Origin of the sequence: Bacillus sp. FSL R12-0074 (genome assembly GCF_038005725.1) — a bacterium.
Lineage (GTDB): Bacteria > Bacillota > Bacilli > Bacillales > Bacillaceae_G > Bacillus_A > Bacillus_A mycoides.
On the sequence record NZ_JBBOTR010000001.1, the window covers coordinates 5,076,823 to 5,134,493 of the forward strand.

Genomic DNA, 57,671 nt, shown 5'->3' on the forward strand with positions numbered 1-57,671 from the left:
ATAACTTTATACTTCCTTTTCCATTCCCTTTAAATGGCTCCATTGTAGCAGCAGTTTCTGAATTAATTCCTTCTCTAATAAAAACTTTCTTAATCGTTAAAAGAATGATTTTCCAATCTGTAATGAAACTTACACTCTCAACATACTCTACATCATAATTAAACTTTTCTTCCCATCTAATAGCGTTCCTACCATTAACTTGCGCTAATCCCGATAATCCTGGTCTAACTTCATGACGTCGTTTTTGATGTTCGTTATATAACGGTAAATATTGAACTAATAAAGGCCTAGGTCCTATAATTGACATATTACCTTTAAAAATATTAAACAAGCCTGGCAACTCATCAAGTGATGTTGAGCGTAAAAATTTACCGAACTTAGTAAGTCTTACACTATCAGGTAACAATTCACCATCTTCGTTTTTTTCATCAGTCATTGTTCTAAATTTATACATTTTAAAAATGTTCCCATGTAATCCCGGTCGCTCTTGCTTAAACAACACTGGGCTACCTAATTTTATTTTTACAAGAAAAGCAACTATAAGAAATACTGGACTAAGCACTATAATAGCAATTACAGACAGTATAAAATCCATCGGTCTTTTTATAAGTCTTCTATAGATGCCACCTCTAGAATTCCTCATTACGCTAACCACAACCCTTTAATAATTTTCACAACTCTTTCTAAATCTGCGTCTATCATCTTCGTATCGCTTGGTAAACAAACACCATTCTCAAAAAGTTTCTCTGATACATCTGTACCAACAAAATCATATTTCCCAAAGAACGGCTGCATGTGCATTGGCTTCCAAACTGGTCTAGATTCAATATTTTCTTTTTCAAGAGCTACCATAACATCAATTGGTCGAATTTCACCATTTAAAGTCATGCAACTTAGCCAATAGTTTGGTTCATTCCATTCATTACTAGGCATAAATTCAATACCTTCAAGATTTTCTAATTCTCTCTTATAAAAATCGAATATGTATCTTTTCTTTTGAACCCTTTGATCTAATACCTTAAGTTGTCCTCTACCAATGCCAGCAACTACATTACTCATACGATAGTTAAAACCTAATTCACTATGTTGATAATGTCTTGCTTGATCTCTACTTTGAGTGGCCCAAAATCTTGCTTTTGAAATTCGTTCTTCATTATCAGAAACAAGTATTCCGCCACCAGAGGTAGTGATGATTTTGTTACCGTTAAAAGAGAAAATACCATAATCTCCAAAAATACCAGTATGCTTACCTTTATAGTAAGTCCCTAAAGACTCTGCTGCATCTTCAATTAAAGCAACATCATATTTCTTACAAAGTTCAACAATCTTATCCATATCTGCAGAAAGCCCATAAAGGTGAACTACTATAACTGCCTTTACATCTGGATATTTTTTAAAAGCCTCTTCTAATGCTTTAGGGCACATATTCCAAGTTTCATAATCGCTATCTATAAAAACAGGCGTAGCATTTTGATAGATAATAGGGTTTGCAGTAGCTGAGAATGTAAGCGTTTGGCAAAAAACAACATCTTCCTCCCCTACTCCAGCTGCTTTTAGAGCCAGATGAATTGCAGCTGTCCCAGAAGATAGCGCTGCGGCTGCTTTAGAGCCAACTTTCGTTGCTAGTTCTCTTTCAAATCCATTCACATTTTCCCCAAGTGGTGCAATCCAATTTGTATCAAATGCTTCCTTAACATACTGCATTTCATAACCTTCATCACTCATATGTGGTGATGAAAGAAATATTCTATCTCCCATTTAAAAAACTTCCTTCCCCTAAATTAATTTTTAAGATTAATTTTATTATTTGCAATATCTAATAATCGTTCTCTTATTTCCTCGTTACTAATTTCCTCAAAATCATTCATAAACTGTCTTAAAATCTCTTGATCCATTAGAACAGCTTTTCCTATATGAATTTTAGGGAATATTTGCTCCGGATGAATTTCACCTTCATTTAATAACTCTTCATACATTTTTTCGCCTGGTCTTAATCCAGTAAATTCAATTCCAATTTCTTCAATAGAATACCCCGAAAGAGTAATTAAATTTTTAGCTAAATCAACAATCCTTACTGGATCCCCCATATCTAGTACGAACAATTCTCCACCCCTAGCTAGCGTTCCAGCCTGAATAACTAATCTTGAAGCTTCTGGTATTGTCATAAAGTAACGAATCATATCAGGGTGAGTAACTGTTACAGGTCCACCTTTTTGAATTTGTTTCTTGAATAATGGGATTACACTTCCTCTACTTCCAAGAACATTACCGAATCTAACTGCAACAAAACGTGTACCAGTACTAATGGATGCCATATGTTGGACAATCATTTCCGCAAATCGTTTTGTAGCTCCCATTACATTCGTCGGATTTACCGCTTTATCTGTAGAAACCATTACGAACGTATTTACTTTAAATGTATCAGCCGCTTCTGCTACATTTTTCGTACCAAAAATATTATTTTTTACAGCCTCTTCAGGATTACGTTCCATTAAAGGTACATGCTTATGTGCAGCTGCATGATATACGATATATGGTTGATGCTTGTTCATTATTTCAAAGATTTTATGTCGATCTTGAATATCAGCAATTTCTGTCGTAATTTCCACTGCATCTTTATAAGTAACTCGCATTTCCATTTCAATAGTATAAATGCTATTTTCACCATGTCCTAAAAGAACAATTTTTGCAGGATTATACTTCATCACTTGACGACAAATTTCTGATCCAATTGATCCGCCCGCACCCGTTACTAAAATCGTTTTACCTGCGATCTTTTCCCCGATGCCCGCGTCATCTAATTGAATTGGCTCCCTACCTAATAAATCTTCCACTTGTACATCTCGAAATTCATTAACAGAAACTTTGCCATCTAAAAGATCTTCAAGCATTGGTACAATTTGCGTTTTTGCTTTCGTTTTTGTACACTTCTCAAAAATTTCGTTTATTTGATTTCTATTTAAAGATGGAATAGCAATAATGATATGCTCTATATCATTATCTTCCACAATCTCTTGAATATGATTTGTTGTACCAACAACCGGCACATTATAAATCTCCAATTTTTGTTTATTTCTATCATCATCAACAAACGCAATTGGATATAGATCCGCTTCTTTATTATGTTGCAATTGTCTTACTACCATAGTTCCCGCTGAACCAGCACCGATAATCAATGTTCGTTTTTTATCTGTAGCTTTCGTAATATATGTATCGCGAAACATACGCCATACAAAACGAGAACCACCAATTAATAATAAATGTAACATCCATGCGATTGCTAAAATTCGAACATAAATATCATGATTTATAATTTGTTGAACAATTGCTGTTACAATAATAGAAAGTGTAATTGCTTTAAATATTTGTATTAATTCTCCAACACTTGCATATTCCCACGCCTTGTTATAAAGCTTATAAATAGCCGCAAAAATATGATGACTACACAATAATGTAATAGAGCTAATAATTACTGTCGCAGGGATTTTGTTTAATACATTCGGATGTATGAACCAATAACTTAAATATACGGCGGTTAATACAATAAATGAATCTAATAAAATTAATAATGAGAGCCGTTTTCGATAACTCAATATACCTGTTCCCTTCTTTATATAATTCGCATCTTATTGATAATAAAAAAGGACATTCTCTTATGAATGTACCTCTTCTTTTTTTACAAGTTCTTTTATATACTTCATCAAGTCTAATTTCAATTCTTCGTTTTGAAGTGCCATCTCAATCGTTGTTTTAATAAATCCGAATTTTTCCCCAACATCATATCGAGTACCTTCAAAATCATATGCAAACACATGTTGAATTTCATTTAAACGTTGAATCGCATCTGTTAATTGAATTTCTCCACCTGCACCTGTTTGTTGGTCTTCAAGGAACATGAAGATTTCTGGTGTTAATACGTAACGCCCCATAATTGCTAAATTAGATGGTGCTGTTCCCTGTGCTGGTTTTTCAACAAATCGGTGCACCTGATATTGACGACCATTTTGCGTGATTGGATCAATAATTCCATAACGATGCGTTTCATTTTCCGGTACTGTTTGCACACCAATTACAGACGAATGTGTTGCCTCGTACTCATTCATCAACTGACGTAAACATGGCGTATCAGCTTGTACGATATCATCACCAAGTAATACTGCAAATGGCTCATTCCCAATAAATTTACGAGCACACCATACTGCGTGACCTAATCCTTTTGGTTCTTTTTGTCTTATGTAATGAATATTAATCTTTGAAGATGCTTGTACTTTTTCAAGCATTTCATATTTACCTTTTTCTAAAAGGTTTTGTTCCAGTTCAAAAGAATGATCAAAATGATCTTCAATTGCACGTTTTCCTTTTCCAGTTACAATAATAATATCTTCAATGCCAGATTCAATTGCTTCTTCTACAATGTACTGAATCGTCGGTTTATCAACGATAGGTAACATTTCTTTCGGCATCGCTTTCGTCGCTGGTAAAAATCTTGTTCCCAGTCCAGCAGCTGGAATAATTGCCTTCCTTACTTTTTTCAAATCAATACCCCCAAAAATTTATATATACATATGTATATAACAATAATAAAAAAACCTACCTATAGAGTCATATTTATAACTCCATAGGTAGAGTTTCTATCATAAATAAACTATGGGCATCTAACCCTACCTCACATCATGCTCCCGACGACAAGCGTCTAAGGTAGGTTGAAATATAATTTCTACCCACAGCACGACCGAGTGTCCCCATTGATAACGGTTAGGAGGCATCACCAAGTGGTTTTCTCTTTAAAAGAGACCGAATATTTTTCTTTGTCTTATTTTCTCGGGCTCTTCTCGATAAATCATTTTTCCACTTATTAGTTCATATGTATTTTCCTTGAAGTCGTACAATGTAGAACTCCCAAATGTTTTCTCTACTGTTTCATACGCAGCTTGCAAGTGAAAGGAGCGCGTTGTTGTGTTATGAGCATCTGATGATATGACATGTGTTAAATGATGCTCAATAAGTTGCAATGAAAACTTCTTGATTTTCTTTCCGAACTTTCCTGTGACGCTTCCTGCGGTAATTTGTGTTAGTGCCCCTTGATTGACGAGCTTATACAACACATCGGGGCGTTCAATAATTTCCATATTCCGTTCTGGATGAACAATAACCGGCGTGATCCCTTTCACACGTAATTCATATAACATTTTTTCTGCATAGCGCGGGACATGGTTTGTTGGAAATTCAATTAATATATATTTATCCGTACGATTCAATGTAACAATACGCCTCGAATCATAGTCTTCTAATAACTCTCCGTACAACCTGATTTCTTGACCAGGTAAAATGGTTAAATTGATATCCTCTTCTTTTAATCTTTCATTTAACTGCTTTACCTGATGAAGAATGCTTTCTGCTAGATTCATATAAACCCCATTTTGGTGATGAGGAGTAGCAACGATTGTATGAATTCCTTCTTCGCATGCTGCCTTTGCCATTGCAATGCTGTCTTCGATTGATTGTGCTCCATCATCGACATTAGGCAAGATATGACAATGTAAATCAATCATTCTATTTCATCCTCTCTCCACATATTCTTCACATACTGAATATAAGAAGAAAAGATGAATGTTCACCTTTCCTTCTTTTGCATTTAGTTAGAACCGTAATAGTAATATTCGGATCCATTTTGTTCTTTATCGTTTAAGACAACGCCAAGTAATGTACCTTTTGCGCTATCTAATGATTGTTTTGCTTTAAGTGCCGCCTCTTTTTCTGTTACACCACTTCGAATAACAAGTACAGAAGCATCACATTGATTTGCCATAATTTGTGCATCTGTAACTGGTAAGATTGGTGATGTGTCAAAAATGACAAGGTCATACGTGCCAAAAGCTTCTGAAAGTAAATCTTTCATCGAGCTTGCACCCAGTAATTCCGCTGGATTTGGTGGGATTGGACCACATGGTAAAAATGTTAAATTACCGATTTTCGTTTGTGTCACACATGTTTCTAGTGTATTACTACGTGTTAATACACTTGTTAAGCCAAATATATTATCCACTTGCATCATTTGATGTAATGCTGGTTTACGTAAGTCTGCATCGATAAGTAATACTTTCTTACCTTGTTGTGCGAAAACAACTGCAATATTAGCAGCCGTTGTTGTCTTTCCTTCACTTTGATTCGCAGATGTTACGATAAGAGAACGAATCTTCTTATCAACAGATGCAAATTCAATATTTGTTCGTATATTTCGGTATTGCTCTGACACAGATGATTTTGGTTGTTCATATGCAATCAGCTGACGGCGAGCACGTAATATTTTTTTCTTAAGAACCAATTGTATGCCCCCCTACTCTCTTCGTTGCTGATAAACTACCGCTCTTTGTGCCATCTTCCTCCATATGAGAAACGACGCCAAGAACTGGTACACCAAGTTGTTTTTCAATATCTTCTTCTTTTTTCATCGTGTTATCTAAGTACTCTAGTAAGAATGCAATTCCAACAGAAGCCATTAATCCAACAACAAATGCAATTGCTACGTTCAGCATCTTATTTGGTTTAATTGGTGACTGTCCTTCTGTTACTTCTGCTTTTGATAAGATTGTTACGTTATCAACACTCATGATTTTTGCAATTTCACTCTTGAATACTTCCGCTGTTGTGTTTGCGATATCACGAGCTAGCTTTGCATCTTTATCTTGTACAGTAACAGCGATCACTTGTGAATCTTTCTCGTTTGCGACGTTAATTTTGCTATTTAAAGCCCCAGTTGACATGTTAAGCTTTAACTTTTCTTTCACTTGATCTAAAATAACTGGGCTTTTCACAATAACTTTATATGTATTTGTTAATTGAAGACTTGTTTGTACTTCACCAGGTTGAAAAACACCTTCTTGCTTCTTTTGATTAACAAGAATTTGCGTCGAAGTCTGATAAATCGGCGTTATAAAGTAGAAACTTACGATCGCACTTACAAGTGCTGCACCAATCGTAATTACAAGGATCATAACTAATCGTTTCCTTAAAATAGCAAATAACTCTTTCAAACTTATTGTTTCTTCCATGCCTTCCTCCAGCTTTCAATAATTTGTCATAAAAACTTCTAAAAAAAAAATAAATTGTTGGATTTTAATCTGACAACAAAAATCTGTTATCTAGTCCTAAAGTTGTTTAGTAATAGATAACTATTTAATATATTACAGAACTTATATTAGTATAGCAAGAATGGTTGAGAAAATTGTTGGAGGAATTGACAAATACTATACTACCGAATCTGACGAATTTCGACACAGTTTTTAATGTATAGATTTTCATTTGCTATATACTGTCGATATATGGGTATTATTAGTATTACTAGTGAATATATCATTGATTGATCTGTGCATTTATACTATCCTGTTTATAAAAATATTACCATTGTTGATTTTTATTTTGTTTTTCCTTAATCTTTAGATATCTTTTTCAGACTTTAGTTGATAAACTTTTTTCGAAAGTCCCCTATTTTTTTAATCAAACGTTTGTTTAAAAGTAAGAGAACTTACCTATCGACAAATCCTCTTACCTTTCGTCCATTTCTTCATAATTCGCTTCAATAACAATAAAAAAGATGAATGACCATACTCTCTTCATTCATCTTCCAACGTAAAGTTATGTTAACAAATCTTTATTCTTTCTTATCACCAATTGCAAATGTGATTTCAGCTTCACAAGCGATTTCACCATTTACAGTTGCTACTGCTTTTCCTTTTCCAATCGGTCCACGGACACGTGTCATTTCGACTTCTAGGCGAAGTTGATCACCTGGGCGAACTTGACGTTTGAAGCGGCAGTTATCAATGCCAGCAAAGAATGCAAGGCGACCGCGATTTTCTTCCTTCTTCAGTACCGCAACAGCACCCACCTGCGCTAATGCTTCTACAATTAGAACACCTGGCATCACAGGATAATCTGGAAAGTGTCCATTAAAGTATTCCTCATTTGCCGTTACATTTTTAATCCCAACCGCACGCTTTCCTTCTTCTACTTCTAAAATTTGATCGACTAGTAGAAATGGATAACGATGTGGAATAATTTCTTTAATCTGTTGAATATCTAGCATATCATTCTCTCCTTATATACCAAATTGGTCATACCACCAACGCACTGTCCTTATTATCCCATTCTCCATTGTTTTTGTCACGAAAAACAAGAAATGCTTTCTACCCAAAATATCTATTAGGACTATTCATACAAAAAAGATACACCCTTTTCCCTTCGCTAATCGGTATAACAAAATAATAGCAATTAACACGGAGGTTGGAAAAAGGTGTATATCAAAGTTAGGGAGAGGAAATATACATCATTTTCCTCATATGTCGTATTCATAGCTCATTATAAAGGACAAAAATAAGAAAGAAAAATTTAATATTTACTCCTTTTTACCATCATACCCTTAATTTTCTACAAATTTCTACAAATTTCTTCATTTTTCTTATATTATCTTAAATAGCATATCTAGAAATTAAGATTCGTAATCCAGAACACTATGCTTTATAAAAAAATAAATCTTCGTGGATTAGCCTTTAATAAAAATCCTATAAAATATCATCACAAAAGATACATTTATATTTTACAGAAATATCCAACATTACATATAAAATCTTTTAAATCTATTTAACAATACATAAAAATAAAGTATAACTAATAAGAAATTGTTGCTTTTCCTTGTTTATCTGTTAAATAAGGCATTCGGAGTATTTGAGAGAAAAACTCAAATGAAATAAAAAGAAATACTTATATAATATTCTTCACTATCTCTCTTTCATCTCCTCAAATCATTTCCCTTCTTAATTACTTATATAAAATTAGTAGCAATTCAAAATACTAACAATTCATTAGGCACTACCTCTCATTAATCACTGCCCATAAAAACGTCTACAAGGTGCTTCAAAATATATTATCACAACTACACTAATAAACCTTTATATACAAAAAGCAGCGAGACCTCTAGTCCTAAAGACGAGGGGTCTCGCTGCTTTTTGTTATATGGTATAAATAAAATCAGGTTCCATGTTAAATTATAACACGAATATTTATACATGTATATAGATGGTATATTAATAAGTCACAAAAGTATTTCTAATTTTTTTACTGGTCACGCAATTAAATTAAGCTCATATTTCCATAAAAAAACCAGTACACAAATACCAATTATCCCCCAAACCATAAATAATCAAATTGTGTTACCGGCCCGAAAGAAATAAAGGCAGTGTATTCCTTAAATTTATAAAAAACAATTATAACAAGTCATATTTAAATGTTAACTTTGGCCTGTTGTCCAAGTAGGCTACTAAACAAACCACTTTCATCTTTTGCCAGTTGTGCGAAACTACCGTGTTGAATAATTTGTCCTTGATCCATTACAATTACTTGGTCAGCTTTACGTATAGTAGATAGTCTATGTGCAATGACAATAATTGTCATGCTCCCTTTCAATCTTTCCAATGCTTCTTGTATTTTCGCTTCATTTTCAGCATCTAACGCACTTGTTGCCTCATCTAACACTAAAATAGAAGGCTTTCGAAGTATCGCTCTAGCCAGAACAAGACGTTGTCGTTCTCCTCCTGAAAGTTTGACTCCCCTATCGCCAATCAGTGTATCCAATCCTTGCGAGAGCCTGCTAACAAACTCAGCGGAAGCAGAAAATTCCAAAGCTTCCCAAAGCTGCTCCTCACTTGCATTTGGTTCAACCATTCTCAAATTGTCTCTTATACTGGCATTGAATAGAAATGGATCTTGAGGAACATAGCTAATAGATTTCCTCAATGATAATAGGTCCTTACTTGTCAACGGTTTGTTATCTATTAATAACTGACCGCTCTCCGGCTGCATAAGTCCCATTATGATATCAATTAATGTACTCTTTCCAGCACCGGAACGCCCTGAGATAGCTGTCATACAATTTGCAGGAATACGCAAATTAATATCTTTAAGTGAGTACACAGCATTTTCTTTATTGTAGCGGAAAGAGATATTTTGACACTCAATAGATTGTTCTATCTGCATAGGATTTATACAATCATAATTCTGCTCTATATCTTGCAATTCTATACTTTTCTTACACTCTTCCTGTAATTGCAGCAAATCTTTAAAAGCGGGAAGATTCGCTGCAATTTGTTCCATGTTTGATTGTATACCTGCAAATCGTGGCCACAAACGAGAAAATATAAGAATAATTAATAATAATTGCTCCGTTTTCGTCTGAAACAGCTGAACAGATAGAAAGATAAGAATAGCAATGAAAACAGCTGATGCAATTTTATAAAAGAGTTGAGAATTATTTCTCACCTTAATATATGCAAACTGTTCACGTTCCACATCTTCTGCCCAATTACGTAACCACATATAACGAGATCGTTCTAGTGTATTGCTCTTAATATCCTTAATTCCATTAAAATGATCAGTTATACCTGCAAGATACGCTTTTGAATTCTCTGAGGTTCGACCACCTAATCTTTTTGATTTTTTAATAAATCTTCGTGAAAGAAAGGCAAGTACCACAGCGCAACATAGTACAAAAATTGTTATATCTGCCGCTAACCAAAAAGCGAAACCAATCTGTATAAATGTAAACATTAAAGAAGTGAGCAACTGTAAAAATAAATTAGTGCCTGCGCTAACACGCCCTAATTCCGTTGTCAAAGAATTGATAAGATCTGATTTTCTCTTTTTCACAAAGAAACTCCAGTTGGCCTGCAACAATCCACGATAAGTTTCCAATCTCAAATGATTAATAAAACGTATCTGGATTTTCGCATTACGAACTGTTATATTCCTTTGCAAAAGCGCTTGTCCCACGACCAATATAATATATATTCCTAATACAAGTGGTAATCCTAAAGTAGTTGGAATCTCACCTAGGAATCCAAGAACCCCTGAAAGAGGACTTGTCTGTTCATTCATCTTCGCAATACCGCTAATACTTATCATAGGAATTAATAATAAAATGCCGATTCCCTCTACAAGACTGACCAATACCATTCCCATGAGATTAACAATGAGAATGTTTCCAGTAAAAGAGTATAACCGCTTTGTAAAATATAAAATATTTCTCATTTTCACTTCTCCTTACGGTACCTCATTTCCCTCCAAATCCATAAAACCGGCCGCAAAGGGAAATATAAAACATGCAGTTGTTTTGGCAGTGGTAAAGTTTCCACATCCTGAGGATAAGGATACAACCAACTAAGATGAAACAGTAGCTTTTGAGAGCTTGTCTTTAACAAATATAAATATCGCTCATGATATTTTGAAACTTCTTCTGGGATAGGATCTGTATGCAAGTTAATCATATTTTCCAAGTAATATATAGCAAGCTGCGCTAATTGCGTTACCTTTCTCCCTGACATTAATACTTTTGCCTCTTCCGCTATTATAAGAGTATCTAAAAGCTCAGAAGATAAAATAAGCGCCTGACCTACCAGTCGTTTACATCCATATCTTTCCAAAATAACAGTGAGTTCTTCCCAATCTATTTCTTGCCTTACCATACGGTCAATGTCCGTTAACCATCGAAGCCTGGACCAACCATGCCTAGTTCCATGAGTCACAAGAAACATAAACAAATCCTCTCTACCTAAAAAATAGACAGGATAATTTGTGACAGGACTCGTCCTCTTTCGCCCCCATAGCTCATCGAAGTGTGGTTCCTTTCCCGGCCCTGGGTGTAGTCGCCAATGAATCTCCAATTTCACCTTACTTATCGGATGCATGTAAGTTGTATGGTGGCGTCTCCACTTCCATTCATTCATAACCGTCGGAAAATCATCCTCTTTGACATAACCATTCTTTACAAGTAATTCGTTCACTTTTCCAAGATCATCTATAGGAACAAGGGCATCCAGATCCCCTGATGTTCGAAGGGAAACATCTCCATATAGGTCTGCGCCAAGAATAGGACCCTTCAAAAATAGAAGTTGAAGTTGGTTTTCAGCAAATAATTTACTCACTTTTCCCATTTCTCCACTTAAATGAAGCATATGGAATGTATTCCTTTTAAAATATGTACTTAATACTTGCACAACATTTGATGGAACTAACTGTTTATCAATAGATTTCATTTTTGGGTAAATGAACGCGTACATGCGATGATGCAGCGCCAGTTTCAAAAATTTGTTCCAATCAATATTTATGAACCAGTCTCCCGGGATTTCTTGTATCTCTTTATCTTCCTTCTTTATAATTTCAAGTAACAATTTTAGTTCTTTAGGTAAATGACTCAAATCAAGATTACAACCGGTATACATCTCATTCTCCTTCAAGATTTTTTTACCCTATCCTTTTTGCAAATTTACCAACAACGGTAAATCTCTTCATTTCTTCTACGCCAGTAATATAAAAGGGCCCGCTACGTAACCACGCATGGGCGATCATATTTCCCGTCTCATCTTTCGCGGTCCCTAAGTAAAGGGTACTTTCAATTTGACGCTTCTCCAACATTTTCATTGCAGCGATAGCTTTAACGAGACACTGGCTTTCCCAAAATGTATAACGGCTCATCATATGCACTGCTTGAGAAATTTTCCTTAACGTAATCTTTTCCGATTCATCATAGCTTAAAGACGTTTCTGCCATATGAATTCCTAATATAGGAGCAGCTTTAGAAAACGGTATACTTTTAAGAATACGAGCCCAGCCTAAATAAAAGAAAGCTTCTATAAGTAATAATTTTGTTCCCATATCGAACGACAAGAAAGCTTTGGCTTTATTTATGATATTCATCGATTCTACTCCTAATCTATTAAATCTGGAACGTTCAATTAAAAATCAAAGTTTTTCATCAACCGAGATTAACCCTTCTGCATACAAATGATTTAAGAAAGAGAGTACTTGTTCCTTACATTCTGCCTCTTCAATCATATATCGAGACAATAATATATCGATCACTTGATTGACAGATATTAATTCATTAATTAAACTCCAAATTTCACCACCTATACCTCCTAAGTTATAGTATTTCCCATTATGGATGCTCATCATCACTTTCTCCCCATCCATATCGCTCACTACATTTTCCTGACCTTGTACAACAAAACTGTGTAATGAAATTGTTTGTTTACTACTCATTATTTTTCCTCCTCTTTTAAAGACTCTAGAATTTTGGATACTAAATCATGTGCCGTAAACTTTGAAATAGGACGTCTCAATTGAAACATATCTATTTTGTTTACGATATTTGTTGAATGCATAAAATGCCATTCCATCATCCCCAATCGTGGGATTAATGAATTCCTATATGTATGACGTAGCAATGTGCGTAGTCTCTCCAGTCCTTCAATCTGCTGAAGTTCAACATCCCCATTTTCTACTTTCACTAACTCGAATACACCTGCCAATGGTAATGGTTCCTCGAAAAAGTTAGCTGTAACGGGGACAGCATATTTAGTTTCCCTTTCAAATAATGGCTGATAATGCGCTGTCTCCATTCCAAACTGATCAAGACTCTCTTTCCATAACTTTTGTTGCGGGTAAGATGGTGTAACAAAAGGAGTATTATCCTCAGAAAGAGACACAGCAATTACATCATCGCTCAAAAGCTTATAGCCTTTGCTTAAAAGGGCTGATGCAAGAGTTGATTTTCCAGCTCCTGATCTTCCTACAAAAGCATACGCCTTTCCATTGATGGCTATTACACTTCCATGCAGAGGGAGTATTTTTCTCTGCATCAACAATGCCCCCATACAAGTCCCAAGAATATAAAGCCGAATCTTATCTTGATCAGACCCTTTCATAGGTGAAACAATGATTTTTTCTCCATTTTGAATACAAAACGTAGCAGTTTCGGGGATTTGAAACATAATTAATTCTTCTTCAACTACAAACACTGACTTCGGAGAAGATAACTCTCCCCATAATTGGGACAAATCTGCAGTTTCTATTTTTACGTCTACTTCATTTTCGTAATTACTTACTTGAGGCAATTCCGGCAGGGGAATCTCACTTAATAGGGCTAATCCGAAGGCTTTGTAAATCTCTTTCTTTACAGTATGTATCATCTTTCTCACTCCAAATAGTTGAAAAATTGATTAAAAAAACCCTTATACCGTAATTAAACTATATAAGGGCTGTAAAGCATATAAATCTTATTTAAATATTAGTGCATTAGCTGTGGTGAAGAGCGCCTTGCTCATCCTCATCTTCAAAAACTTGGTCAACAAGTCTCTTTCCAGGTCCAGCCATTGTCATGTTGATATCAAGTACTTCTAATACTGGTGATTGCCATTCTTGTTTCATAATTTCACCCCCTTTCAAATATATTTTTTGATAAATCGATAGACAATAAGACTACGCATCAAAATTCTAAAATCTGGATCAAACACGTATTCTACTCGTGGTTCTCCTTGAATTTTCAAAATCGCGCTCTTAATAATCTCCATATTAAAAAAGTTAGAGGCCACTGGGTCTTTACTAAGCTGCTGAAGTTCCTCGATAAACATTTTCCATGAAGGAATCATGCGATGAACCACATCAGCTGCCTGTATTCCCCGCACACGCTGATTTAATCTTACTTTGTCAGGAAGAAATCCTTTTGTGGACCTCCGGACAAGTGCACGATTTAAGCCATTTTGAACAAATTGTTCGAGTGGTAACGATAAACAGAATCGAATTACCCGTAAGTCATTCGTTGGATCATGCCCTTGTAAACCATAACGCAAGGAGAGCTTTGTTCCACTTGTACCCGTTGTATTCCACAAGTTTAGCTGTTCAAAATGTTTCTGCCTTATTTCATATATATTTGGGATAGAAGCCCCTGTTACTTTCACACCATGTTCTTCAAGCTTTCTAAATACATCAGTACGTTTTGCAAGTTCTGGACTAACTAACGTTGGCAGTTCGTATTGCTGTTCCGAGGAAAACATGTTTTTTATCGATGGAAATGCTTTCTCCCCTATAACTTTCAGTATTCTCGATTTTTTGACCCCAACGTTCTTACCATACAAATCAATTTCACGATAAAGCTGCAACCAGCTGAACTTTTTAAGTAAAATCGCATAATAATCTAAAGCTGGCCCCCAAGAGATTGTGAAATTTCCTCTCGCTCCATTTAAGAGCACCCCAATCCCTTGTTGTTGGGCTTTTTCATAAATTCCTTTCACCCAGACGGAATTTTCGAAAAATTTATATGGCATCTCCATAATCTCAAGCCAATCATCAATTTCTGAGAAAGAATTTTCTCCCGGAAAATTCAAATAATTCCCTTTAATATTCCCTACATGTTGTACTGTAGTTTGAATAAATGGCTTTTCATCAGCAATCGTATGACCACGAGTCCAATCAGTAAACCCTTCCGCAGGTACTGAGCTGAATGTATATAATTTTTTGTTCTCTTTTTGCAGGGCTCTCGCGGCAAAGCTAGCAACAGCTCCTGAATCTAATCCCCCACTTAAATGAGAACCAACATTACGATGAGTACGTAACCTTGATGTTACTGCGCTTTCAAATACGTCCCTGAACGCCTCTTCATAATCTTCATTTGATTTGAGTTGCAACTGCTCCTCTACAAATAACGTGTCATATTTCGCAATACTAACTCTTCCCTTAACTACGGAGATAGTATGAGAAGGCGGGACTTGCTCTATATTTTTATGCACTGTTGAAAATGCATCTATTGTATCAAGCATATTAGGTATCGCTAAATATTCAGCTAACCATTGCTCATTCAATTCCTTCCCGACGTACGGTAAAGAAAACAGCGGCTGTATGCTAGTACAAAAAGCAAATTGATTTTGATTGCGGTAAAAGTAAAAAGTCCGACTTCCTGAAAAATCACGTGCACCAAAAAGCAATTGCTTTCTCTCATCCCAAATCATAAAAGCAAAATCACCAATTAGATACTTTGGTACATGCTCTCCCCACTTTTGATAAGCGAGTAAAATCAACTTACTATCAGGCATCTCTCTTCTATGTACCTTGTCTACTTGCAATCTATCGAATAATTCATTGCGATTATCAATAATAGCATCAGCAGTTATAACCAACTGTGTTTCATAATCATAGTAAGGTAATTGTTCATTAATAGATTCAGATGTTATCCATTTTGCATGGGAGCCCAAAAAAATATTTTCCTTGTGCCATATATCGGTATTGTCACCTGGATAACGAGATAAATCCTTCATGATTCCAATCCTATGTTCAGGCGGTATCGGTTCTCCATTTAAATGATAAATTCCGGTTATTGCACTCATTTTTTTCCTCCCACTACGAGACAATTAAGGGAAAACCCGATGGATAAGCAAATTACCAGACATATCAATAAAATATTATTAATATACCAGAAAACTCTTTCCTCAAACTACCTCGTTTACGCATAACAGATTTTAAAACCTGATTTTATAGCCTTAAATCTTTTTTCAGTTGAAGTATTCAAACCTTCAGACTACCTATCCTATTGTAAACCCTTGCATTTTAATTTTCTCAAAAAATGAACACAGGTGTGATTCTCTTAATCCGAACCAAGATATTACCATCTGAATTTTATATGAATAAAAATCCTTGAATTTAATATATCAATAAAACGTTTATATTCTTTATAAAGAATATAAACTCAGATTACCATTTCACTATTGCATTGTCAAGCATCTATATACTTAAAAAAATGAATATTTATATATCTTTTTTAGTAACTGTAAAAACAAATAATACAGTAAAATCGGTAGGAGGCTTTACATCCCTACCGACTATTAATCTCACCAATCGAGCTTCTACGAACATTCCATCTATTTTCTTAGTTTCCCTAAAATCTTAAGGTAGTGCTCTTAATACTCATAAATAGCAGGATAAACGTTATATCTTACAAATAAACAGGAGAATTTTCATCTTTTTATATTTTAAAAATTTCTGTGCTATGATATTTTATATAATTTATTATCAACCTACTAATTAAAGTTGATTTTTCACGTGTTATGTTCTCTATTACTTTATTCTCCTGCTTCTTTAATCGAAACAGGAGAATAACCTTTTTATATTTATACCATTTTCACAAAGGGGATGATATAATATGCGTTTACCACTAATAAAAAATACCATTCGCATTTACCATAAGATTATGTACGCTTACTATTTCACTCTTTATAGGGATTGCCGTGACTTTCATTCAAAGAAATTTTTTTTCAGTAAAATGAGATTTCACAAAAACAGCACTGAATGAGATATTAAATCCTCTTAGTTCATTAACACCTTTCTTAATTAAACCTGTTTCTATTTTTATCTTTACATGCCAGCACTTACCATCAATATATTCTTAATACATGTAATAACTCTTGTCTGATCTTTTTCTGTCATACCTGATCCAGACGGAAGGCATACGCCTGTTTCAAATAATTTTCTAGAAACATCCTCACTCTCACTATGCAGATAATACATTACATCTTCAAATAAAGGTTGCATATGAAGAGGCTTCCAAACAGGACGCGCCTCAATGTTTTCATTTTCCAGTTGTTTCAGTAATGCCTGAATCGGTACTCCTGTTTTTTCTTCATCTACAGTAAGAACTGTAAGCCACCGGTTTGAATAAGTATCCTCTAACTCAGGCATAAACTGTATCCCTGGAATATGAGATAATTCTTGATAATATCTATCGAATATTCGTCTTCTTGCATGTACTCTCTCTTGTAAGACCTGCAGCTGTGCTCTACCTACACCTGCTAAAATATTACTCATACGATAATTATATCCAACCTCACTATGTTGGTAGTGTGGAGCCGGATCTCTTGCTTGAGTAGCTAAAAATCTTACTTTTCTCAATGCTTCGACATCATTCGAAACAAGCATACCTCCACCTGAGGTTGTAATGATTTTATTGCCATTGAATGAATAAACACCAAATTTCCCAAATGTTCCACTCGCTTTACCTTTGTAGGAAGAACCAAGTGATTCCGCTGCATCTTCTACTACTGGAACATTATATGTATTACATAACGAAAGAATCTCATCCATTTTAGCGCTTTGTCCATATAGATTCACAACAATTACTGCTTTCGGAAGTACCCCTTTCTCTTTTGCATCACGTAATGCACATTCTAAAGCCTGCGGTGACATATTCCATGTTTCAGGCTCTGAATCAATGAATACTGGTGTAGCCCCTAAATATAAAATTGGATTTGCGCTTGCTATAAAAGTAAGACTTGAACAAAACACCGTATCTACATCTCTTACATCCAGTAAGCGAAGTGCCAAATGGATAGCAGAGGTTCCTGAACTAACTGCAGCCGCATCACGAACTCCAACATGGGATGAAAGTTCACTTTCAAACGCATCTACGTTTGGACCAAGTGGGGCAATCCAATTCATATCAAATGCTTCCCCTATATATTTTTGTTCATTACCGCTCATATGTGGAGCGGAGAGATAGATTCTTGTTTTTTCCTGTGAATATACCACTTTAAACACTCTCCTATAATTCTTTTTTTATTACTCTAGCTGGAATGCCAACTGCTGTACAATTCGCTACAATATCACAAATTACTGTTGCCCCCGCACCAATAATGGACCAATCGCTAATTGTAATATTTGGAATTACATTAACTCCTGCTCCAATATGTACTCCTGCTCCTACAGTAACGGATCCTGTAAGCACTGCATTTGGGGAAATATGTGCAAAATCTTTTACCTTATTATCATGTTCAACAATAGCGCCTGTATTGACAATAACGTGATTCCCAATGTCAGCATCTGCATTAATAATTGCACCGGGCATCACAACCGTACCAGCTCCAATCTTTGCACTTAAACTAACAATAGATTGTTTATGTATCAGCGTCGCATAGCGATGACTGGGAATCTCTAACTGCTCCATAATTATCTTTCTTGTTCTGTTATTCCCTATAGCTATCACGAACTTTGTATCTACATACTCATCCATTAACTTTGCAGCTGCAGAAATGGGTCCAGAATAAACGCCATCCTCAACTTCTAACTCTTTATACATATCATCTAATTGCGCAATGATTTCATAATTTCCATACGATAGGATAATATCTCGGATTACTTTACTATGACCACCTGCCCCAATCATAATTATTCGCATCCATCTCACCTCCTCAAGAATTCTTTGTACCATTAAATTTTTCCACAGTTACATGCCCAACTTGATTGATTCCTTCTGACTTAAATACTTTCTTTGCCGTTAACAACAAAATTTTCATATCAAGCCAAAAAGTCCGTTTTTTTGCATACCATACATCAAAATCAAATTTTTCCTCCCAAGAAATCGCGTTTCTGCCATTTACTTGGGCCCATCCCGTAATCCCTGGTCTGACATTATGTCGCTTGGCCTGCTCTTCTGTGTATAGTTCCAAATACTCCATCAATAATGGTCTTGGACCTACCAAACTTAAGTCCCCTTTTATAACATTAAACAACTGTGGCAATTCATCTAAACTATATTTTCTCAGAAACCCTCCGAAACGGGTAAACCTTACATCATCGGGCAACACATTCCCCTCACTATCCTTCTCGTCAGTCATAGTTCTAAACTTATAAAGAAAAAAAGGGACACCATGCAATCCCGGGCGTTGTTGCTTAAATATGATAGGGGAACCTAACTTAATTCTAACTAAAACAGCCACTATTATAATAAGAGGTAAAAGAAACACCAATAATGACAAGGAAACGAACAAATCGAAAAGTCTTTTCATATATAATCATACTCCTAATTTGGTTTATGTATTAACCTCTACTCCATAACTGCCTAAAACTTCTATCTTCATAAAAAGCAGCCCCATTCATAGTTGAAAAATAACGAATTGATTTACTTTTTTATTTAAGGACATGTCATGCAAAATACTTAATTAAAATACTCAGTAATAAGAACACCACCATATTCAACAGAACATAGTGGTGTTTCATTTCTAAAAGATTCTTAATATTTTCCTTTTATTTACTTGCTCTTACTTTAAAGCATTATAATTTTGTGTCAATTCATTAGGCGCTGGTGCTCGATGGATTGGGTTAGTAACGGGATTATAGAAATGTAGATTTCAAATTAAAAAGTGCCCTTTTTGTTTGACTGAATTTTCACCCTCAGGTTTCCCATTATACTTTTAACAACTCCAAATAAATACTTAAATTCATCTGTCTTATAAAAAACAAATACATACATAGCATTTGGAACTATTAAACAAATCATCCCTCTTAATATTAATTCTAGTAATCCATTATACGGAATAAGACCACATATTAAACTTGTGATAACACAAGCTCCTAGCCCTATCATCACATAGTAAGTATATTTTAAAAAATAATCCCTAACCGGTTTACGGAATACTTTCTTATATACTAAATAAGGAGCAATCCAAAATGGAACCACTAGCGTACTTATAAGTGTTCCAATAAAGACACCTGTTATACCCATATATTGCACCAAGACAATAGAAGCCACCAGATTCACGGCAGCCTCTAAAAAGGGAGCATACCTATCTTCATGAAAAATCCCTGATGTTGTTTTGACCATAGATATAGAACGTCTCATTCCTGATACATAAAAATTTATCATTAATATAATTAATACACTTATATCCATAATAAATTTCGAACCAATCCATAAAGTAATAAAGGGTTGCATTATAATATATAAAAATATGGAAAAAAATGAGTATATCCAAAAATTACAAAGCATAGTAATCTTAAATATGCTATAAATTTTTTCATCGCTTTCTTTTGCAACCAAATTCCCTACACTATGATTAATATTATCAAAGATTTGATTTATAAAGGTTCTACAAATGTTAATTAACATATAATAATTTGAATACAATCCAACAGCTGTAACACTAACAAAAGACGCAATTAACATGTTATCAGTACCAAAGACAATATATCCACCTATATTATGTAGCACTAAGGCCTTTACATTTTTAACAATATTACTTTTGGTTTCACTATCTAATTTGCTTGCTGCTTTATTTTTTAAAAATGGGTACATCTTATCTACCAATATAGCCAAGAACGCAGAGGTACTAATTGTTATAATAATATCGATTATTAGATATAAAATATAACTATGCGTAAAGTATAAAATTCCTATTTTAACGCAAGTAGATATAATAGATGAGATAGAATAAATCCCTGTAACAATATATCCCTTTTGACATACATTTAAAAATGAGGTTTTATAAGAAAATAGATAAGATGAAGCTGTATTAATTAAAAATATAATATAAATAAAATGAATATTGTCTACCTTTGCATCTTTAGCGATATATCCAAGAAAAGGTAATAAAAGTAATCCTAGTAACAATACTATTAAAGCTATTGCCATATATGCCTTTCTATAAAAATTCATAAGCATATTGATTCTATCCTGATTATTTTCTGCCACTGGTTTATATAGATTATATATGATAGCAGATCCTATTCCTGCTTCAGCTAAAGATAACATTCCTAATATATTAGTAAATAATCCATTTACCCCCAGGTACTCAACACCTAAATAAGTAATAAATATGGTTCTGGAAGCAAAACTTAGTAACGTAATAATAACTTGACTACCTATACCGGCTGATATATTAATTATTGAATTTTTAACTCTCATTTTTCCTCCCACTTCAGAAAGTATGAAAATACTTTCAATCAAAGAGTATTACCTGATTTCTCTTTTATATGCTGCAACTATCAAAGGGTACACTTTAAACTTTATTGCTAAATAATATATATACTCCTTAAAGTTATTGCATCGATATGAAAAACCAATTCCTTTTACACTATCTGAGAACATTTCATAATTCACTATTCTACGAAAAGCATTATTAACATCCACATTAGGATCGCTTTTTAAATTATTAACCAACAGTCTATATATGTGATTTATATAATAATTAGCCATATCTTTTTTAAATTGCTTATCGTGTAGTAAACCAAATTCTTGTGAAAGTTGTCTTCTCATTTGATATTGTAAAACTAAACTGTTCTCTAAATTTGGTTTATACGGAACCCTCATTAAGCTATTTGGATTATTAATAGTATAAAAATAAAGAACTTCTGAGATTGCACATACCCTTTGTGAGTGCAATAAAAACTCTAAATTAAAAATAACATCTTCTCCAATAAACACTTGTTCATTAAATCTGATGTTTTTTTCTTTTATAATGCTTAAATTGTATATATACCTCCATGCAAAGCATAGATCATTCTTGGAATGAACATTTGGAGAGCTCAGTACAAAATCCCTCCCGTTCATAACAGTATCTAATTTGAAGTTAGGAATAATACTATTATTATTTGGAACAGTTTTGTATCCACATATTACAGCATCACACTTTTCATCTTCTGCAATACCATATAACCTAGTAAAATAGTTTTCGCTTACCTCATCATCGGGATCTATAAACACTATATACTTCCCTGTAGCAGCTTCGATCCCTGCATTTCTTGCGCTACTCACTCCTCCATTTTCTTTATAGATTACTTTAATTCTATTATCCTTTTCTAAATGTTCTCCACATATTTCACCACATTTATCTGTTGAACCGTCATTGACTAAAACTAATTCAATATTGACGAAAGGCTGTTTTAAAACATTTTCAATACATCTAGCTAACCATTTTTCCACATTATATATGGGAACAATAACACTTATTAATTCATGCAATCCTTTCACCCCTACATTACTTACATAAGTTAAACCCTCACGCCTATCTTATTACAGCTTTAATTTCGTTTAAATATTTCTCATCTTGAATATCGCCCACATTTTGTCCAGCACCTGCTTCACATACGTACTTATTTTCAATTTTGATTTTAGTTTTTGCTTGTCTTAAAAACCATTCGTATTCAATATCCACATGCCCTATATCAATTGCTTGATATCCCTCTTTATACAAATCATATGCTAATATAGTAGCAGTAGGCCCTATTGCTAATAGAATCAATTTAGATTTATTATTTTTTTTTGCTGCTGTTAAGATTTTATTGTAATGTAAGAATGCGTGCTCCTCTGGTACTAAAATCCTTTCAATTGATTTAGCATTGTTAAACAGATCATTTCCAATACCTAATCTACTCTTACTGCCTTCTATTAAAACTATATCCCTATCTTTCCATATTAATTTTAATAATATAAACCATTCTTTACATTTTGACTTATCTCGAAAGGGATAATAGAATCTCGATATAAAGGAATTATAATATACTTTTCCCTTCTTCAAATCTTTATACCACTTTAATCTATATTTTGCAGTATGAAGACTCCAATAATCCTTTGGTTCATCTGCATATTTTGATAAATCTTGAAAAACATCCGGTAAACAAACTAAGAACTTCTCATCTTCACTTAGCAATATTTCTTTTAATCTTTTTGATAACAAATGATCCGCCCGTTGAAATGTTATATCTAGATTATGAATTAATTTAAATTCACCATCACCATACCTGGCTACGGAAGCTTTATCATGAATAATTTTTTTTAAAGTTTCATCTATAGATTGAATTCTAGGAGGCTTGAAAAAGCACTTCGTGAATCGATCTTTTATGATAGTTAATCGATTCAAACTCTGAATTTTCACATCGACCAATTTATTCCAAATAAAAACTAACATACTTTTTATTTTTATTTGTACCATACCAAGCTCCTTTCTAATACTTTTCTCGATAGAGCATTAGATTATCTTTTCTCTTTTTCTTAAGAAAATTACTCTTATCCCTCTATTCACATCTTACATAATATTTATTCTTATTATTTCCCAATTTTTCAACTAGCCTTTTTTCTCAATGAAATATCGCCTCTAGAATTTTCAGCGGCAAGTTTCCGGCCTATTTTTATTGATGGAATTTCAATAAATTTATAACATAAGACCGACACAACCATAGTAAATATGAAAGAAATTAATAAAATTAAAGGCACTGATATCTTTCCATAGAAAATATGAACTGTTGTTAATAGAACAATTGGATGTACTAAATAAAGACTATATGATATTTCCCCTATAAATTGTACTGGTTTAATCAGTAATAATTTAGAAAATAGTTTTGAACTTAGGGCGGATAGAATAATTAAAACTGCGCCAAAACATATATACCAATCGATGATGATAAGATACAACTCATAATCAATTTCACCAATTAGTTTGGAAAGTAACATAAATGGGATACGTGGATAGCTAAAAAATAAAAGACCTAAAGGCAATAATAGATATTTTGCTTTTAAATTAATAATTTTACTCACTAAATATTCTCTGTTTTTAGCTAGTAGTGCACCAATAATAAACATTGAGCTATAATGTAATGTGATAAAGTAATTGGTGGATACTGGCATATTAAATTCGCTTGGAATGTTCTTCATTAATAAATAACCAATAACTGATAAAAACATCGCTATCCCAATACTTACTTTCCAGTTTACTCTAAGTAAAAGAAAAATAATTAAAGGAAACACTATGGAAATTCGCATCTCGTGAACTAATGACCAAATCACCATAATAAACGCATCAGAATTAAATTCTCTCAAGAATAAAATATGATCCATTACTCTATTAAAAGAAACTTCTATGTTCCATGAACCCCATTGTACCAAACCGGGAATGGTACCAATTTTAGAATGAATCCCCAATTTAATTCCTATTGCAATAAAAAGAATCACAATATAAGGAATATAAATCCTACAAACTCTTTTAATAAGATACTTTAAATAATTAAATTCCGCCCCTTTATAAAAAGGCAAGGATAGAACAAATCCACTTAACACAAAAAATATAATAACAGCCGAATGACCTTGCCATAATACAGAAAAATAGGCCCCAAATGTTGAATACATTACCTTTTTACCTAATATCGGAAATAATGCTAAGAAGTGTCCTAATAGAACAATGATTGCAGCAATACCCCGAAGGGAATCCAATTCTTTATAACGTCTCGTCATAATTCTTCCCTCTGTTCTAAAATGAATTTATTAATCTAACTATTAAAATTTAGTCATCCTTATAAGGATGACTAAATTTTATAATTATTACGTAAATTAATTAATCTAATACAAAACCCTTGTGTGAATGGCAATATATCGAATAAAGTAGAATATACACCTATATCCTTCGTATCACCTTGAGAGAAGTCAACCGCTCCGTTTCTTCTTGTCACTCCCATCAAATAACCGATAGTTTTATCTGCACTTTCCAAACATTCCTTTGAAATATCTTCTATCTTTGCTGCATTCAACATAAACCACCCCAGTGTGGATGTAGCGGAGGAATCTGGTCCGCATTCGTTCCTGGTTACAGTCCAATTCCAATTGCCTTGTTGTTGAAATTTCATCGTAGCTTTTGCAAATTTACGTACACTTTCTTCTAATACAGGTTTATAGCTGTTGTTTTCCGGTAATTCATTCCACGTATCTATAAGACCTATAGCAAACCATCCAAGACCTCTTCCCCAGCCATATAAACCTAGAGGAACTTTATCTTCTAATCTATAAGCATGGCATGGTATATGACTTAAGTTTAACATTCCATATGTTTCATATTCTTTAATCTGCTTTACAGCCAAATCTATACACTCACTTTTGTTATACCTAATGCCGTAAGTCACTAAGAATGGACATATGAAACCAATGGTATCTACGTATCGATACCCCTTCATAAACTTTCTATATTCTATCGTACCATCCTCACCTATATGCTCTTGTATCATTTCCCAAGTAGCATCCAAGGCTTTTTTATATTTATCTATATCCTCAAAATCCAGCTTCATGATCGCATAAGCAAGTATTGCTCCATCTACATACTGAGGTTTGTGCACCCACTGACCATTATGATCAAATTTAGAGTTCAAAAACTTCGTAATTTCATGTTTCACTGCTTTGTCATCGTTATATTTCAGGTATTCAGACAACCCTAATAGTAAAGATGCTTCTTGCCAATGCTGTATAGCACTTTTCGTATAATTTCCTTTCAACATATCAATTGCTATTAATCTTGTGTTATCAGTTACCTTAATCTTTGGTGTTTTATTTAGCCACTTAACACCTATATGAGTGATTGACTGATTCCATAAGCCTTTATCCGTATATCTCCCTATTTTTATTCTTCCCAACCAATTCTTTCCTATAGGGATGAAATCAATCACTACAATAATTGCGATTACAGTAAGTAACACAAGGCACGCTGCCTGTATAACCATATAATTATGTCCTTTCTATACTACTTAAATAATGTATATAATTTTTTTATCTCCGACTCGGTTCCTAGCTCTTCATCTGATAAGTTCTTTATTAACTTATTTCTTAATTCTTCATTATGTATTAATTTCTTAATTCCCTCCGAGAGTGAGTGAGCATCCATGTCTATAATCAGCCCATTTTCTTCATTTTTAATTTGATCTTTAGCTGTACTGAAATTTGTTACCATTATTGGTTTATGCAGTATTTTTGCTTCGTCTATTGCGATAGATTTTCCTTCGAACCTGGATGGTTGTACATATATATCTGCTTCTCTTATATACGGATAGGGATTTTCTTTCAGTCCTAACAGTAAAAAATGATCTTGAAGGTGATTTTCTTCTATCATTTTTTCTAACTTACCTCGCCCTTCCCCTTCTCCAATGATATACCACTTTATTTCATATCCATCTCCAACCAGATTCTTACATGCTTCTATAGCCAAATCAAATCCCTTTTCATGACTTAGCCTTCCTACAGAAACAAGCTTTACCCCTTTACGCTCTAGATCTACCTTTTCCTGTGACATTTTATTTATCGTACTTGGAGATACGATGTTATGAATAACACCTATTTTGTCGTTATATATAGAAAATCTTTGTTTTAAAACATTGGCACATTCCTCAGACACCGTCACTATATGATCCAATGAACGAAAATAACCCATATCAATGTTAGGATCCATTCCTAATTTGTCATAATCAGTGTGTATAAAACCAATTTTCTTATTCGCATTTACTTTGTCTATACAAAAGTAAACTGGGTTCTTTTCTAAGTACCCAATCGCTACATCATACTTTTTACTTATATTCTGTAAAGATTTTGATAGATATCGCCATACTCTCTGTTCACAACGGGCTTTGTTTTTTTCACTTTTAAATATGTAACCTGCACAAACCCTTGATAAGGCTATATCTAGTCTTCCTTGTCGCAAGCATTTCATGACAGCTGCTTTTATCGGCATATCAAACAACTGATACTCAGAAGGTTCTTCCAATACATTCACTTGTTTAGGGATTTTATTAAGGAATAAACCTTCATGCTTAAATAAAAATAAATCCACATTATAGCGAGAGTAATCCATCGTATTCAACAAAGAGATTAATGACTTCTCAGCCCCACCGCAGTTCAAATTATTGATAACAAATAATACGTCTTTTTTCATAATAATCACCTTTTAAAGAATTCCGTAGAGCTTATTTATTTCTTTTTCGGTTCCTAACTTTTCTGTAGATAAATTATTTACGATTCTTTCCCTTAATTCTATATCTTTGATAAGCCTTTCAATTTCAGTTGCTATTCCTTCTTCAGACATCTCAGCAATAATTCCGTTTATTCCATGATTTATTTGATCTTTTGCAGTTTCAAAGTTGGTCACCACTATCGGTTTATGCAATATTTTTGCTTCATCAATTGCTATAGACTTACCTTCATATCTAGATGGTTGCACATATATATCTGCTTTTCGTATATAAGGATAAGGATTTTCTCGAACCCCCAAAATTGTAAAATGGTTTGATAGATGATGATCTTCTATTAAACGTTCTAATACATCTTTTTCATTTCCATCCCCTAATACGTACCACTTTATCTTGTATCCTTTTTCAAGAAGTAACTTGCAAGATTTCACCGCTAAATCTAAACCCTTTTCATGACTTAATCTGGCGACAGTAATAATATTGGTATAATGTCTATCAAACAAACTGTCATCTTCTATATCTTCTTTAGATAAATCATATATAATGCTAGGAGCTACTATATTATATATAATCGTAACTTTATTTTTTAGTTGTGGAAAATTTCCTTGTAACGATTTTGCACACTCTTCTGAAACCGTTATTAGATTATCTAGTTGTTCAAAATATGAGTTATCGAACTGGCAATCCATACCTGAATTCGAGTAATTTGTATGTATCCATCCAGCTTTTTTTTTGGCATTGACTTTATCAACTACGAAGTATATTGAAGACTTTTCAAGATAGCCTATCGCTGCATCATACTCTTTTTCTAACACTTCAAATGACTTACTTTGATATTCCCATGTATACTGTTCTGAAATTGCAGCTTCCCTTATCAATCTATTTTTAATAGTGAACATCAATCTTGAATATGCTAAATCAATTTGTCTATTCTTTAAAAATCCCATTATTGAATTTTTAAGGCTAGATGCAAATATTTTATAATCACTTGGCAGATCTAATATATTTACCTCTCTTGGTATCGAATTTATGAATATTCCTGTTTTATTAAACAAAAATAAATCTACATCATATAAACTGTAATCTATCTGAGATAGTAAATTTATCAAGCTTTTTTCTCCACCACCAGCAGATAAACTAGGCATAACAAATAGTAGTTTTTTTTTCATAATGTACCCCAAATTACTTAGACAATTCTTTCAAATATTCTACTGCTTTGTAAGACATTTTCTTTATATTAGGTATAGATTGTTGTAACTTTTGTTTTATTTCCTCTTCCTCTCGTACCATCTCATCAAATCTTGCTTTTAATTTATTACTATCAGATATCTCCTCTATATCTAAAACTAATTTTTCTTCCCCAAATATATCTTTAGATATCCCTTTGGACTTTACACTATATCCCAATACCATAGTCGGAATAAAACTAGAGTAAGCAGCTATAGTTGCATGCGTTCGAGCTCCTATAAAGAAACGCATTCTAGCTATATACCCCTTATACTGTATTGCATTTAAGTTATCTGGTAACAGAATCACTCTGCCTGTGTCCTTAAATTCTTGGTAATATTTGTAGAGAACTTCGTAATCATTGTTCCCATCTTCAATAACGTGAGGTGTAAGAGCAATCGTCATATCTGTAGTATTTAATATATGATTAATTAACTCTCTTACCGCGACTTGAGAATTCTCATTTCTATTCCATACAAGCGGGCTAAAATTAAGACCCATTGTATTTCCTTCCCGCCATCCATTAGGCAACTCCAATTCTTCTTTTTCCATTGTAAACGCAGCATCAGCACACAATTGAACATTATTTAATCCTTGTTTTTTTAACATATTATAGGTAAGACTTTCGCGTGCTAATATTAAATCAAAGAGCTTTAGATCTTCCAACTTTCTTTCAGACATATCCTCTTCTCCTATAGAACATCCCCATAGTACTAGCTTTTTTCCCTGCATTTTTACTCTTCTATCAATCTCATACCACCCAGGTTGCTCTCCATAGCAATAATTATCCCCCCCGATAGATAAACATACATCGGAACTTTTTATATGCTTTATTATGTTATGATGAATTTTCCCTAATGCATAAGACTCATCGTTAAAGAGTTTTACTTTAACTGAGGACAATAACCAATCATATGAATATTTTTTCAGACTGCGGCTAGAACCATCATATATATAATCTAACTTATTGATTACCTTATCTGTTTCAGGTCTATCTGATGCCAAACATACTTTTGCTCCATCTATTTTTTCTTTTATAATATTTGTAGAAGCTCGAACTATCGCTTCGCACCCTCTATTCAAACTGCCCCCATGGGCAAACATCATAAACTTCACACTAAATTCCTCCAGTTTTATTTATTTCTAAGCCTGCTGTAAGAGACTGCAAAGTATAACCCCACAGTAGATTTTCTTTTAATCATATTTATTAAAAATTTCTCATATCTACCAAGCTTGCTATAAGTTACTTCACAATATAGTGGCAATGCCTCTCTAACATATTTATTGCATATCATATTTTTTATGTATTCATATCTCTCACTAAACCGTATTTCCTTAGACGGTTCAAAATAAATATATACGTAGGAAATTACACTATTTATAAACTTTCTTGATTTCAATTCACGTATCTTTGCCTTATCGACCTTTTCGATGTAAATTTTCGGTAGTTCCATATTATATACTTCCACAGCTCGCTTGAAATAATCTTTTTTTGAGATATCCCGAGTTGCGCTACCCGCTACATCCCTATAATAATATCCCGTATAATCTATATATTCCATATTAGTTGCATTACTAAAAAATTGAATATTAAACATTCCATCTTCTCCTAATGCGACCTTCTCTGGAAACTTCACATTATTTTTCGTTATTATGCTATTTTTATAAATTTTGTTTACAGCAGTATTTAAATTATCGCTTTTAAGAAAATAGGGTAATATCTCTTTATTTATATATTCTTTTTTTAGAACGATATTAGTTGGAAATGGATATTCAATTGTTACCTTATGCCCTTCAATCTCACTTCTTAAATTTGATATAATTACATCACAATTGCTTTGTTTTGCTGAATTATACAGAGTTTCATACATATCCGCTTCTACATAATCATCAGCATCAACAAATCCAATATATTCACCATTAGCTATAAGAAGTCCTTGATTCCTTGCAATACTCACACCTTGATTTTTTTGATTTATAAGTATAATCCTGTCATCTAGTGCCCTATACTTTTCAATAATCTCTACGCTATTGTCCGTTGAACCATCATTAATAAAGATAAATTCGCAGTTATGAAGCACCTGATTTAACAGTGATTCTATACACCGAGTAATATATTTACCAGCATTATAAACCGGTATAATTACACTGACATTTCTATTCATGGGCAAATCACCCCTTTACTTTGAATCCCTTATACTTTCATTTTTTAAAATTTTTGTAGTTGTACCAATACACTTAATAAACTTTTAAGCCTCTATAATTTCATACAACTTATTTAATTCATACTTATTACTATAATCAGTATTACTACAATTGTTAGCTAACTGCTTTCTTACGGTAGCATCCTTATACAATTTTTCTATTCCATCTGCTATTCCTTCAACGGATAATTCCGTAATATATCCGTCAATCCCATTTTTCACTTGACTGTTTGCGGTTGTATAATTTGTAATTAGGACTGGTTTTGCAAGTATCTGAGCCTCTCCTACTGTAACAGCTTTTCCCTCATATCTAGATGGTTGGACATATAAATCAGCTTCTTTTATATATGGATATGGATTAATTTGCTTTCCTAGCAACACAAAGCTATTTTCTAATTTCAAATCCCTTATTAGATTTTTAATCATTGTTTCGTCTCCACCATATCCAACTACATACCAGGCTATATTCTCATAGCCTTTATCTTTCAATATCCTTAAAGCCCTAACAGCATTATCGATTCCTTTTGCATGAGATAGTCTAGCCACAGTTATAACTTTAAAACGGTTATCAAGAAGCATAGGGGTATCTATTTCTTCATTCGCCATGTCTCTAATAAACTGCGGGGAGGTTATATTTTCCATTACTATAACCTTATTTTTTAATGCACTATATTTTTTTAAAAATGAATTTTTGCATGCCTCTGATACAGCTACAATACAATCAAATTTATTCCATACTTTTAAATCCATCTCTATATCTGTCTCAATTGTAGAATAATCTGTATGAATCCATGCTATTTTTTTCTTAGCCTTGACCTTATCTGCTACAAAATAATGCGGCCACAAATAACTAATTGCAACATCATACTCTTTATCTAGTTTAGGTAAAAATGGAATAGCATATTTCCACATTAATTGCATTTGATAATATCCTGTCTCTACTATTCCTTTAGCTTTTCCTGCAAAACGAGTATTTATCTTAGATAAAATTCTAGAAAATCCAATGCCATACTCTTTATCCTTTAAAGTTTCTCCGATTGACTTCCTAAAGGTGGTGTATTGTGGAACTTCTTCTAATAAATTTACCTTGTTACAAACTAATTCCATAAAATCCCCTTGATGTCTATACAGCATTAAATCAACAGCGTATTTTTTGTAATCAAAACCCTCAAGCATACTTATAAGGCTTCTTTCTACTCCTCCAACTTCCATATCAAATGAGGCCACCAGTATATCCTTCATATATGCCTCCTAATTTTTTGTAACAAATTTTCTTATCCGCGCTATATTTTCTCCGCCTATAATCTTAGATGCTAACAGTTTTAAACCACTCTTCAATCTTGCTTTAGGTGGTAACCAACTTTTATAAAAATGATGCATTGCATATGTATTTGGAGTAATAAATTTTCTACAGTTAATATAATCATATGGAGAAAAATATGTTTGAGGATAGAAGGCTCCTATCCCACTTATTTCTTGATATTCTCCATTCAACTGTAATCCTTTATTTTTTAGTATCTCGCTTATAATGGCCACATTGGTTAAACTGTCATACTTTCCATCCTCTTTAATAAAACTTTTTTCTTCGTATGAATCTAGAAACATTCTTATTAACACATTTCCTTTAGTCGCTCCTATTGTACTTGTAGCTATATAGTTCTCTTGTTCAAATCCCCAAAATGAATCATGATGTAGCATATCATCAAAAGATTTGAATACCTCCACATCCGTATCTAAGTAAATTCCTCCAAATTTATAAAGAGCGTATACTCTTACATAATCACTTACAAATGCAAATTTTTTGTATTCATAGGCTTCCTTGACATATAAATTACAATTTATATCAAAATTATCTTCATTCCACTCAATTATTTCATAACCAGCTAAATTCTCTTTCCAGCTATCTATACATTTTTTTACTATTATAGGTTTTTCTCCTTTACCAAACCAACAATAGTGAATGATGCGTGGAATCTTTTCTGTAAATGCCAACTCAGTATCCCCTTTCTAAACTATATAGAATAATATACCTATACACCTAAATTTCCATATTTCATTGATCAACTAGTCATTAACATATTTCACCTTAAAAAACTTAGAAATTTAAAAAATTACTTTTATAAATAATGTTTAATGTTATTACATTCTCGTATGCATAGAAAATAAAATAAAATACTAATATTGCATAATAAACTAGTTTTTGGTCTTTATCAGTAAATAATTTTATAATCCATGAAATTAAAATTAATTGGTATAATCCAAAATATATAGAAAATCTTGCAAAAATCCAATTTTGTGTTGAAATTATCATGAATACAAGTCCTAATATAGACATATTTACTACATAGTCACTTTTAGGAAATATTTCCCTAAGTTTCTCTCTTCCAATGTAAGCAATAATAATTGGAGGAATATTAACTCCAACTCTAAGTATATTTGCTCCGCCCTCAGAAAAGTTCTTGTAATCTCCATACTGACTATCTCCTATGACTGAGAATAACGTATCTAAAAATTGATTAAACCCTATAACTATGAATACAGAGCAAAAAAGGGTTACATACGTTTCCCATGACCATGCTTTTCTCCTAATCATAAAATATATTGGAATAAGGATAAGTGCAGTTTGATGTATTGTTGATGCAAATAGAATAATTAGAATATACTTTTTCCAGTTACCTTCAAATATATATTTTGTTGCAGCAAAAATAATTGCTGCTGCAAGAAATTGCCTTATCCCATTCATTGATATTAAATACATTCCACCTGTTATATATACATATAAACTTAATTCGAACATTCTTGTATATTTATATAAAACCAACACAATAAGTACATTTGTTATTAGTGCCGTTACAAAAATCAATATTTGAGGGTCATTAGAGAACTGTTTTAAAATCATCTGAAGCACATTAAAACCCATATCTTTTCCTTCTTTTATATGTTCCCAATCAAACGTATCTTTTTTATAAGAATACATATAAAAAAAAGTATCCCCGATATTATTACGGAGACCAGACACCATTACAAGAATAACTATTGTTAAAAATACTAACAGCTTATTTGGCTTTGATTGAACAATGTGTGGTCCCCTTATTACAGGAGTAGAAAAATATCTTGCTAAAAAAGAAAGAATATAAACTAAGACCAGCGTAACCCAAAATATAAACATTTTTAAATTCCTTTCATATTATAGATTGCAAATATAGAACTCTTTGCTATTCTTTAACCAAATAATTCAATAATATAGCCTATCAAGTCCTATATTTCTCTTACAATCTAAATACATGTGACAATAAAATACATAGTTAATTAAAGACCTACTATTTATTTTTCAAAACAGTAGCTTTACTCGTCTTTTGAATATAAAAATGAAGCATAATCCCAAAAGGTGTAGCCACCAAAGTAATAAGCCTACATGGGGACTCAATAAGAAATTTATAGTTTTTGATCATCAAGTTGCTAGATACATAATGTATAGATTCTCGAAATTTTTCTTTTAATGTAGGAGCATATTTCATAGCAACTTTTCTAAAGAATGAGAACCCTTGGGGGTTTTTTCTATATTGCTTAATAATGTTCATGCTAGATCCATCTGCTAAATACTCAACATGACAAAGAACTTTATTCATGATGAGTAAAGGCTGCTCTTGATCAATAAGAATATATTTATAACTTAAAGGACAGTACTTTTCGCCCGGAAATATTGGATATGGTGGGGTTTTTCGTGTTAACTCTGATCGATAAACTAACTTTTTATCACCTGTGACTTTATATTTCGCATGCAAATCTGTCAGTTTAGATTCCTTCACATGTTCCGGCATCATCGTTCCAATAACTTTTCCATTTGGATTAGCGTCTAATCCTATTATGCCAGCGTAATCATTACTTCCATACTCCTTCCAAAAACGAGTGATATTTTCAACGGCATCATCCGCCATATAATCATCAGAATCAATACAAACATTAAGTTCCGTATCAATTAATTCGTAAGCAGTATTATGTGCCCCGTGCATTCCCTGATTCTCTTGATAATGATACTGAATTGAGATACTGCCTTGGGAAATCCAATTTTCTATTAACTCTCTTGTGTCATCTGTAGATCCATCATCAATAATTAACCAAACAAAATCCTTACTTGTCTGTCGCTTTAAACTTTCATAACATAAATGCAGCGTGTAAGCACGGTTAAATGTAGGTGTAAAAATTGTAAGAGTAGGTTTCAATTTACATCTCTCCATCAATCATCTAATCTATTAAAATTCATCCCCTAATATTGTTAATATACTATTTAATACTAATCTATCAGGTCTTACATATTCATGGTAATATCTATAATTGTTAATCATCATTTGATATCTATAATTTTCATCATTTGATAAAGTATATATTTGATTTATACATTCTTCTGGTGTTTTAAAAACAAGATAATTTTGACCATCACGAAAATCACCTGGGACTTCATAATGTAATTCTTCTGTTACTATAGCCTTGCTTGCTGCAACATACTCTGCAAATTTCCAACCAATAGATTGATGTAATCCCATAGTTGCAATACAAATTGCAGATTCTTTTACCTTTCTTAGGTAATTATTCCGTTCAGTAGCTTTTCCGTCTTCTATAACAATATCTGCATAATTTTTATATGCAAATTCTGATGGTGCTACTCCTCCATAAAATTTATCTCCAAACTCTTTTCGACAAAGTCTAATGCATGTTGCTCGAAAATCATTAATATATGCACGTTCTTCCTTTTTATTCGAAGAAATTTGCCCTTCATAATCTCCATTTACATCCCATAGCCTAGCCATAAAAAGAATTTTTGAATCTATTTCTTTATGAGGTATATCTTCAAAAGAATTAATACGATATAAACCATTGTAATATTGAGACAACGGAACCTTCCGTATTATTTTCTTAATTTTCTCCCTAAGTGGATCTTGAGGCATCGGTGAATGCGCAATATTTCCAGGTATTGTAACCATATAATTTAATCCAAGAGGATAAATTTTTTCCTTATGCCTTAACTTTGAATTATAAAAACTATTAAAACTTCGCTTAAAGTAAAAGTCGTATTTTTCTAACAACACATTCATAAACTCAACATAATCCTGATTTTGCTTAAGCAAATTATCATAACCATCATTAACATCATATAACACTCGAGTTTTCCCGTTGATTATAACTTCCATCATATTATAAGGTAATTGATCTTGATGATTCTTACTAAGTTTCTCTATCCTCAAGTCTATTACTCCTTGTTGAGCAAGTAGAACAAAACCTGCAGTTATATTATAGAGATGCAGCGGAACTTCTCCTAGCCTAAGACAACATGAAACTCTTGACATCATTGTGCTCCTTTTTAATCCTTTAGACATTATTTAAAATATAGAAGTTACTATTAATTAAAGCGCTTGAAGATAAAAATTCTCAAGCCAAGTAGCCGATTCACTTATATCATATCCTTCTTTCTTGATATATCCTTCTACATCTTGCATACGTTTATTGACATCCAATATATCCTGCGCCCATATTTCGGGAGAGATATTTATGCTTTCAAAACTCACTAGACCTGCTCCCATGTCTACTTCTTTAGTTATCGCATCCGAGATTACACAAGATAACCCAGCTCCTTGCGCTTCTATAAGAGTAACAGGCAATCCTTCATGAATGGATGGGAATGCAAATACATCAAAAGCTTGAAGTAAATGGTCGATATCGCTCCTTATGCCAAGAAACTTTACATTAGCCCCTAAATTTAATTCTTCCACTTTTTGTTCACTCTTTAACCGTAACGGACCATCCCCCACCAAAACAAGAACGGAATCTCTTCTAAGTTTAACTAACTGAGCAAACACTTCTATAAGGAATCCATGATTTTTTTGATGCGCAAACCTTCCTACATGCCCTACTACAAAGTTATCAACTGTAAGATTTAGTTCCTCTCTTATCTGTTTTCTAATTTCGGGGGAAAATGAAAACTTTTCAGGCTCAATTCCATTTTTTAAAATCGTGGCAGTATCTGTTTTACCTGCAAATAACCAGCGAGATGCTGCATCCGAGCATGCTAGAAGATGTGTCGCACTTCTTAATATATACTTCCCTGCATACCACTTATATACTTTCGCAGCAACTCCACCTTCACTGCTAGTATTGTGACTATGTGCGATACGAACTGGTATACCGGCTTTCTTAGCTGCACGTAACACAAATCCACTCATCTTATCCATGTGTGAGTGTACAATCTTATATTCTTGATGAGATTCAAAAAAATTATCTAAAGACTTTATGTATTCGTTATGACCACCATCAGTAATATATGGAATCCTGTGCACTTTCCCACCTAATTCTGATATTTCTGTATCAAAAACACCTTCCTTACAAGTAAGAAAATCAAACTGCACTTTATTTCGATCTATATTCCGGTACAAGTTCATAATAAGGGTTTCTGCACCACCACGGTTCATATTGACTACAACATGTAAGATTCTTAATGGACAATCCAATCTAACGCCTCCGTTCCACTCATAAACATGGTGTAAATATAGCTCTTTTCTTCTAATACTTTATTGACGGCATAATTATTTTTAATAATCTCACGACCAGACTCTCCGAATATGCCTTGTAAGCTACTATTTTCAGCAAGATATTTTATCTTTTCTGCCATTGTCTGTATGTCTTCACGACCTACTGTCCAACCATTTACACCATTTTGAATTAACTCTTTATGGCCCCTGTTCTCACTAGCTATAACAGGCAACCCGCAAGCCATCGCTTCCATAATATTAACTGGTAACCCCTCACGTAGACTGGATGCAACAGAAATATCACAAATAGGTAAAATTTTTGCAATATCATTCCTATAACCAAGGAAATCTATCATTTCAAATACGCCCATTTTTTCAGCTAAATTTTTGCAATCATTTATCAAAGGACCATTCCCAGCCAATAGAAGCCTCGCATTGGGAACATGATCTTTTATTAAGGCCAATGAACGAATCAAAAACTGCTGATTTTTATTTTTATTAAACTCAGCCGCATAAAACATTAAAAAATCATCCGGTTTATAACCCATCTCAATCCTTAGACAATTCTTTTGAGCCTCACTAACTGGTTTAAAATATTCTGTGTCCACTCCCACCCCATGAATTTGTTCAATTTTAGGTACTTTAAACTTTCGCTGAACAGCCAAGTTATAATCTTCTTGGTTAATTGTAATGAGGCAATCTGTATAATTTGCTAGCATTTTTTCAATTGGATAATATAACAGCCAATTTGCAAGCGGGGCACCTTTACAAAAATGAAATCCATGCGCAGTATATAAAACTTTTGTTCCATGCTTTCTAGACTTTCTTGCTGCCAAACGTGCAACGGCTCCCCCCATCGGGGTATGGCAATGAATAATTTTATATTGATTTTCATCAATAATATCTTTCAGCTCTTTATAAGCCTTAATATTCTTAAATTGCAAAGGTGACCTTTGAATAGAAATGTCATACTTCTTATCCACATATGGAAGTTCCATGTTGCCAGCAGCAGCAACATGGACTTCCCAGCCTTGTTCTTTAAACCATTTCATATACGGCAAATGAAATGCTTTGAAGTGAAAGTCTACCGTCGCACAAAATAATACTTTATTTTCCATATATATATCACCCTACAATTGTTATATTGTAACTAACCACCTGTGCATACTTCATTCTCATTTCTCTACATAGTAAAACATAAGTCTAAGCATATATATGCAGATCAAAATCCATATTTACATCATATTTTGTGGAGTTATATGACTATTTGCCAATGTCAATACACGTTTTCTTAATTCCGTCTTCTCGAGATTCTTATAAGTTTGGAGAACTGCTTCAATTTCGTTTATACAAAGGTTCGATGTTTTACCTATATAAATTTTAGGATGAATTTGTTGTTCATGTATTTCTTCTTTTTTCAATAGTTCTTCAAAGAGCTTCTCTCCAGGTCTTATTCCAGTGAACTCTATTTGGATTTCTTCTAGCGAATTTCCTGATAATGTAATTAAATTTTTCGCAAGATCTACTATTTTCACAGGATCTCCCATATCTAACACAAATATTTCTCCACCTTTAGCTAATGCACCAGCCTGTATTACAAGCTTGGACGCCTCTGGAATTGTCATAAAGTAACGAATCATATCTGGATGTGTAACCGTAACTGGACCACCTTGCTTAATTTGTTTTTTAAACAACGGTATAACACTACCGCGGCTTCCTAATACATTACCAAATCTTACAGCCACAAACTTTGTATTACTTGTTTTGTCCAAGTTTTGAATTACCATTTCAGCAAGCCTTTTTGTTGCTCCCATTACACTTGTCGGATTCACAGCTTTATCTGTAGAAATCATTACAAACGTCTCGACCCCATTCCAGCTTGCCGCTTTTGCCACGTTTGTTGTCCCAATTAAATTGTTTTTGATAGCTTCTTCGGGGTTACGTTCCATCAATGGTACATGCTTATGTGCAGCGGCATGATAAACAACTTGAGGCTGATATTGACTCATTACTGACATCATTTTCAGATCATCCTGTACATCAGCAATTTCTGTGGTAACGACAATATCTGTGTCACCGTATAGCTCTTTCAATTCCATTTCGATAGAATAAATACTATTTTCACCATGACCTAATAAAATCAATTGTTTTGGGTTGAATTTTGCAATTTGACGACAAATTTCAGATCCAATTGAACCACCAGCACCAGTTACTAAAATAATTTTATTAGTAATAAATTCTGAAATACTTTCAATATCCAATTCAACAGGATCACGTCCTAATAAATCGTCTACTTGGACATCACGAAATTCATTCACTGAAACTTTTCCAGTCACTAAATCCTCTAGCATTGGAAGAATTTGTGTTTTTATTTTTGTCTTGGAACATTCTTGAAAAATCATATTTAATGCTTTCTTGCTAAGTGAAGGAATTGCTATTATGATGCTATCGATATCTAATTGCTGAACAGCAAATTCAATACGGTCAATTCCTCCAATTACCGGTATTCCAAGAATATCCAACCCTTGTTTCTTTATATTATCATCTATAAATGCCACAGGCAGTAATTCAGTATCATTACTATTCGAAAGTTGCCTTACAACCATTGTACCTGCAGAACCCGCACCAATAATTAGTGTTCTTTTTTTGTCCTCCCCTTTTTGAATATAAGCATCTCTGAACATCCGCCATAGAAAACGTGATCCTCCAATCAGTAAAATATGAATCATCCACGTTACAACAAGAAGACGGAAATAAATATCTTGAACCAATATTTGTTGTACTACTGCTGTTGTGATAACAGAAAGTGTGATTGCTTTTAAAATAATTAGCAATTCTCCTACACTTGCATACTCCCATGCTTTTTTATAAAGCTTATAAATAAAAGAAAAAATATGATGGCTAAATAGCAGCGTCATTGCACTCACTACGATGGGAAATGTTATGACATTGAAATCAGCACTTACTAAGAAGCGACTAAAGAAAACCGTAGTTAATACGATTAAGGAATCAATTAAAATTAATAAGGATAATCTCTGGCGATACGTCATAATAGGCCCCCCTCTCTAAATTTTTTATATATAATAAAAGGAAATCCTCATAATTGTTATCTTAGAATTAAAAGATTTATATATTGAATATGTCTAGCTAAACATATAGACAAGGAAAATAATCAATAACCAACTAATACAAAGTTCCTATCTACAAAATCCTTTAGAAAGACTTTCTAGACAAGAACTTCAAATAAGTTTGGGCATCCAACCCTCCCTCACACCACACTCTTGACGACTAACGTCTAAGGTTCTTCAACCCACAGTATGATCGAGTGTCTCCATTGATAGTGGTAAGGAGACATCACCGTACCCTATAATTTTTTATAGGTAGTCTTTCATTCTCTACTATAAAATATATGAAAAGCTTCTCATCCTTACGTCACCCATTAGGAAAGCGCTGTATTATTATTTTATGTATAATCAATTCTAATAAATCTCTTATACTTTTTTATTTAGAATAGCCCCTACAAGCTTTCCTTTTGTTAAATCTAAGGCCCTATTCGCTTCAACAACTGCTTCACTAGCAGTTTGATAGCAACTTAACACCAATAATACCCCATCACATTGACTAGCTAGTATATTTGTATCTATAACCTCAAGAAGGGGCGGAGAATCAAATAAAATAATGTCATACTGCTCTATTGCTTTGCTAATTAAATTTTGCATAGATGGTAAACTAAGCATCTCAGCTGGATTATTAATTTCGGGACCACTTGTCAATATATGTACATTTTTGATTTCTGTCTGCATTACCACTTTTTCTAATGCTGCTTTTCCCTCCAAAACATTTGTTAATCCAGATTTATTTTCCATTCCAAAAATCGCATGTAGTTCCGGAGTTCGCAAATCCGCATCAACAACTAAGACTTTTTCATCTCGCTGAGCCATAGAAACTGCCAAATTTGCCACAGTGGTGGTTTTACCTTCTCCATATCCAGGAGAAGTAATAATTATAGTCCTTGTTTTGTCCGTGCCAATTGCAAATTGAAGGTTAGTACGAATTGTTCGATATTCCTCAGCCATCTTCGATTTCGGAGCGATATGAGCAATTAAATGACTATTATCAAGGATACGGCTTTGCTTTTTATTATGAATCAAATGTTTTCCCCTCCACTATTACACTTTCTCTCTTACTTGTTTTATCTACTATATTATTTTTCTTCATTTGAGAAACACTTCCTAAAACGGGAACCGGTAATAATTTTTCAATGTTACGTTCCGATTTAATTGTTTCATCAAGAGAATCCAATACAAAGACTACTCCGATACTCAGTATAAGACCGGCAGCCAAGGCCATCTCAATCGCTTTTGCATGATTCAAGTTTATCGGTAAAGGATGCTCTTTTACTTTTGCTTCTGTTAAGATGCGGACATTCGAAAAATTTAGGATAGCATTGGCTTCTTCTTTATAAACATTTGCTGTAGCATTGGCAATTTTGACTGCCTGGGCTGGATTAGTATCCACAGCCGTAATAACAAAGACCTGTGACTCTTCAATCTTTCCAACACTAACCTGTCCATTCAATGCATCTGCTGATTTTTGCGAATTTAATTGCTGGGCCACTTTCTCTAAAACAATAGGTTCCTTTATCATCACTTTAAGTGTAGCTATAGCATCAGCATTAGCTGGAATGAGGATTCTTGCAGAAGACGCATATAAAGGCGTTTTCATGAAAATGCTATATATACCACCAATACATGCCGCTAATATCGTAATTACTGCAATAATCCAAAATTTTCTTTTTATAACATTAAATAAATTTTTTAAGTTTATTTCCTTTTCCATGTTTCCCCTCCATTACTGTCTATTTAACTAATAAAAAAGCTAATCGCTGGTAAATCAAATCGTATAACCTAAGTTAATTTTGATTATATCGAACATAATTTACTAAATCATAAGTAGAATGAATTTTCTGAGTATACATTTCATTCGGAAAATTCACTCCTTGTTTCTTTAATCTTAATATACTCATTTAATATTCATTTTAGTTCTTGATAATGAACCCGTCAATATAAATTTATACATCAAATCCAACAATTACCTTAGTATATTTAATTCAATTATCCTTATATAAATTCAAAAATAACTTCATAAATAATTATTTCAAATGAATTATTTTATTCATATATTGATATATTATAAAAATTATTTAAAACTGAATTAAACAATATCCTACAAGTTTGACGACTGAAAAAAAGAAGTATTATTAAAAAGCTAATTCCAAAAACAGATTCACCTTAACTGTTTAACCAACATATTGATTCTGATCCATAAAAATTTTAGCATCCTTTTCTACAAAAAAGACTTCATTTCTAATGAAGTCTTTTTTGTATCGTTAAAGCTTAGTTACAAACCATTGCGCTTTCCACTAACTTTTTCATATAATCTAATAGCTCTTTTTTTAACTCTTCGTGTTGCAGTGCCATTTCAATTGTTGTTTGAATAAACCCTAGTTTTTCTCCGACATCATAGCGTTTTCCTTCGAAATCATATGCAAATACGCGTTGAATTTCATTTAAACGCTGAATCGCATCTGTTAACTGAATTTCTCCGCCTGCCCCTGTTTGTTGATCTTCTAAGAACATAAAGATTTCTGGAGTTAACACGTAACGCCCCATAATCGCTAAGTTGGATGGTGCTGTTCCTTTAGCAGGTTTTTCAACAAATTTACTCACTTGATAACTGCGATCCTTTTGCTCTATCGGATCAATAATACCATAGCGATGCGTTTCATTCTCTGGAACAGTTTGAACACCAATTACTGATGATTGTGTATTCTCATATTGATTCATTAATTGGCGTAAGCACGGCGTATCCGCTTGAACAATATCATCACCAAGTAGTACCGCAAATGGCTCATTTCCAATAAATTTACGAGCACACCAAACAGCATGTCCTAAACCTTTAGGCTCTTTTTGGCGAATATAATGAATATTGATCTTTGAAGATTCTTGTACTTTTTCAAGAGTTTCATACTTTCCTTTTGATAGTAAGTTTTGTTCTAATTCAAAGGAATGATCGAAATGATCTTCAATTGCACGTTTTCCTTTTCCTGTTACGATAATAATATCTTCAATTCCAGACGCAATTGCCTCTTCCACGATATATTGAATTGTTGGTTTATCAACAATTGGTAACATTTCTTTTGGCATTGCTTTTGTTGCTGGTAGGAAGCGAGTCCCTAATCCAGCTGCTGGAATAATGGCTTTTTTTACTGTTTTCAACGGTTAACCTCCTATAAATATCCAAATACTACATGCTCATTTAATATAATAACAAACTTTATTACTTTGAAATATCTGAAATTGATATTTCATTAATTATCGAACCTATTAAAGAAAAGTCAAAGTCAAATTTATTTGATCGATAAATAAACAGCGAATTATCTTCAGCCTTCAATTGTGCTTCACCCAATTTTCCAAATAAATTTTCTTTTAATATTTTCATATTTTTAATATTTATCTTCTGAACAATTAATTGATTATTATATACTATATCAATATCTTCATATTGAACTAATGTTCCAACTGCTAATTGTTTTTCATTTTTTGAATTACCTACTATGTTAATTATCTCTTCTTTAGACTTTCCTAAAAAAGTAAGATACTCTTCTAAATTTGGAGTAATTCCATCTAATTGTTTTAATTTATCTAAAAATTCTTCATAAGGTATTGTTTGGTTATACGGAATCGATTTAACTATGGATTCACTAATCCAACCCTCTTCTCCATTCCCTAATGTAAATTTTAACCAATTAATATCTGATCCCATCTCTTTTTGCTGCTCTTTTACAACAAATGAAGTTCCAAACGATATCGTTCCAACTACTTGTCCATCTAAAGTTGGTGTACCCCTAACACGACCTTTTGCAGAGTTTACATACCGGACATCTAAAGATGCAAGTGGATTCTCCTCTTTTTTAGTACGTTCCACCTTACTTACTGGTTCTTTCTTCTGCTCTTTCGCCTGTAAAGAATATAGAATACTATCCTTTTGCCAGTAAGTTACCCCAACAAGTATCATCAATAACATAACACCAATAATAGCACTTAAGAACTTTCGTCCCTTTTTCTTTTTTGTATGATGTGGGCTTTGCTTTCCTAATAATGATAGGGGATCTACAACTTGAGCAGTGCCCTCTTTTTTCGTATCTTCATTGTTTATTAAATTTTTATCCGCCTGCTTCTCCATTGATTCTTTTTTAAACTTCTGCTGCTCTTCTCTACTCATAGCCCTGTACTCTTTTAAGAAGTTTTCATATTTCGGCATAATTTCTTGAATTGGACCATAGTCTTTAATTTCTCCATATTCTAACCATAAAGCCTTTGTACAAAACTTTTTCACTTGACCCAAAGAGTGACTGACGAAGAAGATAGTTTTCCCTTGTTCTTTAAACTCATTCATACGTTTCAAACATTTATCTGTAAATGTTTGATCACCTACTGAAAGTGCTTCATCAATTACAAGGACGTCTGGATTAATACTTACAGAAATAGCAAACCCTAAACGGGATTTCATTCCACTTGAGTATTTCTTGACTGGCATATCAATAAATTTTCCAATATCGGCGAATTCAATAATTTCCGGTGTCAACTTCTCAATTTTTTCTTTACTTAATCCCATCATCAAGCACTTTAGTTCAATATTTTCTTTACCAGAAAGTTGATTGTTCAACCCAGCTGCAATAGCAATAAGTGTAACTTTTCCTTTAATATCAATTTTTCCTTTTGTAGGTGGTGTAATTCCAGCAATTAAATTAGACATCGTCGACTTTCCTGAGCCATTTACCCCAACAATACCAATTACATCACCTTTTTGAGCTACAAACTCTAAATTTCTTAATGCATAAAAGTCTTCGCCAAATCCTCCAGGATATATGATATCCTTTAATTTATCTGAATTTTTACTGTGCATTTTGTATTTTTTTGTTACATTATGAAACCTGACTGATTCATTCATTTTTTACAACCCTCATTATAGATAATCTGCAAAGTGCTTTCTAAATTTCACATGTAATGCTGAGCCAATTAAAAAAGTAATAAAAACAAATCCCCAAAAATATAGCGCATAATTTATATCTTGGAAGAACCAATTTGTTCCTAATAAAGATGCCCGGTATCCATCAACAATATAGCAAAAAGGATTTAATTGCATAATCTTTTGGAAAATAGATGGTAGCCTTTCAGGAGTCCATACTATAGGAGTTAAATAAAATAACATTCTCATAATCGATTGAACAATCATTTGAGTATCTCTAACAATTGTCGCTAAAGTGGATGTAATTAGAGACAGTGAGCATACTAGCATAAGAGTGGCAAACATATAATAAACAAGCTGAATATAATGAATAGAAATTCCTTGTCCTGTTACTAAAAATAAAATTGTTATAACTCCTACAAGTATTACATGTGAATAAAAATTAGACATGATTACAAAGCTTGGAATAACGCTCATCGGGAAGCTCATTTTTGAAACCATATTTAACCTTGTATAAATTGACTTAGAAGCTTGCATCATTGCCGGATTTATAAAAAACCATACAACTAATCCTGCAGATAACCAATAGACGAAAGGAACTCCATTAACACCTTGTCCCCCTCTAATACCTAACCCAAAAACAAACCAATAAATACTCATCTGTATTAGTGGATTCAAAAGTTCCCAAAAAAGTCCTAAGTAATTATTATTATTTGTACTTTTTACTTGATAAATAGATAAACGTTTAATTAAATATAAACTGCTTATCTGTTCTTTCAATACCATGATCATTGAGTTCATCTTTACTATGCCTCTCCGAAAAATATTTTCCTTACAGCTCGTTTAGAAGCACCACCATCTTCTAAATAACAATACTTATTATAGAAACTATCGTATTTCTCTGCAAATTCTCCCAATCCATTTACTTCATACTTTACTATTTCTTCTAATACCGCTCTTGTATTCTTTACAATCGGTCCAGGGGCTTCTTCTTCCAAATCAAAATAAAATCCCCTTAATTTATCACGATAAGAATCAATATCATACGTATAGAAAATGATTGGACGCTTTAAATTTGCATAATCAAAAAAGACTGAGGAATAATCTGTGATTAACAAATCAGATATTACATATAGTTCGTTAATATCAACATGCTTGGAAAAATCGTAAACAAACCCTTTATATTTAACTAAATCAAATTTTTCTGCTACTAAATAATGCATACGTAATAAAATAACATAGTCCGATCCTAACTTATTTTGTAAGAGATCCAAATCTAGTTGTAAATCTAATTTATATCGTCCCTTACTATAAAATTGATCATCTCTCCATGTTGGTGCATATAAAATAATTTTTTTATCTATCGGTAAGTTATTCTTCTTCTTTAAAGATTCTATTACTGAAGAATTGTTACTCTGATATAAAAAATCATTACGTGGGTAACCAACTTCTACGACTTCCTTTTGAAATTGAAATGCCCTTCTAAAGATATCTGTAGAATAGGTATTAGGTGAAAGCAGATAATCCCAATTTTGTGCTTCAAGATGAAAATTATGCTTATATTTTTCCGTTGTCGTACCTGGCATATGTACTTCTTTCATATCACCAGCTAATTTCTTTAATGGCGTACCATGCCAAGTTTGGATATATACCGTATGTTTTGGTTTAGGTAACCATAAGGGCATTCTACTATTTGTAACCCAATATTTTGAACGCGCCAACAAAATAAACCAACGAATCGAGAACCTTTTTACATATGGGATATTTTCTTTATCAAATTGCACTGTATGGTTTTTATTTACACTCCATATCATTTCAAAATCCATATTATTTTGTAACATATATTCATATATAGCCCGTGGATTACAGCTATATTGTTTTCCAGAATAACTTTCAAATAAAATTAATTTCTTTTTGGGAGGCAAACAACTACAGAATAGAAATACTGCCTTACATAATTCCTTTACAATACGGTGATTTTTTATTCTTCTTATAAAACTCATGTCGTTTACACACCTTCTAATTCAGTCGCTTCATACTTACGATACATTAACGCGAAACCTCGCCTTTTCCCGTTCTTCCCATTAATGTGTCTACCTCTTCTTTTGCATTTTTCCCATTAAACAAAACATTATATATTGCATTCGTAATTGGCATTTCAATATTCATTTTTTCAGCTAAATGATACGCTGCCTCAGCTGTACGAACCCCTTCTACTACCATACCCATATTTTCTAATACTTCTTCTAAATTTTGACCTTTTCCAAGTAAATTTCCAGCTCGCCAATTGCGACTATGAACACTTGTACAAGTCACAATTAAATCACCTACACCTGTTAATCCTGCAAAGGTAAGCGGATTTGCTCCCATCTCACACCCTAATCGTGTAACTTCAGTTAGTCCCCTGGAAATTAAAGCTGCCTTCGCGTTATCTCCGTAACCAAGACCATCTGAAATTCCTGCACCAAGGGCAATAATATTTTTTAGTGCCCCGCCCAATTCAACACCAATCACATCTCGATTTGTATAAACACGGAAATTTGTATTCATAAATAGCTTTTGTGTTTTTTCCGCAGCCTGTAAATGATATGACGCAGCGGTTACAGTAGTAGGATGACGAAGACTCACCTCTTCTGCATGGCTTGGTCCTGAAAGAACAACAACACTTTCTATTAACTCTTTCGGCATCTCTTCTTCAATCATTTCTGATATACGTTTAAATGACCCTGGTTCAATTCCTTTACTTGCATGAATAATTGTTATCGGTTGTTTTACGATGTCCTTCAGTTGCTGCATTACACTACGAATTGATTTCGTTGGGACAACTAATAATATCGTATCTATCCCATCCATTGCTTCCGCTAAGGATTCATACCCCTTTATTGTTTTAGAAAGCTGAATCCCAGGTAAATATGTTTCATTTGTATGCTTCTCATTAATTTCATGGATTTGTTCTGCTTTATTTCCCCAAATTCGCACTTCATGCCCATTATCCGCTAGAACCATAGATAGTGCTGTTCCCCAGCTTCCTGCACCAACCACTGTGATTTTTTTCAAAATAAGCCCCCTTTTATCACCTTAACAACGTTAAAAATATCACTATTTATGCAAGAAGCTAAGTGATATAAACATAATTCACTTAGCTTCCATATTTCATTATATTTTTTAATTTGATTACGCTCTACTTCTCTTTAAGAGTGCATATTTCATCGTAAAACATTTCAAGAGCATGCCCATTATATTTTTGAAAATCAAATTCTTTAAAAGATGTTTTACTTAATATAAACTTTTGCATCCCAATTACTAAACCAGTAATGTTATTTTCAACTAAATTCCCATAGCCTTTTTCCAAAATGCTCCTTGATCCTGCAATATCAGTAGCTATAATAGGCTTTCCTAATATTAAAGCCTCTAACAATACCATTGGTTGTCCCTCGTGATTAGACGAGAGAACAAAACAGTCACATTGATTAATAAGTAAGAAAGGATTACTCATTTGACCAGTAAAAATCACTTTGTCCTCTAGATTTTTTTCTCTCACTAAATTCTCTAATTCTTCTTTTAAAACTCCATCTCCAATAATATAAAGCCTAATATTATCATAGAGTTCCGTAACTTTTGCAAAAGCATGTATAAGCTTTTTCTGATCTTTTTCAGGTGACAATCTTCCCATATTAACAAAATTAATGTTCTCTTTTTGGGGCATTTCAATTCCTCTAATTTCAAGCTTACCATTTCTGTGAATATTTTCTTTTAATAAATATTCTTTCCCGTCATATTTATATATGTCGCCTTCTTCAATCTGTTTAAGTACTTTATTAGGGTCAATGGCATTATGGACATACACACCTTGTTTTAGTGTAATATAATCCTTCAAATTCTTCCTATTTAAGTTTCTTGTGTGTTCTGCAACAGCTACTATTTTATCAAACTCCTTATACAACGGGAAAATAATATTTAAATTAGCTCTATGCTTAAATTTACCTTTAATTTTTTTAGAGTATTCTGCCCACATATCATTATGTTGATAGATATTTCTCTTTTTAAAATCTCCAAACGCAAATAACAATGTCCAAAATGGGACATATCCACTAAAGTCAATAGCTATATCAAATTCCGCATTACCAAATAACCTTGAAATTTCACGCTTGTATAGTTGCTTTGGTAGCGCCTTCTGAGCTCTTTCATTCTTTAGCCCCATTTTCATAACATAATTATTTTGATAAGATTCTTTTAAAGTGGTGTTTAAACTACCTACTCGATAAAATCTTTTCACATTCGAATTAATTTGATTGAAATTATCTCTTGAAATTTGATCATACTTCCCTTTATCAATAACTGCCACATTGTATTTTGAGTAATCAATATTATTCAAAAGGTTAATAACTGATGTGGTAATTCCATTATTCAAAAACCCACCACAGTACATTAGAATATTTTTCTTATTCTCATTTGTGACTTTATATACATTCTCCGTATGTTTTCCTCGGAAAATAATCTCAATCGCTCTTGCTGTAGCATTTCCATCATCATGATAGCAATATTCTTTTAATATTTCTTGGTATTTAAAACTGTAATCATTTTTTACACTCTCAATTTTTTCAATACTACGAACAACTTCGTCTACCGTATAGCATATTGGACCTGGCATATCTTCTAATTGAACGTATAAACCTCGTTGCTCTTCATACGCTTCCTTATCATACGTTAAGAAAATGATTGGTTTTTCTGTTACCATATAATCAAAGAATATACTAGAGTAATCTGTTACTAAAACATCTACTATTGACATCAATTCATTGGAATCTACCCAATCTGGTATACAAATCTCTCGTAAGCTTTCATCATCTTTAATAAATTTATATGTCAATGTATGGACTTTTAACAGGAGTTGATAATCACTAGGTATTTCAGAATACATTTTTTTCACAATATTGTTAATCTCATCCTTAATATTACTTACCTGATTTACTCCTCCTCTCCAAGTCGGTGCATATAAAATTATCTTTTTCGTTTCATCAATTTCTACAAATTCCTTTAAATATTCTCGTACTTCTTCCGGGTTTACTTGTAGAGTGAGGTCAATTCGAGGATAACCTTCATCGACAACATAACCATTGTATAACCCTTCTAAATCATGTGAATTTACAATGGTATCTGCAGTAAATTTATTAGGATTTAATATATAGTCACAATGCATAAAATTTCTTTGAATATTTTTATGTTGCCCTATTTCGCCCTTCATATCCTTTCCTAATGTTTTAATAGGTGTTCCATGCCATGTATTAACATAGATTTGTCCCTCTTTTTTCTGGAAATAAGGTGGGAATGTAGTATTGTTAATTAGATATTTCGCTGTTGTTAAATATTTTAAATACTCTTCACTATGAACTTTAACGAACTTAACATTTTTTTTATTTTCATAACGTTTAGCATAAAAATTATTTCCATCATTTAATGCCCAAACATGTGTATAATCCTTATACTCTGGATTATCAATAATTTTTTTAAAGATTGCGTATGGACTATCTGTCATACCTTTACCATGGAAAGATTCATATAATATAACTTTCTCATCCAAGTCTAATTTCACATAAAAATCAGTGTACTTAACAGTTCTCTTAAACCCTTGGTCATTCGAATATTTTTTCAGCGGGCCTGATAAAAAATTAATACGATTTTTCATTCTGTTAATCTTTTTCTTGAGTTGCAATATTAAAACCCCTCTTTAATTCATTTATAAAGTATACTTCCTATAAAAAGTCTTTTATCTTTTCCTCGAACACATCCTTATTATAGAAATGCATGACTACCTTACTATTTCCCTTTAAAAAGCATATTTACAAAGTGCTTACTTGAATCACCTATCGAATACTCATTCCATTTCAAAGTAAAATTATTTATACTATCTATTTTGAACTTACCATCTGTTATCACCTGTACCACCTCCTCAGTTGTATAAACAACTGGTCCTGGCACATCAGATATATAATCACCAATAGTCCCTCTTTTTTTCATATATTTCTTTAAATCGTATGCAAAAAAGATCATTGGTTTATTTAATAAGCAGAATTCAAATGGTATGGAGGAATAATCAGTGACTAATATATCCGTCACTAGAAATAGATCATTTATATTTGGATAAAGGGAATAGTCATATAAAAATCCCGCATACTTTTCCTCATAATTACATATGTTTCGTATTGCTGGATGTAATTTAATGATGAGAATATACTCACCTTTCAATTGCCTATACATCTCATCGATATCTAGATGTAAATCAAAATCTACTAGTTCTTTATCCCTAAAAGTTGGCGCATATAAAATAACCTTTTTATCTTTTAGCTTTGGATTTACTATAAAAATATTATCTTTAACTTTCTTTTGTCTCTGTTCATCAAAAAACAAATCTGTCCTCGGAATACCTGTTTTTAATATATTATTATCCGATAGAGCAAAAGCTTTCTTATAAATGTCAGCAAGCGCTTCTGACCCTACAACAATTTTATGGAAGTTTTTATAAACATCCATAAATCTGTTTTGAGCTCGTAGACTTCTTTTTTTAAAAGACGGAGCTAATAATCCGAATTTTTTAAAAGCACCTGCTGCATGCCATATTTGAATACACTCTACGCCTTTTTTAAATTTAATTTTTGCTAGCGATCCAAAATAATTATCAACAATGACATATTGAGAAGTAGATAAATGATAGACAGATTTAATAGTGTGGAATATATTCCTTGTTTCAAATTTATAAGATTTCACATTCGAGTAGTTGTCCACTTCATATTTACATGTAGATTTATATAAAAAAACCACCTCACAATTTATACCTTGGCGTTGCATTTCCTCATAAATAAAAAATAAATTCTCACCATAAGACATAATAAAAGTTACTTTCTTTTTAATTGGAAACACTTTCATCATACTATGTAAAATTGCAACTAAGATGAGATAGATTTCTACCATTATTTCTCTAATCATTTATTTTATCTAGCAACTTGCACTAGTTCCTTTTTAATTTTTGTTGTTGAAATTCCAGCTGTACGTGGTAAATAGACGACTTCACAGTATTCACTTAATTCGTCAAATTCCCCTTCCCAATCATCACCCATAACAAATGTATCTACGTCATGATTAACAACGTCTTTTACTTTCTGCTCCCAATTATGCTCAGGAATCACCTCATCCACATAACGAACTGCTTCTAGAATCATTTTACGATTCTCATAGCTGTGATAAGACTTTTTATTTTTTAATTTGTTAAATTCATCTGAAGAAACAGCAACAATTAAATAATCGCCCAAATCTTTCGCTCTCTTCAATAAGTTAATATGTCCCCAGTGCAATAAATCGAAAGTCCCATATGTAATAACCTTTTTCATAATCGCGCCCCCTGTGAAATGTTCTTATTTTATAATTATTCACTTTAGAAATATATTCAAATTAGAGTGTCCCTTGCACCTATGTAAATGCAAAACAAATTTACATAGATTTTACATTAAGTTCACACGAAATTCACACGAATGATTATAACATAATTTTCATTTACAAACTATGACAATAACCTAACAACTATTGTCATATCTTGTTTAAGAAGGCGCCTTCTTATCTGGTATTACAAACCTCCTCTTACTTTCTTTTATTTACAAAAAAAAGTGCGAAGGAAATATTTCCTTCGCACTTTTTAAATCATTCAAACCTTATCGCAACGCACGACGTGGCAATTTATCAATGTTCTCTAACATAATACCGGTACCAACTGCAACACATTGCATTGGGTTTTCAGCAATTAATACTGGTAATTTTAACTCTTCTGCTAGAAGCATGTCGATACCGTGTAATAAAGCTCCACCGCCTGTTAGAATAACACCACGGTCTATAATGTCCGCAGATAGTTCTGGTGGTGTGCGCTCTAGTACGCCTTTTGCAGCTTGTACAATGATAGCCGCGTTTTCTTTTAGTGCTTCTGTAATTTCTTCAGAGCATACTGTAATTGTACGTGGTAAACCAGTTACCATGTCACGTCCGCGAATTTCAAGCTCTTCACTACGTGCACCTGGGAATACTGTACCAACTTTAATTTTAATATTTTCTGAAGTACGTTCTCCAATCAATAGCTTATACTTACGTTTAACGTAGTTTAAGATCTCCATATCAAACTTATCGCCAGCCATTTTGATAGAGGAAGAGGTAACAATATCACCCATAGAAAGTACGGCAATATCTGTTGTACCTCCACCAATATCAACAACCATGTTTCCGCTTGGCTGGAAGATTTCCATACCAGCACCAACTGCGGATACTTTTGGTTCTTCTTCTAAAAATACTGTTTTACCACCTGAACGTTCAGCAGCCTCACGAATTGCTTTTTGTTCTACAGATGTGATATTTGTTGGACAGCAAATTAAAATGCGAGGTTTTGAAAAGAAGCTCTTCACGTCCAATTTGTTAATGAAATACTTTAACATTGCTTCTGTAATTTCGAAATCTGCGATTACACCATCTTTAAGCGGACGAATTGCTACAATATTACCAGGTGTACGTCCCACCATACTTCTTGCTTCTTCACCTACTGCTAATACTTTTCCACTATTACGATCAATTGCCACAACAGATGGCTCATTTAATACAATACCCTTACCTTTAACATGAATTAATACGTTAGCCGTACCTAGGTCAATTCCGATATCTCGCGCAAACATTCCCGTCATTTCCTCCTCGATATTCAAAATCAGGTTACACCCGAATTCTTTTACACCTAATTCCTGATTTTATCATAAATTTAACAGAAACGTAATATTCGCAAAAAGAATTCTTCTGAAAAATATTACCGAATTTGCAAGGAATGTTTGCTATTTTAGATTTATTGGCGCACAGGGTTTTCAGTATCTTCTTTTCTATACTTCTGCTTTGTTGCTTCTCCCCCTCTTAAATGACGAATAGACTTATGATAATCAAGAATTTCTTTCACTTCATTTGCGAGCTCTGGATTAATTTCTGGCAAACGTTCTGTTAAATCTTTATGGACTGTACTCTTTGATACCCCAAACTCCTTTGCGATTACACGCACTGTCTTTCTTGTCTCCACGATATACTTGCCAATCTTGATAGTTCTCTCTTTGATGTAATCGTGCACACCACTCGCCTCCCTAAATTGGATGTGAGAAGTGTGAAATGAGACTCGCTGCATACGACTATGAAGTAAATGTGAGTGCTGTTTGTAAGCGTTAAACATTCTTGGATTTATAATGAAATGATTCACGATTTCTCACCTCAAACACTCTCTTTGCATTGGTTTATACCATTGTATTGCCCGCACTACTGATATATGCTACATGTTCACTATTTTTGCGGACTAAGTTAAGAAAAATTACGTTTTTTGTGAGAAATACGTTAACAATGACAATTATGGCGAAAAAAAGTGACACCTCTTTATAAAAGGTGTCACTCTTCTCTTTCATACTCTTCTTCTAACAACTGATGGTGGGGAACTTCTTTCTTACCGGCAATATAATAATATAAGGCGAATAAAACAAACAATAAAATGATAGCAATCGACAGAACAGATAAAAATGACACAGTATCCCCTCCCTTTTGTAATATATATTCGAGAATCTCGTCATTTTTCCTTGTTATTGCAACTTTTTTCTCGAAATTGATTATTTTTATATAAAAATAAAAAAATCAGCTCTCCTAATGAGAACTGATTTTTTTACTTTATTATTCTTGTGAAGAAGAACCGTTAGATGATTCTGTAGAACCATTCGTTGATTTTTCTTCTTTTTGAGATTTGTCATCTTGTTTGCCGTTCGTCTCTTTATCACTAGTCGAACCGCTTGTTGATTTTTCTTCTTTTTGAGATTTCTCATCTTGTTTGCCATTCGTCTCTTTATCACTCGTCGAGCCGCTTGTTGATTTCTCTTCTTTTTGAGACTTATCTTCTGTTTTACTTTCTGGTTTCGTGCTTGTTGACTTTTCTTCTTTTTGAGATTTGTCATCAGTTTTTTTACCAGAAGCATTTGTCGCCTTTGCAGCACCCGCATCAGCTTTAATTTCTGCTACTGATTTATTTAAGTAACGCTCAGGGTTCACAGCCACATTGTCTTTACGTACTTCAAAGTGAACGTAAGAACCTACCTCTTTATTCATTGCATTTAGACCTGATTTTCCTAACACTTCACCTTGCGCGACTCTTGCACCTTTTTCTACTTTCACACTGCCTAAACTTTGATAATATGCCGCTACACCATTTCCACTATCTACTGTTACAACATAACCAAGAAGTGAATCTTTTTCAGCTTTCGTTACTGTACCACTTAAAGCAGCTGTAACATCAAATTCTTTTCCGTTTTTCGCAGCAATGTCGATTCCTTTATTCGGGGAATATGTGTTGTTATAAAAGACAAGTGCTTTTTCTTGTTCCGCCTCTGATGCTGCATCTTCATAGAATTTCTTCTGTACTACTACTTCTGCATTTGCTGCAGCTGGCATTTTCATTACTTCTGAAGATTTTGTTACCGGTACTGCTGGATCTTCCGTTTGTGTATACGGTGTTGCTTGATCTTGGTTCGGAGCTTTCTTTGGATTAGCTCCCTGGAACCATAGCGCAACCATTAAGATTACCGCTGCACAAGCAATGTATAGTGCCGGAAACACCCATCTTTTTTGAAATAAATGTACTACTTTTCGCGACTTTTTACTATTTCTTCCTCGCATTCCATCATCACCTCAGCAATCATTTTGAACAATATTCACTCATCCTATACAACCTATAACTAATTACTTTTCGACAAAATCTGTAAAAATATGTATAAGAATTGCAGAATTTCCGAGGAAATGATGAAAAAAGAAAAAACTGAGCGTTTGAGCTCAGTTTTTAGTCCATTTGTTTCTTTCTATAAATGAAGAGTGTAATAACAAATACTGCAACTAACCAAATTGTTATGTTCAATAAATTACTAGTAATTGCACTAAAACCTCCACCTTTTATAACACTGCTAACTGCAAGACCGATATGACGAGTTGGCAAATAATCGACTATTTTTGTAACGACTTCATTCTTCACAAACATTCCAATTAAATCACCGAAAAGGAATGTCATTAATATTGGTAATCCAATTGTTGATGTTTGCGGTACATTTTGAGCTAATAATCCAATACAAGTACCAATGAGGTTAAATATTAGCATTCCAAGAACAAAGATGAGTAATAATAATGCAATATTACCTTCTAATTTACCTAAAATAAGTAGATTAATAAAACAGATCGCTACTGTAATCATACCCGTTAATGAACTTTTACCAATTAATACTTCAATAGATGATGCTGGTGATAGCATAAGAACACGAAGCGTATTTTTTTCCTTTTCTTCAGCGATGAGCATCGCCTGTACAAAGCCTCCGACCATAACTAACGCCATCACAGTTAACGTACTTGCTCCAACTTCTCTCATATTATCTGAGCGACTAAATAATACCGAAAAGACAAGTGGCATTACCAACATAATTAAAGTTTGTGAATTCGTTTTAAAATCCTGTACCTCTTTCCGAAAAATTGCTGAAAATCGTCTCATTGAAAATGTCATTATAGTCCCCTCCCAGTAACTTCAATAAAGATATCGCCTAATGTTGGCTCGTGTGAATGAATAGATAGTAATTCGCCTTTTTTCATCCATTCTGAAATGCGTTTTGCCCCTAATTCATCTTTTTTCACAATTTCTTTCTTCTTATCTGTTAACACAACTTGTATTTGATCTTTCGCGTATTGCAAGCGAAGGTTTTCCGGTGTATCAAGAGCTACTATTTCTCCTCCGCACAGAAAGGCAATGCGGTTACAAAGCGTTTCTGCTTCGTCCATGTTGTGCGTTGTTAAGAAAATCGTTGTTCCTTCTTTATTTAAGTCTTTTAAGATTTTATGAATGTTTTGTACGTTTACTGGATCAAGTGCAGATGTTGGTTCATCTAAGAAGAGGATATCTGGTTTATGAAGAATTGCTCTCGCTAGTATGACGCGCTGCTTCATTCCTTTTGATAACTTTTTCACTTGTGTTTTTTTATCATCCAATAAGTTCACTTGTGCTAACACTTCATCAATTCGTTCTTTTTTACAATCGTATAAGTCACAAAATAATAGTAAGTTATCATAAATGCTAAGTCTGTCATATAAGCCGCTATTGTCTGTTAAAATACCGATTCGTTTGTAATCGATGCTGCTTGGCCCTGTAATGTCTTTACCTAATACTCGTACTGTTCCAACGCTATGAAGCAATTGAGAAGTTAAAATTTTCACTGTTGTCGTTTTCCCAGATCCGCTCGGT

The 57,671-nt window shown here is 33.2% G+C and carries 52 protein-coding genes (3 of these 52 cut by a window edge); all 52 read right to left on the reverse strand.

All coding sequences use genetic code 11. The features are described 5' to 3' along the window. Positions 1 to 2, reverse strand: partial view of an acetyltransferase gene (locus NSS97_RS26525; protein ID WP_002184601.1) — a 2-nt sliver only. 616 nt of this gene lie to the left of the window's left edge; a 2-nt sliver of its 618-nt coding sequence is all that appears in the window; its start codon straddles the left edge of the window (only 2 of its three bases are visible, at positions 1 to 2); its stop codon lies off the left edge, out of view. After that, positions 1 to 643, reverse strand: the 5' portion of a protein-coding gene (locus NSS97_RS26530; protein WP_002184600.1) for a sugar transferase. 2 nt of this gene lie to the left of the window's left edge; 643 of the gene's 645 nt are visible here — the first part of the coding sequence; the start codon lies at positions 641 to 643; the stop codon is cut by the window's left edge — 1 of its three bases falls inside, at position 1. The genes NSS97_RS26525 and NSS97_RS26530 overlap by 4 nt, the downstream gene beginning before the upstream one ends. After that, a complete protein-coding gene (locus tag NSS97_RS26535) occupies positions 643 to 1,758 on the reverse strand; it encodes an aminotransferase class I/II-fold pyridoxal phosphate-dependent enzyme (protein WP_107887183.1) in 1,116 nt (371 codons plus the stop codon). The genes NSS97_RS26530 and NSS97_RS26535 overlap by 1 nt, the downstream gene beginning before the upstream one ends. Positions 1,759 to 1,781: 23 nt before the next feature. After that, a complete protein-coding gene (locus NSS97_RS26540; protein ID WP_002184598.1) occupies positions 1,782 to 3,593 on the reverse strand; it encodes a polysaccharide biosynthesis protein in 1,812 nt (603 codons plus the stop codon). 60 nt (positions 3,594 to 3,653) lie between these two features. After that, a complete protein-coding gene (galU, locus tag NSS97_RS26545; protein ID WP_002184596.1) occupies positions 3,654 to 4,535 on the reverse strand; it encodes a UTP--glucose-1-phosphate uridylyltransferase GalU in 882 nt (293 codons plus the stop codon). 249 nt (positions 4,536 to 4,784) lie between these two features. Then, positions 4,785 to 5,552: a tyrosine-protein phosphatase gene (locus tag NSS97_RS26550; RefSeq protein WP_002184595.1), complete on the reverse strand. Its 768-nt coding sequence runs from the start codon at positions 5,550 to 5,552 to the stop codon at positions 4,785 to 4,787. An 83-nt stretch (positions 5,553 to 5,635) separates the two neighbouring features. Next, the gene (locus NSS97_RS26555; RefSeq protein ID WP_002184594.1) at positions 5,636 to 6,325 is read right to left on the reverse strand and encodes a CpsD/CapB family tyrosine-protein kinase; all 690 of its coding nucleotides are present in this window, start codon (positions 6,323 to 6,325) and stop codon (positions 5,636 to 5,638) included. Further along, positions 6,315 to 7,052 (reverse strand): YveK family protein, encoded by a 738-nt coding sequence (locus NSS97_RS26560; RefSeq protein WP_002184593.1) that lies wholly within the window; start codon positions 7,050 to 7,052, stop codon positions 6,315 to 6,317. Before NSS97_RS26560 ends, NSS97_RS26555 begins: the two co-directional genes overlap by 11 nt. A 599-nt stretch (positions 7,053 to 7,651) precedes the next feature. Continuing rightward, entirely contained in the window at positions 7,652 to 8,086 is a 435-nt protein-coding gene (gene fabZ, locus NSS97_RS26565; RefSeq protein ID WP_002184592.1) for a 3-hydroxyacyl-ACP dehydratase FabZ, read from the reverse strand. Between the two features lie 1,193 nt (positions 8,087 to 9,279). Further along, positions 9,280 to 11,082 carry an ABC transporter ATP-binding protein gene (locus NSS97_RS26570; RefSeq protein ID WP_002184591.1) on the reverse strand — a complete coding sequence of 601 codons (1,803 nt, stop codon included), beginning with the start codon at positions 11,080 to 11,082 and terminating at the stop codon, positions 9,280 to 9,282. Between the two features lie 2 nt (positions 11,083 to 11,084). Next, positions 11,085 to 12,272: a nucleotidyltransferase domain-containing protein gene (locus tag NSS97_RS26575; RefSeq protein ID WP_341114459.1), complete on the reverse strand. Its 1,188-nt coding sequence runs from the start codon at positions 12,270 to 12,272 to the stop codon at positions 11,085 to 11,087. Positions 12,273 to 12,294: 22 nt separating this feature from the next. Then, positions 12,295 to 12,747: a lasso peptide biosynthesis B2 protein gene (locus tag NSS97_RS26580; protein ID WP_001021513.1), complete on the reverse strand. Its 453-nt coding sequence runs from the start codon at positions 12,745 to 12,747 to the stop codon at positions 12,295 to 12,297. A gap of 45 nt (positions 12,748 to 12,792) precedes the next feature. Beyond that, positions 12,793 to 13,092 (reverse strand): lasso peptide biosynthesis PqqD family chaperone, encoded by a 300-nt coding sequence (locus NSS97_RS26585; protein ID WP_000095761.1) that lies wholly within the window; start codon positions 13,090 to 13,092, stop codon positions 12,793 to 12,795. Next, the gene (locus tag NSS97_RS26590; protein WP_002184589.1) at positions 13,092 to 14,021 is read right to left on the reverse strand and encodes an aldolase; all 930 of its coding nucleotides are present in this window, start codon (positions 14,019 to 14,021) and stop codon (positions 13,092 to 13,094) included. Before NSS97_RS26590 ends, NSS97_RS26585 begins: the two co-directional genes overlap by 1 nt. 106 nt (positions 14,022 to 14,127) lie before the next feature. Then, positions 14,128 to 14,259 (reverse strand): paeninodin family lasso peptide, encoded by a 132-nt coding sequence (locus NSS97_RS26595; RefSeq protein WP_000808480.1) that lies wholly within the window; start codon positions 14,257 to 14,259, stop codon positions 14,128 to 14,130. Between the two features lie 14 nt (positions 14,260 to 14,273). After that, positions 14,274 to 16,211 carry a lasso peptide isopeptide bond-forming cyclase gene (locus NSS97_RS26600; protein ID WP_016127650.1) on the reverse strand — a complete coding sequence of 646 codons (1,938 nt, stop codon included), beginning with the start codon at positions 16,209 to 16,211 and terminating at the stop codon, positions 14,274 to 14,276. Positions 16,212 to 17,235: 1,024 nt separating this feature from the next. Then, complete coding sequence (locus NSS97_RS26605) at positions 17,236 to 18,405, reverse strand: aminotransferase class I/II-fold pyridoxal phosphate-dependent enzyme (protein ID WP_107887179.1); 1,170 nt, start codon at positions 18,403 to 18,405, stop codon at positions 17,236 to 17,238. Between the two features lie 13 nt (positions 18,406 to 18,418). After that, a complete protein-coding gene (locus NSS97_RS26610; RefSeq protein ID WP_341114464.1) occupies positions 18,419 to 19,051 on the reverse strand; it encodes an acetyltransferase in 633 nt (210 codons plus the stop codon). A gap of 13 nt (positions 19,052 to 19,064) precedes the next feature. Then, positions 19,065 to 19,661: a sugar transferase gene (locus NSS97_RS26615; protein WP_107887177.1), complete on the reverse strand. Its 597-nt coding sequence runs from the start codon at positions 19,659 to 19,661 to the stop codon at positions 19,065 to 19,067. Between the two features lie 347 nt (positions 19,662 to 20,008). Then, positions 20,009 to 21,556 carry an oligosaccharide flippase family protein gene (locus tag NSS97_RS26620; RefSeq protein WP_107887176.1) on the reverse strand — a complete coding sequence of 516 codons (1,548 nt, stop codon included), beginning with the start codon at positions 21,554 to 21,556 and terminating at the stop codon, positions 20,009 to 20,011. A 48-nt stretch (positions 21,557 to 21,604) separates the two neighbouring features. Next, positions 21,605 to 22,612 (reverse strand): glycosyltransferase, encoded by a 1,008-nt coding sequence (locus NSS97_RS26625; RefSeq protein WP_107887175.1) that lies wholly within the window; start codon positions 22,610 to 22,612, stop codon positions 21,605 to 21,607. Between the two features lie 43 nt (positions 22,613 to 22,655). Then, positions 22,656 to 23,582, reverse strand: a complete 927-nt coding sequence (locus NSS97_RS26630; protein ID WP_107887174.1) for an SP_1767 family glycosyltransferase — start codon at positions 23,580 to 23,582, stop codon at positions 22,656 to 22,658. 128 nt (positions 23,583 to 23,710) lie between these two features. Next, positions 23,711 to 24,877, reverse strand: a complete 1,167-nt coding sequence (locus NSS97_RS26635) for an acyltransferase family protein (protein WP_107887173.1) — start codon at positions 24,875 to 24,877, stop codon at positions 23,711 to 23,713. A 71-nt stretch (positions 24,878 to 24,948) separates the two neighbouring features. Beyond that, positions 24,949 to 26,130 carry a glycoside hydrolase family 88 protein gene (locus NSS97_RS26640; protein ID WP_107887172.1) on the reverse strand — a complete coding sequence of 394 codons (1,182 nt, stop codon included), beginning with the start codon at positions 26,128 to 26,130 and terminating at the stop codon, positions 24,949 to 24,951. Between the two features lie 20 nt (positions 26,131 to 26,150). After that, positions 26,151 to 27,332 (reverse strand): glycosyltransferase, encoded by a 1,182-nt coding sequence (locus NSS97_RS26645; protein ID WP_016127641.1) that lies wholly within the window; start codon positions 27,330 to 27,332, stop codon positions 26,151 to 26,153. A 12-nt stretch (positions 27,333 to 27,344) separates the two neighbouring features. Next, positions 27,345 to 28,535: a glycosyltransferase gene (locus NSS97_RS26650; RefSeq protein ID WP_107887171.1), complete on the reverse strand. Its 1,191-nt coding sequence runs from the start codon at positions 28,533 to 28,535 to the stop codon at positions 27,345 to 27,347. Positions 28,536 to 28,548: 13 nt separating this feature from the next. Continuing rightward, complete coding sequence (locus tag NSS97_RS26655; RefSeq protein WP_107887170.1) at positions 28,549 to 29,709, reverse strand: polysaccharide pyruvyl transferase family protein; 1,161 nt, start codon at positions 29,707 to 29,709, stop codon at positions 28,549 to 28,551. A 17-nt stretch (positions 29,710 to 29,726) separates the two neighbouring features. Then, on the reverse strand, positions 29,727 to 30,758 hold the full coding sequence (locus tag NSS97_RS26660; RefSeq protein WP_107887169.1) for a glycosyltransferase: 1,032 nt from the start codon (positions 30,756 to 30,758) through the stop codon (positions 29,727 to 29,729). Between the two features lie 84 nt (positions 30,759 to 30,842). Then, entirely contained in the window at positions 30,843 to 32,039 is a 1,197-nt protein-coding gene (locus tag NSS97_RS26665; protein ID WP_107887168.1) for a glycosyltransferase, read from the reverse strand. Between the two features lie 9 nt (positions 32,040 to 32,048). Beyond that, positions 32,049 to 32,789 (reverse strand): capsular polysaccharide synthesis protein, encoded by a 741-nt coding sequence (locus tag NSS97_RS26670; protein ID WP_107887167.1) that lies wholly within the window; start codon positions 32,787 to 32,789, stop codon positions 32,049 to 32,051. A gap of 103 nt (positions 32,790 to 32,892) precedes the next feature. Next, entirely contained in the window at positions 32,893 to 33,966 is a 1,074-nt protein-coding gene (locus NSS97_RS26675) for an EpsG family protein (RefSeq protein WP_105589834.1), read from the reverse strand. 151 nt (positions 33,967 to 34,117) lie between these two features. Beyond that, entirely contained in the window at positions 34,118 to 35,020 is a 903-nt protein-coding gene (locus NSS97_RS26680) for a glycosyltransferase (protein ID WP_107887166.1), read from the reverse strand. A 30-nt stretch (positions 35,021 to 35,050) separates the two neighbouring features. Further along, the gene (locus NSS97_RS26685) at positions 35,051 to 36,142 is read right to left on the reverse strand and encodes a hypothetical protein (RefSeq protein WP_070145563.1); all 1,092 of its coding nucleotides are present in this window, start codon (positions 36,140 to 36,142) and stop codon (positions 35,051 to 35,053) included. Between the two features lie 57 nt (positions 36,143 to 36,199). Continuing rightward, positions 36,200 to 37,300 carry a glycosyltransferase gene (locus NSS97_RS26690; RefSeq protein WP_107887165.1) on the reverse strand — a complete coding sequence of 367 codons (1,101 nt, stop codon included), beginning with the start codon at positions 37,298 to 37,300 and terminating at the stop codon, positions 36,200 to 36,202. Further along, entirely contained in the window at positions 37,285 to 38,439 is a 1,155-nt protein-coding gene (locus tag NSS97_RS26695) for a glycosyltransferase family 4 protein (protein WP_097872431.1), read from the reverse strand. Before NSS97_RS26695 ends, NSS97_RS26690 begins: the two co-directional genes overlap by 16 nt. Positions 38,440 to 38,556: 117 nt before the next feature. After that, on the reverse strand, positions 38,557 to 40,371 hold the full coding sequence (locus NSS97_RS26700; RefSeq protein ID WP_107887164.1) for a polysaccharide biosynthesis protein: 1,815 nt from the start codon (positions 40,369 to 40,371) through the stop codon (positions 38,557 to 38,559). 441 nt (positions 40,372 to 40,812) lie between these two features. Then, positions 40,813 to 41,472 carry a CpsD/CapB family tyrosine-protein kinase gene (locus NSS97_RS26705; protein ID WP_002184562.1) on the reverse strand — a complete coding sequence of 220 codons (660 nt, stop codon included), beginning with the start codon at positions 41,470 to 41,472 and terminating at the stop codon, positions 40,813 to 40,815. Further along, positions 41,462 to 42,160 (reverse strand): YveK family protein, encoded by a 699-nt coding sequence (locus NSS97_RS26710; RefSeq protein WP_002184561.1) that lies wholly within the window; start codon positions 42,158 to 42,160, stop codon positions 41,462 to 41,464. The genes NSS97_RS26705 and NSS97_RS26710 overlap by 11 nt, the downstream gene beginning before the upstream one ends. 557 nt (positions 42,161 to 42,717) lie before the next feature. Next, the gene (galU, locus tag NSS97_RS26715) at positions 42,718 to 43,599 is read right to left on the reverse strand and encodes a UTP--glucose-1-phosphate uridylyltransferase GalU (protein ID WP_002184560.1); all 882 of its coding nucleotides are present in this window, start codon (positions 43,597 to 43,599) and stop codon (positions 42,718 to 42,720) included. 61 nt (positions 43,600 to 43,660) lie between these two features. Further along, positions 43,661 to 45,334, reverse strand: a complete 1,674-nt coding sequence (gene tagH / locus NSS97_RS26720; protein ID WP_107887163.1) for a teichoic acids export ABC transporter ATP-binding subunit TagH — start codon at positions 45,332 to 45,334, stop codon at positions 43,661 to 43,663. Positions 45,335 to 45,349: 15 nt separating this feature from the next. After that, on the reverse strand, positions 45,350 to 46,153 hold the full coding sequence (locus tag NSS97_RS26725) for an ABC transporter permease (protein WP_002184558.1): 804 nt from the start codon (positions 46,151 to 46,153) through the stop codon (positions 45,350 to 45,352). 5 nt (positions 46,154 to 46,158) lie between these two features. Continuing rightward, positions 46,159 to 47,355, reverse strand: coding sequence for a CDP-glycerol glycerophosphotransferase family protein (locus NSS97_RS26730; protein ID WP_341114479.1), 1,197 nt, complete (start codon positions 47,353 to 47,355; stop codon positions 46,159 to 46,161). Positions 47,356 to 47,401: 46 nt separating this feature from the next. Then, positions 47,402 to 48,409 (reverse strand): NAD(P)H-dependent glycerol-3-phosphate dehydrogenase, encoded by a 1,008-nt coding sequence (locus NSS97_RS26735; protein WP_070145570.1) that lies wholly within the window; start codon positions 48,407 to 48,409, stop codon positions 47,402 to 47,404. Positions 48,410 to 48,533: 124 nt separating this feature from the next. After that, a complete protein-coding gene (locus tag NSS97_RS26740) occupies positions 48,534 to 51,038 on the reverse strand; it encodes a CDP-glycerol glycerophosphotransferase family protein (protein WP_107887287.1) in 2,505 nt (834 codons plus the stop codon). Between the two features lie 131 nt (positions 51,039 to 51,169). Continuing rightward, positions 51,170 to 52,336, reverse strand: coding sequence for a CDP-glycerol glycerophosphotransferase family protein (locus tag NSS97_RS26745; protein WP_142933428.1), 1,167 nt, complete (start codon positions 52,334 to 52,336; stop codon positions 51,170 to 51,172). A 5-nt stretch (positions 52,337 to 52,341) separates the two neighbouring features. After that, complete coding sequence (gene tagD, locus NSS97_RS26750; RefSeq protein WP_070145571.1) at positions 52,342 to 52,737, reverse strand: glycerol-3-phosphate cytidylyltransferase; 396 nt, start codon at positions 52,735 to 52,737, stop codon at positions 52,342 to 52,344. A 318-nt stretch (positions 52,738 to 53,055) separates the two neighbouring features. Then, the gene (locus NSS97_RS26755; RefSeq protein ID WP_002184551.1) at positions 53,056 to 54,057 is read right to left on the reverse strand and encodes a rod shape-determining protein; all 1,002 of its coding nucleotides are present in this window, start codon (positions 54,055 to 54,057) and stop codon (positions 53,056 to 53,058) included. A 161-nt stretch (positions 54,058 to 54,218) separates the two neighbouring features. Then, the gene (gene spoIIID / locus NSS97_RS26760) at positions 54,219 to 54,491 is read right to left on the reverse strand and encodes a sporulation transcriptional regulator SpoIIID (protein WP_002089714.1); all 273 of its coding nucleotides are present in this window, start codon (positions 54,489 to 54,491) and stop codon (positions 54,219 to 54,221) included. A 308-nt stretch (positions 54,492 to 54,799) separates the two neighbouring features. After that, positions 54,800 to 54,934 carry a hypothetical protein gene (locus NSS97_RS26765; RefSeq protein WP_002016211.1) on the reverse strand — a complete coding sequence of 45 codons (135 nt, stop codon included), beginning with the start codon at positions 54,932 to 54,934 and terminating at the stop codon, positions 54,800 to 54,802. A gap of 141 nt (positions 54,935 to 55,075) precedes the next feature. Next, positions 55,076 to 56,071: a M23 family metallopeptidase gene (locus NSS97_RS26770; RefSeq protein ID WP_070145572.1), complete on the reverse strand. Its 996-nt coding sequence runs from the start codon at positions 56,069 to 56,071 to the stop codon at positions 55,076 to 55,078. Between the two features lie 160 nt (positions 56,072 to 56,231). Continuing rightward, complete coding sequence (locus tag NSS97_RS26775; protein WP_002184549.1) at positions 56,232 to 56,939, reverse strand: ABC transporter permease; 708 nt, start codon at positions 56,937 to 56,939, stop codon at positions 56,232 to 56,234. Further along, positions 56,939 to 57,671 carry the 3' portion of an ABC transporter ATP-binding protein gene (locus NSS97_RS26780; RefSeq protein WP_002184548.1) on the reverse strand. It continues 110 nt past the right edge of the window, so the window shows 733 of its 843 coding nt (coding positions 111-843); its start codon lies off the right edge, out of view; its stop codon occupies positions 56,939 to 56,941. The genes NSS97_RS26775 and NSS97_RS26780 overlap by 1 nt, the downstream gene beginning before the upstream one ends.

What these genes read in the sequence shown, in the direction of transcription:
- tagD (WP_070145571.1), bottom strand. Translation starts at nt 52,737, where the DNA reads ATGAAAAAGGTTATTACATATGGGACTTTCGATTTATTGCACTGGGGA.
- NSS97_RS26730 (WP_341114479.1), bottom strand. Translation starts at nt 47,355, where the DNA reads ATGAGTTTTATAAGAAGAATAAAAAATCACCGTATTGTAAAGGAATTA.
- NSS97_RS26585 (WP_000095761.1), bottom strand. Translation starts at nt 13,092, where the DNA reads ATGAGTAGTAAACAAACAATTTCATTACACAGTTTTGTTGTACAAGGT.
- NSS97_RS26660 (WP_107887169.1), bottom strand. Translation starts at nt 30,758, where the DNA reads ATGAATAGAAATGTCAGTGTAATTATACCGGTTTATAATGCTGGTAAA.
- NSS97_RS26770 (WP_070145572.1), bottom strand. Translation starts at nt 56,071, where the DNA reads ATGCGAGGAAGAAATAGTAAAAAGTCGCGAAAAGTAGTACATTTATTT.
- NSS97_RS26615 (WP_107887177.1), bottom strand. Translation starts at nt 19,661, where the DNA reads ATGAAAAGACTTTTCGATTTGTTCGTTTCCTTGTCATTATTGGTGTTT.
- NSS97_RS26610 (WP_341114464.1), bottom strand. Translation starts at nt 19,051, where the DNA reads ATGCGAATAATTATGATTGGGGCAGGTGGTCATAGTAAAGTAATCCGA.
- NSS97_RS26695 (WP_097872431.1), bottom strand. Translation starts at nt 38,439, where the DNA reads ATGGAAAATAAAGTATTATTTTGTGCGACGGTAGACTTTCACTTCAAA.
- NSS97_RS26700 (WP_107887164.1), bottom strand. Translation starts at nt 40,371, where the DNA reads ATGACGTATCGCCAGAGATTATCCTTATTAATTTTAATTGATTCCTTA.
- NSS97_RS26580 (WP_001021513.1), bottom strand. Translation starts at nt 12,747, where the DNA reads ATGAATATCATAAATAAAGCCAAAGCTTTCTTGTCGTTCGATATGGGA.
- fabZ (WP_002184592.1), bottom strand. Translation starts at nt 8,086, where the DNA reads ATGCTAGATATTCAACAGATTAAAGAAATTATTCCACATCGTTATCCA.
- NSS97_RS26740 (WP_107887287.1), bottom strand. Translation starts at nt 51,038, where the DNA reads ATGAAAAATCGTATTAATTTTTTATCAGGCCCGCTGAAAAAATATTCG.
- NSS97_RS26620 (WP_107887176.1), bottom strand. Translation starts at nt 21,556, where the DNA reads ATGAGAGTTAAAAATTCAATAATTAATATATCAGCCGGTATAGGTAGT.
- tagH (WP_107887163.1), bottom strand. Translation starts at nt 45,334, where the DNA reads ATGAATGAATCAGTCAGGTTTCATAATGTAACAAAAAAATACAAAATG.
- NSS97_RS26635 (WP_107887173.1), bottom strand. Translation starts at nt 24,877, where the DNA reads ATGACGAGACGTTATAAAGAATTGGATTCCCTTCGGGGTATTGCTGCA.
- NSS97_RS26590 (WP_002184589.1), bottom strand. Translation starts at nt 14,021, where the DNA reads ATGATACATACTGTAAAGAAAGAGATTTACAAAGCCTTCGGATTAGCC.
- NSS97_RS26600 (WP_016127650.1), bottom strand. Translation starts at nt 16,211, where the DNA reads ATGAGTGCAATAACCGGAATTTATCATTTAAATGGAGAACCGATACCG.
- NSS97_RS26725 (WP_002184558.1), bottom strand. Translation starts at nt 46,153, where the DNA reads ATGAACTCAATGATCATGGTATTGAAAGAACAGATAAGCAGTTTATAT.
- NSS97_RS26675 (WP_105589834.1), bottom strand. Translation starts at nt 33,966, where the DNA reads ATGTTTATATTTTGGGTTACGCTGGTCTTAGTTTATATTCTTTCTTTT.
- NSS97_RS26745 (WP_142933428.1), bottom strand. Translation starts at nt 52,336, where the DNA reads ATGATTAGAGAAATAATGGTAGAAATCTATCTCATCTTAGTTGCAATT.
- NSS97_RS26560 (WP_002184593.1), bottom strand. Translation starts at nt 7,052, where the DNA reads ATGGAAGAAACAATAAGTTTGAAAGAGTTATTTGCTATTTTAAGGAAA.
- NSS97_RS26775 (WP_002184549.1), bottom strand. Translation starts at nt 56,939, where the DNA reads ATGACATTTTCAATGAGACGATTTTCAGCAATTTTTCGGAAAGAGGTA.
- NSS97_RS26550 (WP_002184595.1), bottom strand. Translation starts at nt 5,552, where the DNA reads ATGATTGATTTACATTGTCATATCTTGCCTAATGTCGATGATGGAGCA.
- NSS97_RS26630 (WP_107887174.1), bottom strand. Translation starts at nt 23,582, where the DNA reads ATGGTACAAATAAAAATAAAAAGTATGTTAGTTTTTATTTGGAATAAA.
- NSS97_RS26640 (WP_107887172.1), bottom strand. Translation starts at nt 26,130, where the DNA reads ATGGTTATACAGGCAGCGTGCCTTGTGTTACTTACTGTAATCGCAATT.
- NSS97_RS26665 (WP_107887168.1), bottom strand. Translation starts at nt 32,039, where the DNA reads ATGAAGGATATACTGGTGGCCTCATTTGATATGGAAGTTGGAGGAGTA.
- NSS97_RS26575 (WP_341114459.1), bottom strand. Translation starts at nt 12,272, where the DNA reads ATGTATACCGGTTGTAATCTTGATTTGAGTCATTTACCTAAAGAACTA.
- NSS97_RS26755 (WP_002184551.1), bottom strand. Translation starts at nt 54,057, where the DNA reads ATGTTTGCGCGAGATATCGGAATTGACCTAGGTACGGCTAACGTATTA.
- NSS97_RS26685 (WP_070145563.1), bottom strand. Translation starts at nt 36,142, where the DNA reads ATGTCAAGAGTTTCATGTTGTCTTAGGCTAGGAGAAGTTCCGCTGCAT.
- NSS97_RS26595 (WP_000808480.1), bottom strand. Translation starts at nt 14,259, where the DNA reads ATGAAACAAGAATGGCAATCACCAGTATTAGAAGTACTTGATATCAAC.
- NSS97_RS26650 (WP_107887171.1), bottom strand. Translation starts at nt 28,535, where the DNA reads ATGAAAAAAAAACTACTATTTGTTATGCCTAGTTTATCTGCTGGTGGT.
- NSS97_RS26570 (WP_002184591.1), bottom strand. Translation starts at nt 11,082, where the DNA reads ATGAGAAATATTTTATATTTTACAAAGCGGTTATACTCTTTTACTGGA.
- NSS97_RS26710 (WP_002184561.1), bottom strand. Translation starts at nt 42,160, where the DNA reads ATGGAAAAGGAAATAAACTTAAAAAATTTATTTAATGTTATAAAAAGA.
- NSS97_RS26645 (WP_016127641.1), bottom strand. Translation starts at nt 27,332, where the DNA reads ATGAAAAAAGACGTATTATTTGTTATCAATAATTTGAACTGCGGTGGG.
- NSS97_RS26535 (WP_107887183.1), bottom strand. Translation starts at nt 1,758, where the DNA reads ATGGGAGATAGAATATTTCTTTCATCACCACATATGAGTGATGAAGGT.